General features: G+C 74.0%; 52 protein-coding genes, 1 tRNA gene and 1 pseudogene (2 of these 54 running past the window's edge). 31 read left to right on the top strand and 23 right to left on the bottom strand.

Annotated features, from left to right (window positions below):
* The 3 genes in view from ACFXDE_RS03525 to ACFXDE_RS03515 are tightly spaced (at most 23 nt apart) and all read right to left on the bottom strand, a layout consistent with a single transcriptional unit that may run on beyond the window.
* Positions 1–913, bottom strand: the 5' portion of a protein-coding gene (locus ACFXDE_RS03525) for a hypothetical protein (RefSeq protein WP_380490443.1). 1,874 nt of this gene lie to the left of the window's left edge; only the first 913 of its 2,787 coding nucleotides appear in the window; its start codon is at positions 911–913; its stop codon lies off the left edge, out of view.
* On the bottom strand, positions 910–2,100 hold the full coding sequence (locus tag ACFXDE_RS03520; protein ID WP_380490441.1) for a hypothetical protein: 1,191 nt from the start codon (positions 2,098–2,100) through the stop codon (positions 910–912). Before ACFXDE_RS03520 ends, ACFXDE_RS03525 begins: the two co-directional genes overlap by 4 nt.
* 23 nt (positions 2,101–2,123) lie before the next feature.
* Positions 2,124–3,908 (bottom strand): hypothetical protein, encoded by a 1,785-nt coding sequence (locus ACFXDE_RS03515; RefSeq protein WP_380490439.1) that lies wholly within the window; start codon positions 3,906–3,908, stop codon positions 2,124–2,126.
* A 237-nt stretch (positions 3,909–4,145) separates the two neighbouring features.
* Here ACFXDE_RS03515 and ACFXDE_RS03510 point away from each other — a divergent pair, with 237 nt between their 5' ends.
* The 5 genes from ACFXDE_RS03510 (at position 4,146) to ACFXDE_RS03490 (ending at position 10,603) form a co-directional block, all read left to right on the top strand.
* Positions 4,146–5,144, top strand: a complete 999-nt coding sequence (locus ACFXDE_RS03510; protein ID WP_380490437.1) for a DUF1702 family protein — start codon at positions 4,146–4,148, stop codon at positions 5,142–5,144.
* A gap of 109 nt (positions 5,145–5,253) precedes the next feature.
* Positions 5,254–6,228: a DUF1702 family protein gene (locus ACFXDE_RS03505; protein WP_380447929.1), complete on the top strand. Its 975-nt coding sequence runs from the start codon at positions 5,254–5,256 to the stop codon at positions 6,226–6,228.
* A 123-nt stretch (positions 6,229–6,351) separates the two neighbouring features.
* Positions 6,352–8,202, top strand: a complete 1,851-nt coding sequence (locus ACFXDE_RS03500; protein ID WP_380490458.1) for a CRTAC1 family protein — start codon at positions 6,352–6,354, stop codon at positions 8,200–8,202.
* Positions 8,203–8,207: 5 nt separating this feature from the next.
* Positions 8,208–9,224 (top strand): enediyne biosynthesis protein, encoded by a 1,017-nt coding sequence (locus ACFXDE_RS03495; protein WP_380447931.1) that lies wholly within the window; start codon positions 8,208–8,210, stop codon positions 9,222–9,224.
* Between the two features lie 92 nt (positions 9,225–9,316).
* Positions 9,317–10,603 (top strand): cytochrome P450, encoded by a 1,287-nt coding sequence (locus ACFXDE_RS03490; protein ID WP_380490456.1) that lies wholly within the window; start codon positions 9,317–9,319, stop codon positions 10,601–10,603.
* A gap of 137 nt (positions 10,604–10,740) precedes the next feature.
* Here ACFXDE_RS03490 and ACFXDE_RS03485 read toward each other — a convergent pair whose 3' ends face one another.
* On the bottom strand, positions 10,741–11,463 hold the full coding sequence (locus ACFXDE_RS03485) for a helix-turn-helix transcriptional regulator (RefSeq protein WP_359972303.1): 723 nt from the start codon (positions 11,461–11,463) through the stop codon (positions 10,741–10,743).
* Positions 11,464–12,107: 644 nt separating this feature from the next.
* Here ACFXDE_RS03485 and ACFXDE_RS03480 point away from each other — a divergent pair.
* From ACFXDE_RS03480 to ACFXDE_RS03470, 3 genes are read left to right on the top strand one after another with little or no spacing between them, the layout of a single operon-like run.
* Entirely contained in the window at positions 12,108–12,638 is a 531-nt protein-coding gene (locus ACFXDE_RS03480; RefSeq protein ID WP_380447936.1) for a DUF5987 family protein, read from the top strand.
* Positions 12,635–14,293 carry an FAD-dependent oxidoreductase gene (locus tag ACFXDE_RS03475; RefSeq protein ID WP_380490435.1) on the top strand — a complete coding sequence of 553 codons (1,659 nt, stop codon included), beginning with the start codon at positions 12,635–12,637 and terminating at the stop codon, positions 14,291–14,293. The genes ACFXDE_RS03480 and ACFXDE_RS03475 overlap by 4 nt, the downstream gene beginning before the upstream one ends.
* 17 nt (positions 14,294–14,310) lie before the next feature.
* Entirely contained in the window at positions 14,311–15,267 is a 957-nt protein-coding gene (locus ACFXDE_RS03470) for a carboxymuconolactone decarboxylase family protein (protein ID WP_380490433.1), read from the top strand.
* A gap of 106 nt (positions 15,268–15,373) precedes the next feature.
* On the opposite strand, the gene cyaB is transcribed toward ACFXDE_RS03470, so the two are convergent.
* A complete protein-coding gene (gene cyaB, locus ACFXDE_RS03465) occupies positions 15,374–15,928 on the bottom strand; it encodes a class IV adenylate cyclase (RefSeq protein WP_380490431.1) in 555 nt (184 codons plus the stop codon).
* A 380-nt stretch (positions 15,929–16,308) separates the two neighbouring features.
* Here cyaB and ACFXDE_RS03460 point away from each other — a divergent pair, with 380 nt between their 5' ends.
* From ACFXDE_RS03460 to ACFXDE_RS03410, 11 genes are all read left to right on the top strand, one after another.
* Positions 16,309–22,110 carry an SDR family NAD(P)-dependent oxidoreductase gene (locus tag ACFXDE_RS03460; RefSeq protein WP_380490429.1) on the top strand — a complete coding sequence of 1,934 codons (5,802 nt, stop codon included), beginning with the start codon at positions 16,309–16,311 and terminating at the stop codon, positions 22,108–22,110.
* Positions 22,110–22,598 carry an acyl-CoA thioesterase gene (locus ACFXDE_RS03455; RefSeq protein ID WP_380447767.1) on the top strand — a complete coding sequence of 163 codons (489 nt, stop codon included), beginning with the start codon at positions 22,110–22,112 and terminating at the stop codon, positions 22,596–22,598. Before ACFXDE_RS03460 ends, ACFXDE_RS03455 begins: the two co-directional genes overlap by 1 nt.
* Complete coding sequence (locus ACFXDE_RS03450; protein WP_380447769.1) at positions 22,595–23,080, top strand: flavin reductase family protein; 486 nt, start codon at positions 22,595–22,597, stop codon at positions 23,078–23,080. The genes ACFXDE_RS03455 and ACFXDE_RS03450 overlap by 4 nt, the downstream gene beginning before the upstream one ends.
* 10 nt (positions 23,081–23,090) lie before the next feature.
* The gene (locus ACFXDE_RS03445; protein ID WP_380490426.1) at positions 23,091–24,143 is read left to right on the top strand and encodes an NAD-dependent epimerase/dehydratase family protein; all 1,053 of its coding nucleotides are present in this window, start codon (positions 23,091–23,093) and stop codon (positions 24,141–24,143) included.
* 192 nt (positions 24,144–24,335) lie between these two features.
* Entirely contained in the window at positions 24,336–24,716 is a 381-nt protein-coding gene (locus tag ACFXDE_RS03440) for an alpha/beta hydrolase (RefSeq protein ID WP_380490424.1), read from the top strand.
* Positions 24,717–24,870: 154 nt separating this feature from the next.
* The gene (locus ACFXDE_RS03435) at positions 24,871–25,275 is read left to right on the top strand and encodes a MarR family winged helix-turn-helix transcriptional regulator (RefSeq protein ID WP_380447785.1); all 405 of its coding nucleotides are present in this window, start codon (positions 24,871–24,873) and stop codon (positions 25,273–25,275) included.
* Complete coding sequence (locus tag ACFXDE_RS03430; protein ID WP_380490422.1) at positions 25,272–26,132, top strand: ABC transporter ATP-binding protein; 861 nt, start codon at positions 25,272–25,274, stop codon at positions 26,130–26,132. The genes ACFXDE_RS03435 and ACFXDE_RS03430 overlap by 4 nt, the downstream gene beginning before the upstream one ends.
* Complete coding sequence (locus ACFXDE_RS03425) at positions 26,092–26,964, top strand: ABC transporter permease (RefSeq protein ID WP_380447777.1); 873 nt, start codon at positions 26,092–26,094, stop codon at positions 26,962–26,964. Before ACFXDE_RS03430 ends, ACFXDE_RS03425 begins: the two co-directional genes overlap by 41 nt.
* Positions 26,961–27,185 carry a DUF664 domain-containing protein gene (locus ACFXDE_RS03420; protein WP_380490419.1) on the top strand — a complete coding sequence of 75 codons (225 nt, stop codon included), beginning with the start codon at positions 26,961–26,963 and terminating at the stop codon, positions 27,183–27,185. The genes ACFXDE_RS03425 and ACFXDE_RS03420 overlap by 4 nt, the downstream gene beginning before the upstream one ends.
* Positions 27,186–27,288: 103 nt before the next feature.
* The gene (locus ACFXDE_RS03415) at positions 27,289–27,993 is read left to right on the top strand and encodes a WD40 repeat domain-containing protein (RefSeq protein ID WP_380490417.1); all 705 of its coding nucleotides are present in this window, start codon (positions 27,289–27,291) and stop codon (positions 27,991–27,993) included.
* A 105-nt stretch (positions 27,994–28,098) separates the two neighbouring features.
* Positions 28,099–28,863 carry a maleylpyruvate isomerase family mycothiol-dependent enzyme gene (locus ACFXDE_RS03410; protein ID WP_380490415.1) on the top strand — a complete coding sequence of 255 codons (765 nt, stop codon included), beginning with the start codon at positions 28,099–28,101 and terminating at the stop codon, positions 28,861–28,863.
* Positions 28,864–28,912: 49 nt separating this feature from the next.
* Here ACFXDE_RS03410 and ACFXDE_RS03405 read toward each other — a convergent pair.
* Positions 28,913–29,050 (bottom strand): annotated as a pseudogene (locus tag ACFXDE_RS03405) (IS5/IS1182 family transposase); the annotation flags it as partial.
* An 80-nt stretch (positions 29,051–29,130) separates the two neighbouring features.
* Positions 29,131–31,584, bottom strand: a complete 2,454-nt coding sequence (locus ACFXDE_RS03400) for a hypothetical protein (protein ID WP_380490413.1) — start codon at positions 31,582–31,584, stop codon at positions 29,131–29,133.
* A 195-nt stretch (positions 31,585–31,779) separates the two neighbouring features.
* Between ACFXDE_RS03400 and ACFXDE_RS03395 the strand changes: the two genes are divergently transcribed.
* The 4 genes from ACFXDE_RS03395 (at position 31,780) to ACFXDE_RS03380 (ending at position 35,326) form a co-directional block, all read left to right on the top strand.
* Positions 31,780–32,706, top strand: coding sequence for a hypothetical protein (locus tag ACFXDE_RS03395; RefSeq protein ID WP_380490411.1), 927 nt, complete (start codon positions 31,780–31,782; stop codon positions 32,704–32,706).
* 225 nt (positions 32,707–32,931) lie between these two features.
* Complete coding sequence (locus tag ACFXDE_RS03390; protein WP_380490409.1) at positions 32,932–34,119, top strand: CaiB/BaiF CoA transferase family protein; 1,188 nt, start codon at positions 32,932–32,934, stop codon at positions 34,117–34,119.
* A gap of 492 nt (positions 34,120–34,611) precedes the next feature.
* Positions 34,612–34,782: a hypothetical protein gene (locus ACFXDE_RS03385; RefSeq protein WP_380490407.1), complete on the top strand. Its 171-nt coding sequence runs from the start codon at positions 34,612–34,614 to the stop codon at positions 34,780–34,782.
* Positions 34,775–35,326: a DUF4303 domain-containing protein gene (locus tag ACFXDE_RS03380; protein WP_380490405.1), complete on the top strand. Its 552-nt coding sequence runs from the start codon at positions 34,775–34,777 to the stop codon at positions 35,324–35,326. Before ACFXDE_RS03385 ends, ACFXDE_RS03380 begins: the two co-directional genes overlap by 8 nt.
* An 18-nt stretch (positions 35,327–35,344) precedes the next feature.
* On the opposite strand, the gene ACFXDE_RS03375 is transcribed toward ACFXDE_RS03380, so the two are convergent.
* Positions 35,345–35,902 carry a helix-turn-helix domain-containing protein gene (locus ACFXDE_RS03375; RefSeq protein ID WP_380490403.1) on the bottom strand — a complete coding sequence of 186 codons (558 nt, stop codon included), beginning with the start codon at positions 35,900–35,902 and terminating at the stop codon, positions 35,345–35,347.
* A gap of 86 nt (positions 35,903–35,988) precedes the next feature.
* Here ACFXDE_RS03375 and ACFXDE_RS03370 point away from each other — a divergent pair, with 86 nt between their 5' ends.
* Both ACFXDE_RS03370 and ACFXDE_RS03365 read left to right on the top strand, forming a co-directional pair.
* Positions 35,989–36,864 (top strand): alpha/beta fold hydrolase, encoded by an 876-nt coding sequence (locus ACFXDE_RS03370; RefSeq protein WP_380490401.1) that lies wholly within the window; start codon positions 35,989–35,991, stop codon positions 36,862–36,864.
* Complete coding sequence (locus ACFXDE_RS03365; protein WP_380490400.1) at positions 36,861–37,460, top strand: DUF1707 domain-containing protein; 600 nt, start codon at positions 36,861–36,863, stop codon at positions 37,458–37,460. Before ACFXDE_RS03370 ends, ACFXDE_RS03365 begins: the two co-directional genes overlap by 4 nt.
* Here the strand turns inward: ACFXDE_RS03365 and ACFXDE_RS03360 are convergent, their stop codons facing one another.
* From ACFXDE_RS03360 to ACFXDE_RS03350, 3 genes are read right to left on the bottom strand one after another with little or no spacing between them, the layout of a single operon-like run.
* A complete protein-coding gene (locus ACFXDE_RS03360; protein ID WP_380446050.1) occupies positions 37,461–37,892 on the bottom strand; it encodes a MarR family winged helix-turn-helix transcriptional regulator in 432 nt (143 codons plus the stop codon).
* Entirely contained in the window at positions 37,892–38,308 is a 417-nt protein-coding gene (locus ACFXDE_RS03355) for an SRPBCC family protein (protein ID WP_380490397.1), read from the bottom strand. Before ACFXDE_RS03355 ends, ACFXDE_RS03360 begins: the two co-directional genes overlap by 1 nt.
* 55 nt (positions 38,309–38,363) lie before the next feature.
* On the bottom strand, positions 38,364–39,299 hold the full coding sequence (locus ACFXDE_RS03350) for a LysR family transcriptional regulator (protein ID WP_380490396.1): 936 nt from the start codon (positions 39,297–39,299) through the stop codon (positions 38,364–38,366).
* Between the two features lie 165 nt (positions 39,300–39,464).
* On the opposite strand from ACFXDE_RS03350, the gene ACFXDE_RS03345 reads away from it, so the two are divergent.
* Together ACFXDE_RS03345 and ACFXDE_RS03340 are read left to right on the top strand one after the other, a co-directional pair.
* On the top strand, positions 39,465–40,343 hold the full coding sequence (locus ACFXDE_RS03345; RefSeq protein ID WP_380490394.1) for an SDR family oxidoreductase: 879 nt from the start codon (positions 39,465–39,467) through the stop codon (positions 40,341–40,343).
* A 125-nt stretch (positions 40,344–40,468) separates the two neighbouring features.
* Positions 40,469–41,563, top strand: coding sequence for a PQQ-binding-like beta-propeller repeat protein (locus tag ACFXDE_RS03340; RefSeq protein ID WP_380490392.1), 1,095 nt, complete (start codon positions 40,469–40,471; stop codon positions 41,561–41,563).
* Positions 41,564–41,766: 203 nt separating this feature from the next.
* Here ACFXDE_RS03340 and ACFXDE_RS03335 read toward each other — a convergent pair whose 3' ends face one another.
* A complete protein-coding gene (locus ACFXDE_RS03335) occupies positions 41,767–42,795 on the bottom strand; it encodes an AraC family transcriptional regulator (protein ID WP_380490390.1) in 1,029 nt (342 codons plus the stop codon).
* A gap of 126 nt (positions 42,796–42,921) precedes the next feature.
* On the opposite strand from ACFXDE_RS03335, the gene ACFXDE_RS03330 reads away from it, so the two are divergent.
* Positions 42,922–42,993 (top strand) — tRNA-Glu (locus ACFXDE_RS03330).
* Positions 42,994–43,048: 55 nt separating this feature from the next.
* On the opposite strand, the gene ACFXDE_RS03325 is transcribed toward ACFXDE_RS03330, so the two are convergent.
* The 4 genes from ACFXDE_RS03325 to ACFXDE_RS03310 all read right to left on the bottom strand — a co-directional run bounded on the left by ACFXDE_RS03325 (position 43,049) and on the right by ACFXDE_RS03310 (position 46,496).
* Positions 43,049–43,699 carry a restriction endonuclease gene (locus ACFXDE_RS03325; RefSeq protein WP_380490388.1) on the bottom strand — a complete coding sequence of 217 codons (651 nt, stop codon included), beginning with the start codon at positions 43,697–43,699 and terminating at the stop codon, positions 43,049–43,051.
* A 119-nt stretch (positions 43,700–43,818) separates the two neighbouring features.
* Positions 43,819–44,019: a hypothetical protein gene (locus ACFXDE_RS03320; RefSeq protein ID WP_380490386.1), complete on the bottom strand. Its 201-nt coding sequence runs from the start codon at positions 44,017–44,019 to the stop codon at positions 43,819–43,821.
* A gap of 181 nt (positions 44,020–44,200) precedes the next feature.
* On the bottom strand, positions 44,201–45,721 hold the full coding sequence (locus ACFXDE_RS03315; RefSeq protein ID WP_380490384.1) for a serine hydrolase domain-containing protein: 1,521 nt from the start codon (positions 45,719–45,721) through the stop codon (positions 44,201–44,203).
* A 148-nt stretch (positions 45,722–45,869) separates the two neighbouring features.
* Positions 45,870–46,496, bottom strand: coding sequence for a TetR/AcrR family transcriptional regulator (locus ACFXDE_RS03310; protein ID WP_380490382.1), 627 nt, complete (start codon positions 46,494–46,496; stop codon positions 45,870–45,872).
* A 108-nt stretch (positions 46,497–46,604) separates the two neighbouring features.
* Between ACFXDE_RS03310 and ACFXDE_RS03305 the strand changes: the two genes are divergently transcribed.
* A complete protein-coding gene (locus ACFXDE_RS03305; protein WP_380490380.1) occupies positions 46,605–47,273 on the top strand; it encodes a hypothetical protein in 669 nt (222 codons plus the stop codon).
* A 61-nt stretch (positions 47,274–47,334) separates the two neighbouring features.
* Here the strand turns inward: ACFXDE_RS03305 and ACFXDE_RS03300 are convergent, their stop codons facing one another.
* The 3 genes from ACFXDE_RS03300 to ACFXDE_RS03290 all read right to left on the bottom strand — a co-directional run bounded on the left by ACFXDE_RS03300 (position 47,335) and on the right by ACFXDE_RS03290 (position 51,565).
* Entirely contained in the window at positions 47,335–48,807 is a 1,473-nt protein-coding gene (locus ACFXDE_RS03300; protein WP_380490378.1) for an FAD-dependent monooxygenase, read from the bottom strand.
* Positions 48,808–48,950: 143 nt separating this feature from the next.
* A complete protein-coding gene (locus ACFXDE_RS03295; protein ID WP_380490376.1) occupies positions 48,951–49,349 on the bottom strand; it encodes a nuclear transport factor 2 family protein in 399 nt (132 codons plus the stop codon).
* 176 nt (positions 49,350–49,525) lie between these two features.
* On the bottom strand, positions 49,526–51,565 hold the full coding sequence (locus ACFXDE_RS03290; RefSeq protein WP_380490374.1) for a BTAD domain-containing putative transcriptional regulator: 2,040 nt from the start codon (positions 51,563–51,565) through the stop codon (positions 49,526–49,528).
* A gap of 103 nt (positions 51,566–51,668) precedes the next feature.
* Between ACFXDE_RS03290 and ACFXDE_RS03285 the strand changes: the two genes are divergently transcribed.
* Entirely contained in the window at positions 51,669–52,550 is an 882-nt protein-coding gene (locus ACFXDE_RS03285; RefSeq protein ID WP_380490372.1) for an alpha/beta fold hydrolase, read from the top strand.
* 21 nt (positions 52,551–52,571) lie between these two features.
* On the opposite strand, the gene ACFXDE_RS03280 is transcribed toward ACFXDE_RS03285, so the two are convergent.
* Positions 52,572–53,141 (bottom strand): PadR family transcriptional regulator, encoded by a 570-nt coding sequence (locus tag ACFXDE_RS03280; RefSeq protein WP_380490370.1) that lies wholly within the window; start codon positions 53,139–53,141, stop codon positions 52,572–52,574.
* 109 nt (positions 53,142–53,250) lie between these two features.
* Here ACFXDE_RS03280 and ACFXDE_RS03275 point away from each other — a divergent pair, with 109 nt between their 5' ends.
* Complete coding sequence (locus ACFXDE_RS03275; RefSeq protein ID WP_380490368.1) at positions 53,251–53,682, top strand: nuclear transport factor 2 family protein; 432 nt, start codon at positions 53,251–53,253, stop codon at positions 53,680–53,682.
* An 89-nt stretch (positions 53,683–53,771) separates the two neighbouring features.
* On the opposite strand, the gene ACFXDE_RS03270 is transcribed toward ACFXDE_RS03275, so the two are convergent.
* From ACFXDE_RS03270 to ACFXDE_RS03260, 3 genes are all read right to left on the bottom strand, one after another.
* Positions 53,772–54,683 (bottom strand): SDR family oxidoreductase, encoded by a 912-nt coding sequence (locus ACFXDE_RS03270; RefSeq protein WP_380448193.1) that lies wholly within the window; start codon positions 54,681–54,683, stop codon positions 53,772–53,774.
* Positions 54,680–55,297 (bottom strand): helix-turn-helix domain-containing protein, encoded by a 618-nt coding sequence (locus tag ACFXDE_RS03265; protein WP_380490365.1) that lies wholly within the window; start codon positions 55,295–55,297, stop codon positions 54,680–54,682. Before ACFXDE_RS03265 ends, ACFXDE_RS03270 begins: the two co-directional genes overlap by 4 nt.
* Positions 55,298–55,402: 105 nt before the next feature.
* Positions 55,403–55,869 carry the 3' portion of an alpha/beta fold hydrolase gene (locus ACFXDE_RS03260; RefSeq protein ID WP_380490363.1) on the bottom strand. Its footprint extends 322 nt past the window's final position, so the window shows 467 of its 789 coding nt (coding positions 323–789); its start codon lies off the right edge, out of view — the gene reads right to left on this strand; its stop codon occupies positions 55,403–55,405.

The following is a 55,869-nucleotide window of genomic DNA, read 5'->3' as shown; positions in this document are numbered from 1 at the left end:
CGGTGCGGCCGGTGCGGGCGCTCTCGGCGAAGGTCAGCTGCACCTTGTGGTCGGAGTCGCCGGTCCAGCTGGCGCCGCTGAGCCAGTGCCGGCAGCCGTAGGGCAGCAGCGCGGCGATCGCGTCGACGATCCGCACCCGCTGCTCGGGGGTGGGCAGGCTGCGGCCGTCGGCGGTGATGGTGATCCGGTGGCCGGCGGTGAGCAGGGCGGCGACGCAGGCCGTCCACTCGAAGCCCACCTCGTCGACGACGGCGGCGAGTTCGGCGGCCGAGGAGGGCACGGACAGGCCGCCGAGGTCGAGGCGCAGCGGCCGGGCCGGCCCCTCCTCCGGGCCCGGCCAGCGCAGGCCGGCGGCGGCGTCGGCGAGCGTGGACCAGGTGACGCCGCGCGCCGCGGCCTGGGCCCATTCGACGAGCAGCAGGCGGGAGGTGATGATCGGTGCGCCGGTGCCGTCGCTGGTGCCGTCCCAGCTCTGCTCGATCAGGGCGCAGGCCGCGGTGCGTTCGCCCTCGACGCCGCTGAGGAAGACGCGCCAGGGCAGTCCGCCGGTCTCGTCGGGGCGGCGCACCTCGGGGGTGCCGGTCTGGGCGCCCCACAGGTAGCGGCGGGCGCGGTCCTCGTCGAGGCTGGCGGCGAGGAGCTCGTAGCCCATGGCCCGGCCGGGGTGCTTGCCGAGGACGGCCCAGTGGGCGGTGACGGGTTCGGTGGCGGCGGGCCGCTGCCGCTGCTCGGGTTGCCGCTGCGGACTGGGAAGTTGGGGACCGGGAAGCTGCGGACCCGGAAGCCGGGGACCGGGCGGGTGGGGACCGGGCTGTTGGGGCCCCGGCGAGTGCGGCGGGTGGGGCCCCGGCCGGTGCGGGTCGGGCAGGTGCGGGTCGGGCACGTGCGGGTCGGGTGGCTGCACGGCGGTCACCGCAGCTTGATCTTGCGCGAGCGGATCCGGCGTTCGAGGTCGACCAGCGGCTCCAGGACGTTGATGGGCTGCGGGGAGGTGGCGATGCGGGGCTTCCCGCCGACCTGCTCGACGTTGGCGTAGAGGCGGTAGTCGAAGATGCCGTCGGCGTTGAGGCGGAAGCCGATCGCGGAGGTGGCGTAGTAGCTGATGCGGTCCGGCACGAAGTAGGCGTTCAGGGCGTCGCGGACGAGGGAGGCGCTGGAGCCGCGGAAGGTGTCGCAGATCCAGGTGAAGTAGCCGGCGGCCGCCTCGGCGGGCACGCGCGGGATGCGGGCGCCGACCCCGTCCTGGGTGACCCACCGCGCCTCGACGGAGGGCCGGAAGAGCAGCGGGTCGTCGAACTTGGCGACGCACACGGCGACGTGGTGCGGCAGCCGCCCGTTGATCATCCCGCGGCTGTCGCGGACGCGGCTGGTGATCGCGTTGAGGGTCGCGTAGAAGAAGTCCAGGCTCTGGGTGGCGTGTTCGCGGTCCAGGAGCGGGTCGAAGAGGTAGACGAGGCCGTTGGCCGCGGCGAGCTGGTCGACGATGGCCTCGTGGCTGGGGTGCTCGGGGCGGAAGACCTCGCCGCTGACGTCGTGGATGTCGAGCACGAAGCCGACCTGCCGGGTGCCGGCCAGCTTGCGCGGCTCCTCGCCCTGGAAGGCCCAGCTCATGCCCGCCGTGGCGGAGGTGGCGCCGGGGAAGCCGCGGTCGACGGCCAGCAGGCGCATGCCGCGGTTGAGGAACTCGATGGCCTCCTTGGTCATGCCGCTGATGACCCAGTTCCCCTTGCCGTGCCGGTTGTGCTGGATGGCGGCGATCGGCAGGGAGGAGAGGAAGGTGGTCTTGCCCGAGCGGGGCGCCCCCCACAGGCCGATGCGGACGGAGCCCGGCCCGTCCGGGCCGATCGCGCCGGGCGGCGAGGGCAGCGGCAGCGGGGGCAGGTTGCCGTCCTGCGCCATGCCGGGCGCGGTGGGGATGGCGGCGGGGTAGCCGTCGGGGATGGTGGGCTGGGGTGGGCCGCTGGGCGGGCCGTAGGGGCGCAGGCCCGGTCCGCCCTGGGTGTGCGGGCCCTCCCAGGCCGGTCCGGCGTCCGGCTCCGGCGGCAGGCCGTCCTTGGCCGCGGCGCCGTGGTCGGACGAGGGGTCGGGCAGGTTGGACATCGGGGGTCTCCTCGGTGCGGCGGTCAGAGCAGGGAACGGGCCAGGGCCAGCCGGCAGGGCGGCCCGTCGACGTGCCAGGGCGGGAGCAGGTCGAGGGCGGTCGCGGCGGGCGGCTGCCCGGGCGGGAGGGTGCCGTCGGTGCCGATCGTGTGCCAGGCCAGTTCGGTGTGGTCCCACAGGGGCTGGAGGGCGAGTTCGCTCGGCCGTTCGTCCGCCGGGCCGTCCCGCCGGGCGAGCACGCGGACCCCGGCCTCGCGCAGGCCGGCCAGCTCGGCGCGCCAGTCGACGCCGAGCGGGCAGGCGGGCACCGGGCCCTGGCCGTGCTCGGCCCACTCGCAGGGCGGGCGGGCGCCGAGGACCAGGACGGTGCGCTGCGGGCGCGCGCGGCCGGGCGGCGTCCAGGGCGGCGCGGTCGCGAGCCGGCGCAGCGCCTGCAGCGCGTCCTCCAGCGCCGACGCGGTGTCGCGGCGGCGGCGCTGCGGGCGCCAGCGGGCGAGTGCGGCGAGGGCGGTGGCGGGCGGGCCGAGCGGCAGGGTGTCGAGCAGCGTGCCCCGGGGCGCGTACCGGCTCTCGCGGACGTGGTGGTCGTAGTAGCCGACGAGGCCGACGTCGACGCCCGCGGCGGCGCCCTCGGGGCCGCTGAGGGCGGTGACGAGGCCGCGCGCGAAGTCGAGGCGGGCGGTGACCTCGTCGGGCGAGGCGCCGTAGCCGAGTTCGACGGCGAGGAGGAGGTGGAGGCGGGGCGGCCGGGCGAGGCGGCGGGGGAGGGCGGCGATGATCGTGCCGAGGTCGTCACGGACGGGCTCGGCGGCGGAGCCGTCGGGCAGCAGCACCTCGACCTCGCCGGGGCCGTGCAGCACGAAGGTGAGGTCGGCGGAGCGCAGCGCGGGCAGGCGCACGCCGTGGGTGGAGACGGCGTCGTGCGGGGTGCCGCTGCCGGCGGCGACGACCGGGAGGGTGACGAGGGTGTCCGCGTCGACGCCGCCGTGGACGGTGACCGGCACCGTGACGGTCTCGCCGGGGCGCAGCCGGGCGCCGGCCGGGAAGAGGAGTTTGGCCTCGGGGCGGACGGCGCCGCTGAGCGCGTCGACGTCGGCGAGGACGAGGGAGTGGTCGCGGTGCAGGGGTGCGCCGCGCAGGAGGAGGCGAACTCCGGCCATTCCGCCGCTGACGGGGCCGAGTTGGGCGTCGGGTGAGCGAAGTGTGCGGGCGGCCTCGGCGGCGCGGGCGAGGAGCGGCCAGTCGGGGCGCTGGGTGAGCAGGACGGTGCGGTGGCGCCGCCCGTTGGGGAGCAGCGTGCCGAGCAGGCGGCGGACGGCGTCGTCGAGGGCGGCGCGGTCGACGGGCGGGCGGGTGCCGATGCCGCCGGCGAGCTGGAAGGCGCGGTCGGCGGGGTCCTCGGCGAACTCGGGGGCGAGGGCGGTCCAGGCCGCGCCGCCGAGGTCGACGGTGTGCGGGATGCCGTTGCGGTCGGCCTCGGCGCGGATCAACCCGACGCGTTCGTCGGTGAGTTCGACGAACCAGAGGACGGCGTCCGGGTGTTCGACGAGCTCCTCCAGCAGCCGGTCCCACGCGGGGCCCGGCTCGCCGGCCGGTCCGGGGTCGCCGGCGGCGAGGGCGGCCGCCTGCTGGTCCCACTCGGCGCGGGCCGCGGCGAGCGCCTCCTCCTCGCGGCGGAGGTCGTCCGGGGTGGGCCCGCCGAGGAACACCTCGCCCTCCAGGCGCCAGCGGCAGCTGGTGCAGAACCCGCGTCCGCCCTGCGGACCGTGGCAGACCGGACACGCCCCGTCATTCGAGCCCCCGATCAATTTTGGCCTCCAGCTCGACAAGCGCGCACGGACCGTCGCAGAGAACGGCCGAAAACCGCCGCCTCCCCGTCGGGGCACTCATGGTGGCACAACACCCCCTCAAGCAAAGGGGGTTCGCTCAAACGGTACGGAGCGGTTACCGCCTCGCAGCGCAACGCGGAAGATGCCCCAGGCGGGACCCGCCGCCGAGCATGTAACCGTGCCGCCGTATCGGACGGCGGGGGGCGGAGGGGAAACATGCCGACGGTCCTGGGAACGCTGCGCCGACTGGTCCTGGCGCCCTCGCCGGCGGAGGTGACGTTCGCCCGGCGCGGGTTCCCCGTGGCGGCCTCGCCGGTGACGCACCGTCTGGAGGCGGTGCCGCAGGCGGTCGTGTGCGGGTTCGAGTGGGGAATCGAGGCGCGGGGGCCGCGCGAGGTCGAGGACCGGCTGCGCCTGGTGGACGCGGAGCAGCGTGGGTTCGCCTTCGAGGGCGCGACGATGGCCTTCACCGTCCTGGACGCGATGGGCCGGGGGCACCGTACCCGGGACCTCCTGACCGGGGCCGGGCAGCCGCACGTCTTCCTCGCGTACATCGGGATCGGGTTCGCGATGGCGCGCCTGCCGCGGCAGTTGTGGCCCAAGGTGCTGCCGGACCTGTCCGGCACGCCGTACCACCCGACGATGAGCTGGCTGGCCGTCGACGGCTACGGCTTCGACCTCGCGTACTTCCACACCCGGCGCTGGGTGGACGAGCAGCGGGTGCCGAGCCCTTACCCCTGGCAGGGTGCGCCGGGCTACTTCCCGCGTGCGGTGGACCAGGGGATCGGGCGGGCGCTGTGGTTCATCCACGGCGCGCAGCACCGCCAAGTGGCGTCGGCCGTGCGCACGTTCGCGCCACACCGGCAGGCCGACCTGTGGAGCGGGGTGGGCCTCGCGGCGACGTTCGCCGGCGGGTGCGGCGCCGCGCAGCTGGCGGAGCTGGGCGAGCAGGCGGGCGAGCACCGGGCGGAGCTGGCGCAGGGGTCGGTGTTCGCCTCGAAGGCCCGGGTGTACGCGGGCTTCGTCCCCGCGCACGGCGAGGAGGCCTCGCAGGCGCTCACCGGCCTGTCGGTCGCGGACGCGGCGGCGCTCGGCGACGAGTGCGCGGTGTTCGCCGACGCGGCCTCGCCCGCGGACCCGCCGGCGTACGAGGCGTGGCGCACGAACGTGCGCAAGCGGTTCGCCGCGCCGGATCCCGGCCGCGGCACCGGCTGAGCATTCCGGAAGAAAGACCAGAGCATTCGCGAAGAAGCGGCCGTCCGCCGGAACGGGAATTATCCAGGGTAAGGCTCGTCAATCTCCGTACCACGGAAAGGAGAGCAGAGTGCCAAGCCCGTTGCGGACATTACGGCGGCGCGTGCTGACGCCGAACACCGCCGAGACCAAGCTGGCCAAGCGAGGTTTCCACGAGAAGTCGCCGGAGGCCCGGGAACTCCTCGAAACCGTCGGGAGCCGCTTCCTCGAAGGCTATGCGTACGCGGTGGAGTCCGGTGCGCCCGCCGAGGCGGAGCACCGGCTGGAAAACGTCCCGCACCGATTCCGCGGTTTCGCCTACGAGGGGGCCGGCATGGGATTCGCCATGCTGGACGGGCTGCCGTTGCAGGGCCGCGGCTGGGTGGGGGGATTCCTCGCCGGGCGGGGGGCCGACCACCACTACATGGTGTACGTCGGAATCGGCTGGGCGATGGCGCGGCTGCCGCGTTTCTGCTGGCCCGACATCACCGCCCTCGACCCCCTGCTGCGCTGGCTCGTGCTCGACGGCTACGGATTCCACCAGGCGTACTTCGCGACCGACCGGTACGTCCACGGCCGGTTCCGCGAGCGGGCGTTCCCGTGGCCGGCCGACGACTCGCCCGGGTACGTGAACCGGGCGATCGACCAGGGGATCGGCCGGGCGCTGTGGTTCGTCGGCGGCACCGACCCGGGCGTCGTCGCCGGGCTGATCGAGCGGTTCCACGAGTCCCGGCACTCCGACCTGTACGGCGGCGCCGGCCTGGCCGCGGCCTACGCGGGCGGCGTGGACGAGGCGGAGCTGCGGGACTTCCGGGAGCGGGCCGGCGCGCACCGGGCGATCGTCGCCCAGGGCGCCGCGTTCGCGTGCGAGGCCCGCATCCACGCGGGGCTGCTCGGCCCGCACACCGAGCTCGCCGCCGAGGTGCTCTGCGGCACCTCCGCCGCCGCGGCCGCCAAGGTCACCCAGGACCTGCGCCCCACCGGCCGCTCGAACGGCCCGGTGCCGTCCTTCGAGACCTGGCGCCGGGCCATCGCCGACGCGTTCGCCACCACGGGAAGGAACTGACCGGTGCCCACCCTCCTTGGCCGGGTCCGCCTGCAACTGCCCGGCATCATCGCCGTGCTGGCGATCGTCGCCGGCTACTTCCTGGTGCTGCCGCCGACGACGTCGGCCGCCGAGCAGGACACCATGGCGAGCCGCTTCCACTTCACGCCGCTGCCGATCGAGCTGCCGCCCGCGGCGAAGCAGCAGACGATCCGCACCGTCAACAAGGACTACGAGCACATCCGCGCCTGGATCTCCTCGGTCGGCGCGGCCATCACCATGACGGACCTGCGCGGCACCGGCAAGTCCGGCGACCTGTGCCTGGTCGACACCCGCACCGACCAGGTCGACGTCACGCCCGTGCCGGGCTCCGACGGCCCGCACTACGCGCCGTTCGCGCTCGACCCGTCCCCGCTGCCGATGAACGACTACATCGCGCCGATGGGCTGCGTGGCGGGCGACTTCAACGAGGACGGCCGCACCGACCTGCTGGTCTACTACTGGGGCCGCACCCCGGTCCTGTTCCTCGCCAAGCCCGACGCCACCACGCTCGACGCGCACGCCTTCGAGCCGGTCGAGCTCGTGCCCGGACCCAACGCGACCGACGGCAAGTACACCGGCGCGCAGTGGAACACCAACACCGCGACCGTCGCGGACTTCGACGGGGACGGCCACCAGGACCTCTTCATCGGCAACTACTTCCCCGACGGGCCCGTCCTGGACGACCGGGTCAGCGGCGGCGTGGTCATGAACCACTCGATGTCCCACGCCCAGAACAGCGGCGGCAAGTACATCTGCCGCTGGACCGGCGGCAACGCGGCGGACAAACCGGCCGCCGCGTTCCAGTGCTCCGACGACGCCTTCCCCGCGGAGGCCAAGCACGGCTGGTCGCTCGCCTCCAGCTCGATCGACCTCGACGGCGACCAGCTGCCCGAGCTGTACGTCGCCAACGACTTCGGCAACGACCGCCTGCTGCACAACGTCTCCACCCCCGGCCACCCGAAGTTCGACCTCGTCACCGGGCCGCGCGACGGCTCCACGCCGAAGTCCAAGATCCTCGGCAACGACTCCTTCAAGGGCATGGGCGTCGACTTCGGCGACCTGTCCGGCAAGAAGGGCCTCTACGACCTGTTCGTCAGCAACATCACCACCTCCTTCGGCATCGAGGAGAGCAACTTCCAGTTCATGAACACCGCGCGGGACCAGGCCGACCTGCGCGCCCAGCTCTCCAACGGCACCGCCCCGTTCGTCGACCACAGCGCCGAGGACGGCACCGCGTGGTCCGGCTGGGGCTGGGACGTCAAGATGGGCGACTTCGACAACAGCGGGCAGCTCGCGATCGTCCAGGCCACCGGCTTCGTCAAGGGCAAGACCAACCGCTGGCCGCAGCTCCAGGAGCTCGCGACCGCCAACGACGCCCTGCTCGACAACCCGTGGTGGTGGCCCAACGTCAAGGCCGGCGACGACATCGGCGGCGACCAGACCCTGCGCTTCTTCGTGAAGGGCGCCGACGGCCACTACAGCAACCTCGCCGGCCGGCTCGGCCTCGCCGTGCCCGTGCCCACCCGCGGCATCGCCACCGGCGACGCCTACGGCGACGGCAAACTCGACTTCGCGGTGGCCCGCCAGTGGGACGCCCCGGTCTTCTACCGCAACGACAGCCCCGACACCGGCTCCTACCTCGGCCTGCGGCTCACCTACGACACCCCCGCCGCCGCCGGACCGATGCCCGCCCCCGGATCCCCGGCGATCGGCGCCGAGGTCGAGGTCACCACCCCCGACGGGCGCAAGCTCATCGACCGCGTCGACGGCGGCAGCGGCCACTCCGGCAAACGCAGCCACTACGTGCACATCGGCCTGGGCAAGGGCGTCACCGGCCCGATGCCGGTCAAGCTCCAGTGGCGCGACCGCGACGGCCAGGTGCACCAGCAGACCGTGACGCTCAGCCCGGGATGGCACTCGCTCCAACTCGGCAGCCAGGCCAAGGAGAAGTGACGCACATGGCAGACAAGGCCCCCACGACGACGCAGCCGGCACCCCCGGCGCCCGCGGCCACCGGCAAGGCGGCCACCGCCTCCCGGCACGAGCCCAAGGTCGTCATCGCGCTGCGCCGCTTCGCGATCTCGATCACGGTCTTCAACATCCTCGGCTACACCGTGCTCGGCTTCGAACAGCCCTGGACGTGGCCGCTGATCGCCCTCGCCACCGCCTACACCACCGAGATCGCGCTGGAGCTGGTCGGCGCCAAGGTCGAGGGCCGGCGCCCGCGCTTCCTCGGCAACGGCCTGCCCGGGGTGCTGGAGTTCCTCTACCCCTCGCACATCACCGGCCTCGCGCTCAACATGCTGACCTACGTCAACGACCGGGTCTACGTGATGATGTTCGGCGTCGTCTTCGCGGTCAGCGCCAAGTGGGTGCTGCGGGTGCCGGTGCGCGGCCGGCTGCGGCACTACATGAACCCGTCGAACTTCGGCATCGCCGCGATCCTCGTGCTCTTCCCGTGGGCCAGCATCGCCCCGCCGTACCACTTCACCGAGCACGTCAACACCCCGTTCGGCTGGCTGATCGTGCTCGGCATCCTGATGTCCGGCACCATCCTCAACGCCAAGCTCACCGGCCGGATGTGGCTGATCCTCGGCTGGCTCTCCGCCTTCGCCCTCCAGGCCGTGCTCCGCGGGCTGATCTTCGGCACGTCGATCCAGGGCGCGCTCGCGATGATGACGGGCGTCGCCTTCGTCCTCTTCACCAACTACATGATCACCGACCCCGGCACCACCCCGTCGAAGCCCGCCAACCAGATGGCCTTCGGCGCCGGCGTCGCGCTGATCTACGCCCTGTTCATGATCGCCCACATCGCGTACGGCATCTTCTTCGCCACCGCCCTCACCTGCCTGATCCGCGGCCTCTACCTCTGGTACGTCCACTTCCGCGACCGCGGTCAGGAGGAGGCACGGGCGACCCTCCTGCGGGCGAGTACGACCGGCAAGACCGCGGTGGCCGGAAAGGTCGCGGCGTGACCGCCGCTTCCTCCCGGCGGGTGCCGCCCGGCCCTCCGCGCCGGGCGGCGCCCACCCTGCTGCGCCGCCTCGCCGGCGACCGCCTCGCCCTGATGCGGGCGGCCGCCACCGAGTACGGGGACGCGGTCCGGATCTCCATCGGTCCGAAGACCCTCTACTTCTTCAACCACCCCGACCACGCCAAGCACGTCCTGGCCGACAACGCCGCCAACTACCACAAGGGCATCGGGCTGATCCAGGCCCGCCGGGCCCTCGGCGACGGACTGCTCACCAGCGAGGGCGAGCTGTGGCGCGAACAGCGCCGCGCGATCCAGCCGGTCTTCCAGCACAAGCGGATCAGCCGGCAGGCCGACGCGGTCGCCGAGGAGGCCGCCAAACTCGTCGCCCGCCTGCGGGCGTTCGAGGGCGGCCGGCCGGTCGACCTCGTCCAGGAGCTCACCGGGCTCACCCTCGGCGTGCTCGGCCGCACCCTGCTCGACACCGACCTCGGCGCCTTCGAGTCGATCGGCCACGAGTTCGAGGCCGTGCAGGACCAGGCCATGTTCGACATGGTGACGCTCGGGGCCGTGCCCGGCTGGATCCCGCTGCCCACGCAGCGGCGCTTCCGCCGGGCGCGCGCCGAACTCCAGCGCGTCGTCGACACGCTGGTCACCGAGCGGAACGCCCGCGACGGCGGCGCCGAGGGAGACGACGCGCTGTCGCTGATCATCGACTCGGCCCACGGCGAGCCCGACCCCGCGGTCGGGCGCCGGCGGCTGCGCGACGAGATCGTCACCCTGCTCCTCGCCGGGCACGAGACCACCGCGAGCACCCTCGGCTGGACCTTCTACCTGGTGGACCGCCACCCCGAGGTGTTCGACCGGCTCCACGCCGAGGCCGTCGAGGTCCTCGGCGACCGCCCGCCGGAGTACGAGGACCTGCACCGGCTGCGGTACACCTCCCGCGTGGTGGAGGAGGTCATGCGCCTCTACCCGCCGGTCTGGATCCTGCCCCGGCAGGCCCAGGCCGACGACGAGATCGGCGGGTACCACGTGCCCGCCGGATCGGACGTCCTGATCTGCCCGTACACCCTGCACCGCCACCCGGCGTTCTGGGACGCCCCCGAGCAGTTCGACCCGGACCGCTTCGACCCCGACCGGCCCCGCCCGGAGGGCGCGGGCCCGGAGCGCCCGCGCTACGCCTACCTGCCGTTCGGCGCGGGCCCGCGGTTCTGCGTCGGCAGCCACCTCGGGCTGCTGGAGGCGACGTTCACCATCGCCGTCCTCGTGCGCGAGCTGCGGCTCGCGAAGGTGCCGGGGCACCGCGTGGTGCCCGAGCCGATGCTGTCGCTGCGCGTGCGCGGCGGCCTGCCGATGACGGTGCACCGTGCCCGGGGCTGAACGGCCCGCCGGGTAGCCGCGGGAAGACGGACGAGGGGCCCATCGTGCTCGGTGGGCCCCTCTGTCGTGCGCGGCTGTCCCGTCGGCTGCCGGCCCCACCCGCCGTCCGCTGCCCGGCGACGGCGCGTGAAGGCCCGTCAGCCGGTGCCCGCTCGCGCCAGGCCGGCGCGCACGGCGGCCGTCCGGACGTCCATCAGGGCTAGCAGCACCGGCGGGTCGACGGTGTGCTTGGGCCGCATCACCAGGTCGGCCGGGATCACCGGGACGTCCGCGCGCACCTCGATCGGCCCGACCGAGCCGACGAACACCTCCTGCTCGCCGAGCAGGACCTCGTCGAAGGCCGCGGGCACCGAGTGCGCCAGCAGGTACCACGTCCCGGGGGGAACACCGTCGATCAGGTACCGCCCGGGGCCGGGGAGGACGACGCAGCCGGCCGGACGGCCCTGGGGGATGCGGGTGGGGAAGAGGCCGAGGAACACCTGCCCGAGTAACCCGGCGACGGCGCTGCGCACTTCACCCCGTACGGAGGACGTCTCGTCGGCCGCGTGGCCCTCGACGCCGATCCCCGGGGTGTAGCCGCCGAGTTGGCGGAACATGGTGGGGGAGATGCCGACACTGGCCGCGAAGCGGGAGCTGAACGTCCCGACGCTGTTGTACCCGACGTGGTGGCTGATCTCGGTGACGGTGAACGTCGTTTCCAGCAGGAGACGTTTGGCCTCCTGTATCCGGATCGCGGAGAGGAACCGCCGGGGCGACACCCCCGTGACGCGCTGGAATTCTCGCGAGAAGTGGAATTTGCTGTACATCGCGGCGCGCGCCATGTCGTCTATGGTGAGTATCTCACCAATGTTTTCCTGCATCGTCTCGATGGCGCGAGTCACGGCCTGTTCGATAGCCGGCTTCATTGCTACCCCAGATTCTAGGAGCCGCTTTCGGTTCGACAGTTGTGATGCGCTGGCGCCGACCTGACCAGCAATAACCGCGGTCGTCTGGTCCCCCCCTCGGCAGCGTCAGTGCCCATGTTCAACCCACCCCCCTCCGCCCGGGAACGTTCAGCGGTTCTTCACCGCGGGTTGGCGGGCGGTCTCGGTCACCCAGGGACCGCCATGATCGGAAGTTGCGCGTCCGTGATGAATGAAGACCGTAGCAGTGCATGTCAGGCGCAACAAGAGCCCGTCATATTCATGGCATGCCCTCAGCCAGTGGCGGAATACCTACTCCGGCGTATTGCCGTCCGAGGCAGCAACACGGAAGAAGCGGACATGGCAAGTACGCGGCAAGTCCGCGCAACTGACGGAGCGTCGGGGCAGCAACGCCGAAGATGCGCGGGCGCGTGGTTCGCATGCACGATACTGCCGTCGCGCCTGCGAAACGGGGGGTGGCGGTGCCCGCGCTCCGGTTTCCGAACGGGGCGCACCGGTGTCGGCCCCCCGGCTTTCCCACCCACGAACCCGAGGAGACGCCAGTGCGCTCCGACATATCGGATGAGTACCGGGCTCGAACGATGACCCTGGAGGCATTCGCGGACACCATCGTCCCCGGCGAGAAGAGGTCACCCGACGACCGGGCGGTGGCCGGGGTCTCGGCCGGCGGCGGCGCCGTGGCGGCCGGGGCGATCGAGCTCCTGGAGACGCCCGCCACCGGGATCTCCACCGCCCTGGACGACTACGCCGAGGCGCTCAACCGCCACGCCCGCGCCTTCGCGGCCGGGCGGGGGCTCGCGCTCGACGACGACGTCCCGCCGTTCGTCGCGCTCGCCTTCGACGACCGCACGGCGCTGGCCCGGGAGCTGACGTCGCCCCGGCACCCCGAGAAGGAGCTGTGGGTGCTGCTGACCCTCTTCAGCAACATGGCCTTCGACACCGCGGCCCACCTGCACACCACCGACGCCATGGCGGCCGGCCACCCGGGCCTCCTCGCGATGGGCTTCTTCGACCCGGGCGAGGACGCCCTGTGGCGGTTCCCCGACTTCTCCTACGGCCGCCCGCTGGCCGAGATCCACCCGGACACGACGGCGACAGGGAGCCCCGCATGACCTCCACGGAGAAGACCGACGTCCTCGTAGTCGGCAGCGGTTTCGGCGGCGCGATCGCGGCGTACCACCTGGCCGCGGGCGGTGCGAAGGTCACCGTCCTGGAGCGCGGCCCGTGGCTGACGGCCGGCGACTTCGAGCACGACTTCCTGCTCGGCTCCTCCTACACCCGGATCTTCGACTTCGTCGTCGGCGACGGGATGAGCCTGCTCGGCGGCAACTGCGTCGGCGGCGGCAGCGTCGTCTACTTCGCCGCGATGCCGCGCGCCCCGCGCTTCGTCTTCGACCGCGTCAACGCCACCGGCGCGCGGCTGTGGCCGAAGGCCGTCAGCCGCGAGGCCCTCGACCCGTGGTACGACCGCGTCGCCGAGGCGCTGCCGATCACCCAGCAGGACTGGAACGACGTCACCTACGCGGGCGGCCTGTTCGCCGCCGCCTGCGCGCACGCCGGCCGCACCGCCAACCCGGTGCCCGCCGCCATCGACCGCGCGAAGTGCACCAACTGCAACTGGATGATGGCCGGCTGCCGCTTCGACGCCAAGCGCTCCCTGCTGCTCAACTACCTGCCCGCCGCGCTCGCCCACGGCGCCGAGATCAGGCCGCTGCACGAGGTCCAGAAGCTCACCCGCACCGAGGACGGCGGTTACCGCGTCCACTACAACGTCATCGACGACGTCGACTACCGCGTCCACCACGAGAGCGGCGTCATCGACGCGAAGATCGTCGTCCTCGCGGCGGGCGCCGGCGCCACCCCCGTCATCCTCCAGCGCTCCGAGGCGGACCTCGGCCGGATGCCGCACGCCGTCGGCCGCTACTTCTCCGGCAACGGCGAGCGCCTCAACACCGCCGTCGTCGACGAGGACAAGGCCCGCGACCTGCTCGGCCTGGGCCGCGGCGAGGGCCTCGCCGCCTACGGCGCCAACCAGATCGGCAAGGGCCCGGTCGTCGCCAGCTGGGACGCCCTCGACGGGTCCCGGCCGGTGGGCTCGCGCTACTCGCTCGAACAGCTCTACTTCCCGCCGGGCTTCGGCACCATCCTCGCCCAGGTGCCGGACGCCACCGGCCCCAGCTGGTTCGGCCGGGAGAAGAAGGAGCTCGTCCGGCAGTGGCAGTCCTGGCTGACCATCTTCACCATGGTCGAGGACGACAACGAGGGCGTTTTCGGCCCGCCGCCGCCCACCGGCAACGCCGTCCGCATCTCCCAGCAGATGCTCGGACGCGGACCGATCGGCTACGTGCCCACCGAGAGCACCCTGCGCGGCTGGGCCGAGTCCGACGCCGCCGTGAAGGACATCCTCGAACGCGACGGCCTGGCCCGCGTGATGCCCTGGACCAACGACGTGGTCGGCGCCTACACCGTGCACCCGCTCGCCTCCTGCCGCATCGGCGACGACCCGGAGACCTCCGCCCTCGACGACGGGCACGAACTCCGAGGCCACCCCGGCATCTTCGTCACCGACGGCTCCGCCGTCCCGGCCGCCCTGACGGTGAACCCGGCGCTCACGATCTCGGCCCTCGCCGAGCGCGCGGTCCCGGGCATCGTGCGCGCCGCCCGGGAACGCGGCGTGGACGTCGAGTACGGCGCGCCCGGCCCCGGCGGCGAGACCGCCGGACGGCGCGGGGTGAAGCCCCAGCTGCCCGGCCTGCTGGGCCAGTAGCCATGGCAGGACCACTGTTGCGCACCGCGCTGAGGGGCTCCCTCGGCCAGGTCCGCCACGTCGCCCCCGTCCGCCCCGCGCGGGCGGGGGCCCCGGTGGCGCGCGTCTACGCCGAGGTGGAGCGGGAGTTCGGGATGCTCGCACCGCCCGTCGCCCTGCACGCGCCGGCCCCCGCGGTGCTGGCGGCGGCGTGGATGATGCTGCGCGAGACGCTCGTCGCGGCGGGCCGGGCGGACCGGGCGCAGAAGGAGGCGGTGGCCGCGGCCGTCTCCCGGGCCAACGCGTGCCCGTACTGCGTCGAGGTGCACACGACGGCGATCGAGGCCCTCGGCGGGTCCGTGGGGGAGGGCCCGCTGGAGCCCTTCCCGCCCGCGCTGGGACCGGAGTTGGTGGGGGTGGCCGCCACCTTCCACTACCTCAACCGGATGGTGAGCCTGTTCCTCGGCGACAGCCCGATGCCGCCCAAGGCCCCGCCGGCGGCCCGCCGGGCGGCGCGGGCACTGCTCGGCCGGCTGGCCCGGCAGAGCGCGAACGCGGCCCCCTCGCCGGGGGGTTCGCTCGACCTGCTCCCCGCGGCCCGGCTGCCCGAGGACCTGCTGTGGGCGGCCGGCACCCCGAGCATCGCGGGCGCCTTCGCGCGGGCGGCGGCGGCCGTCGACGAGGGCGGGGAACGGGCGGTTCCGGCCCCCGTCCGCGCACTCGTCACCGCCGAACTGGCCGCGTGGGACGGCACCCCGCCCGGCCTGAGCCGGGCCTGGCTCGAACCGGCGCTCTCGTCCCTGCCCCCGGAGCACCGGGCGGCCGGGCGGCTCGCCCTCCTGACGGCGAAGGCCGCCTACCAGGTGGACGACGCGGTCGTGGCCGCCACCCGTCAAACCGCCCCGAGCGACGCCCGGTTGATCGAACTGACCGCCTGGACGTCCCTCACCGCCGCCCGCCGGCTGGCGGCCGGGACGGTCCCCCTGTCCCTCTGATCCGCCACCGACGGAAGCCCCCGCCCGCCCGGCGCTCCCCCGCCCGGGTGGACGGGGGCTTCGCCGTGTCCGGGGCTGTCATGCTCGATCGACCGTCTGCCGCTGCTCAGCGCAGGCCGAGGGTCATGTGCGGGTACCCGAGGTGGATGCGGTCGCCGAGGCGCACGCCGAGGTCCGCGATGAACTCCTCGATCCGCGCGGTGGCTTCGGCGACGCCGCCCGCCTCGCCCTTGAACTCGAACTCGACGAAGTCGCCGAGCCCGGCCACGGTGTCGAAGGCGACGGCGATCCCGTCGGCGGTCCACTCCTCGCGGACCTTGTCGACCACGGTGAGCCGGGTGAAGCCGAGCGCGGCCAGGATCCGGCGGACGGCCTCGGCGTCCTCGACAGCGCTCTCGTACTCGTCGCAGTGGGTCTTCACCGGCGCCTCGACCGGGTGGAACAGCTTGAAGTTGACCGAGGCCCCGTCGTCCCCCTCGCGGATCCGCAGCCACTCGGAGACCACCTCGCCGGCGAGGAAGTCCCGGTGGGGGGAGTTGTAGTAGGTGTCGACCTGCCGGGACGGCTCGCCGGGCTTGCCACCGCGCCCGGCGAGGGTGGCCCGCAGGTCGTCCGGCGGGCCGAGGAGCCGGTACTTCTGCTCGACCTCGATGTACTTCACGCGCGTCCCCTGTCCGTGGGCGTGGGTGCCGGGTGGTGTGCCGGCAGTGTGCCGGACAGAGATCATCACGGCCGGGCCGCGGGCAGGTCAGCGGGAGCGCGCAGTTCACCCGAACGGACTACTCCGGGGGTCGTCGCGAAGTTGGCCGAAAAGCCCTGTCGGCCGCCGAATCCGATGACGCCGTTATGGAAACAATGGATGACGCCGTTATGCAAAGCAGCGATGACGCTGTTATGCAATAAACCCCTCCCGGGGTCGGCGCAAAGCACGCTCGAAGTAGACACCCGGGCCCCGGCCGGGCAGCCTTGATTCGGATACGGCGTGCCGTTCCCGGTGCGGGGTGGCGGGTCGTCAATTCGGATCCAAGGGGCGGTGAATACGTGAGCAGCCAGCGGGTCGCCATCGTGGGAATCGGGCTCAGGTACCCGGACGCGAATTCCCCGAACGAACTCTGGGAGAACGTCCTGGGCGGGCGCCGGGCATTTCGGCGACTGCCGGACGAGCGGATGAACCACGCCGACTACTGGTCGGCCGACCGGACCGCGCCGGACCGTTTCTACGCGAGCAAGGCCGCGGTGCTCCGCGATTTCACGTTCGACCGGGTGGCCTACAGCGTCGCCGGGAGCACCTACCGCTCGACGGACCTGACGCACTGGCTGGCCCTCGACACGGCCGCCCGGGCACTGGCCGACGCGGGATTCCCGGGAGGGGAGGGACTTCCCGCCGAGTCCACCGGGGTCGTCGTCGGAAACAGCCTCACCGGGGAATTCTCGCGGGCCAACATCATGCGCCTGCGCTGGCCCTACGTGCGCCGGACGGTCGCCGCGGCGCTCACCGGAAAAGGCTGGTCCGAGGAGGCCGCCGCCGAGTTCCTGGCGGAATTGGAACCGGCCTACAAGGCGCCTTTCCCGGCGATCGACGAGGATTCCCTCGCGGGCGGCCTGGCGAACACCATCGCGGGCCGGATCTGCAACCACTTCGACCTGCGCGGCGGCGGGTACACCGTGGACGGCGCCTGCTCCTCGTCGCTGCTGTCCGTCATCACCGCCGCCCGGTCGCTCGCCGACGGCGATCTCGACGTGGCGCTCGCGGGGGGCGTCGACCTGTCCATCGACCCGTTCGAGGTGATCGGCTTCGCCAAGACGGGCGCGCTGGCCACCGGCGAGATGAAGGTCTACGACCGCGACTCCAACGGCTTCTGGCCCGGCGAGGGCTCCGGCATGCTCGTGCTGATGCGCGAGGACGACGCGCTAGCGGCCGGCCGCCGCGTCTACGCGACGATCGCCGGCTGGGGCGTCTCCTCGGACGGCAAGGGCGGCATCACCCGCCCCGAGGCGGGCGGCCACCGGCTCGCCGTCGCCCGCGCCTACGAGCAGGCGGGGTACGGCGTCGAGACCGTCTCCTACTTCGAGGGGCACGGCACCGGCACGGCCCTCGGTGACGCCACCGAGATCGAGGCGCTGTCCTCCGCCCGCCGCGCCGCCGCCCCGGGCGCCCGCCCGGCCGCGCTCGGCACCGTCAAGGGCAACTTCGGGCACACCAAGGCCGCCGCCGGCGTCGCGGGCCTGATCAAGGCCGCGCTCGCGGTGCACCACCAGGTGATCCCGCCGGGCACCGGCCACCACGACCCGCACCCGGGCCTGCTCGGCGACGGCGCCGCGCTGTACGTGCCGGGCGCCGCCGAGCTGTGGCCCGAGGACCAGCCGGTCCGGGCGGGCGTCTCGGCGATGGGCTTCGGCGGCATCAACACCCACATCGCGGTGGCCGCCGTCCCCGGCGCCCGCCGCCGCACCGCCGTCGACGCCGACACCGGGCGCCTGGTGGCCGGCCGTCAGGACGCCGAGCTGCTGCTCCTGGACGCCCGCGACCGCGCCGGCCTGCGCGAGGAGGCGCAGCGCCTGCTCGGCATCGTCCCCAAACTGGCCCAGGCCGAACTCGCGGACCTGGCCGCCGGATCGGCCGCGCGCCTGACCGGGGCGCGGGCGCGGGCGGCGCTCGTCGTGACCTCGCCGGACGACGCCGTCCGCGCGCTGGAGCGGCTGGTGGCGCTGCTCGACGCGGGGCTCTCGGACGCGGGTGCCGAGGACGCGGGCGCCGGCGTGAGGTTCCTGCCCGGCGAAGGCGTCTTCCTCGGCGCCTCCACCGGCACCCCGCCGCGGATCGCCTACCTCTTCCCCGGCCAGGGCTCCGGCCGTGGCGCCGTCGGCGCGCTGCGCCGCCGATTCGCCGCCGCCGACGAGGTCCACCGCCTGGCCGGGCTGCCGCAGGGCGCCGACCACGTCGACACCCGCGTCGCCCAGCCCCGCATCGTCGCCGGCTCGCTCGCCGCGCTGCGCGTCCTCGACGGGCTCGGCGTCCGCGCCGCCACCGCCGTCGGCCACAGCCTCGGCGAGCTCACCGCGCTGCACTGGGCCGGCGCGCTCACCGAGGAGCAGGTGCTGCGCCTGGCCACCGTGCGCGGCCAGGTGATGGCCGAGGCGAGCCGGGGCGGCGGCGCGATGGCCGGACTCGCCGCGACGCCGGAGGACGTGGCGCGCCTCTCCGCGGGCCTCGACGTCGTCGTCGCCGGCTACAACGGCCCCCGGCAGACGGTCGTCTCCGGCCCGGCCGCCGCCGTCGAGGAAGCCTGCCGGCGGGCCGCGGCCGAGGGCGTCACCGCGACCCGGCTCAACGTCTCGCACGCCTTCCACTCCCCGCTGGTGGCCCCCGCCGCCCGCGCGATGGCCGAGCGGCTGCGCGAGGTCGACTTCGCCCGGCCCGTCCGCCCGCACGCCTCGACCGTCACCGGCGCCCTGCTCGACCCGGACGCCGACCTGCGGACACTGCTGTGCGACCAGGTGTCCCTGCCGGTGCGCTTCCACGAGGCCGCCGCCGTCGCCGCGGCCGACGCCGACCTGGTCGTCGAGGTCGGCCCCGGCCGGGTGCTGTCCGGCCTGCTCGCCGAGATCGCACCGGACCGACCGGTCCTCGCCGTCGACACCGACAGCCCGTCCCTCGGCCCGCTGCTCCGCGTCGTCGCCGCCGCCCACGTGCTCGGCGCGCCCGTCCGGACCGAGGCCCTGTTCGCCGGGCGGCTCATCCGCGCGCTGCCCGAGGACGGCGCCATGACGTTCCTCGCCAGCCCCTGCGAGTCCGCCCCGGCCATCGACGCCGCCCTGCTCGCGCCGACGGAGACGGCCGTCGAGGCCGCGCCGGTCGAGGCCACCGGGGAGTCGACGCTGGACCTCCTGCGCCGCCTCGCCGCCGACCGCGTCGAGCTGCCGCTGGACTCCGTCACCTCCTCGACCCACCCGATGGACGACCTGCACCTCAGCTCGATCACCGTCGGTCAGATCGTCAACGACGTCACCCGCGCGCTCGGCCTGCCCGCCCTGGAGGCCACCACCGGCTACGCGACCGTCCGCCTCGGCGAACTCGCCGACCTCATCGACGGATTGGCGCGCACCGCCGAGGACGGCGCCGCGCCGACGGCCGAGGTCGCGGGCGTCGCGCCGTGGGTCCGCCCGTTCGCCGTCGAGCACGTCGAAGCGCCGCCGCCCGCGACCGCCGCCACGGGGGCGCCCGGCCGCTGGACGGCCTTCGGCACGCCGGGACACCCGCTCGCCGAGCCGCTGCGCGCCGCCCTCGCCGGGGCCGGCATCGGCGACGGCGTGCTGCTGTGCCTGCCCGCCGAGACGGGCCCCGACGACGCCGACCTGTTCCTCGCCGCGGGCCGCGCCGCCGCCACCGCCCCGGCCGGCACCCGCCTGGTCGTCGTCCAGCACCGCCTCGGCGCGACCGGCCTCGCCAAGACGCTCCACCTGGAGCACCCGTCCGTCCCCACCACCGTCGTCGAACTCGCCGACCCCCTCGCGCCGGAGGCCGTTCCCCTGGTCGTCGCGGAGGCCGCCGCCACCACCGGCTTCAGCGAGGTCCGCTACCGGCCCGACGGCACCCGGACGGTGCCCGTGCTGCGCCCGCTGACGGCCCCGGCCGGGCCCCTGACGTCCCCGCTCGACGGCGACGACGTCCTGCTCGTCACCGGCGGCGGCAAGGGCATCACCGCCGAGTGCGCCCTGGCCATGGCCCGGGACTCCGGCGCCGCCCTCGCCCTCGTCGGCCGCGCCGACCCCGCCACCGACCCCGAACTCGCCGCCAACCTCGCCCGGATGACCGCCGCCGGCCTGCGCCTGCACTACGAGCGCGCCGACGTCACCGACGCCGCGCAGGTCGCCGCCGCGGTCGAACGCCTGGAGCGCGCCCTCGGCCCGGTCACCGCCGTCCTGCACGGCGCCGGCCGCAACGAGCCCGCCGCCCTCACCGCCCTGACCGCCGACGACTTCCGCCGCACCCTCGCCCCGAAGACCGGCGGCCTGGCGGCCGTCCTGGCCGCCGTCACGCCCGAGCGCCTCAAGCTCCTGATCACCTTCGGCTCCATCATCGGCCGCGCCGGCCTGCGCGGAGAGGCGCACTACGCCACCGCCAACGACTGGATGACCGAACTCACCCTGCGCTTCGGCGAACGGCACCCGCGCGCCCGCGCCCTCGCGATCGAGTGGTCCGTGTGGTCCGGCGCCGGCATGGGCGAACGCCTCGGCGTCGTCGAGTCGCTGATGCGCGAGGGCATCACCCCGATCTCCACCGACGAGGGCATCCGCGTCCTGCGCGAACTGCTCGCCGACCCGGCCGCCGGGCCCGCCGTCGTCGTCAGCGGCCGCGCCGCCGGGCTGCCCACCCTCGCCCTCGACCGGCCCGAACTGCCGCTCGGCCGCTTCGTCGAGCGCGTCCTCGCGCACTACCCGGGCGTCGAGCTCGTCACCGAGGCCGACCTCACCGAGGGCAGCGACCCGTACCTCCTCGACCACCAGCTCGACGGCGACCTCCTCTTCCCCGCCGTCCTCGGCATGGAGGCGATGGCCCAGGTCGCGGGCGCCGTCAGCGGGCACGCCGGACCGCCGGTGCTGGAGGACGTCGAGTTCCTGCGGCCCATCGCCGTGCGTCCCGGCGGCTCCACCACGCTGCGCGTCGCCGCCCTCGTCCAGGACGCCGGCACCGTCGACGTCGTCCTGCGCACCGCCGACACCGGCTTCGCCGCCGACCACTTCCGCGCCCGCCTGCGCTACCCCCGGCCCGCCGTCCCGGGCGGCCCGCGCTCCGCCGCCTTCGACCTGCCCACCGTCCCCGTCGACCCGGTCACCGAGCTCTACGGCAGCGTCCTGTTCCAGGGCAAACGCTTCCAGCGCCTCCTGGACTACCGCCGCGCGAGCGCCCGGCACGCCGTCGCCGAGGTCTCCACCACCACGCCCGCCCCCTGGTTCGCGGCCTACCTCCCTCAGGACCACGTCCTCGCCGACCCCGGCACCCGCGACACGATGATGCACGCCCTCCAGTGCTGCGTCCCCGACGCCACCCTGCTGCCGCGCGGCATCGAACGCCTGTGGCTCGCCGAACCCGCCGACCAGGACACCGAGTTCGTCGTCCTGGAAGCCCGCGAACGCAGCCAGGACGGCGACACCTACGTCTACGACCTCGACGTCCGCACCCCGGACGGCCGGGTGGTCGAACGCTGGGAGGGCCTGACCCTGGTCGCCGTCCGCAAACGCGACGGCGCCGGACCCTGGGTGCCCGCCGTGCTCGGCTCCTACCTCGAACGCAGGCTGGAGACCGTGCTCGGGGGCAGCCGCGCCGTCGTCGTCGAGGCCGCCGGGGACGAGCCGGACCGGCGCACCCGCACCGCCACCGCCGTCTCCCGGGCGCTCGGCGCACCCGCCGAGCTACGCCACCGGCCGGACGGCAAACCGGAGTTGGACGGCCATGCGGTGTCCGCCTCGCACAGCGGAGGGCTGACCCTGGCGGTGGTCGGCGACGACGGCGCGCGGCTCGCGTGCGACGTCGAGACGGTCCGGCCGCGCACCGAGGCGGACTGGGCCGGACTGCTCGGCGAGGCCCAACTCGCCTTGCGCGACCTGCTGGTGGCCGAGGCCGGCTGCCCGCCGGACCTCGCCGCCACCCGGGTGTGGTGCGCCCTGGAGTGCCTGCGCAAGTCCGCCGCCACCGGCCAGGCCCTCACGCTCGACCGGATCGAGGGTTCCGGCTGGGTGGTGCTGTCGGTCGGCGACGCGACGATCGCCACCTGGGCGACCACCGTCACCGACCGCGACGAACCCGTCGTCCTCGCCGTCCTCACCGGGAAGGGGGAGTGATGTCCGCCGCCTACTACGAGATCCGGCACACCGTCGGCTTCGAGGAGACCAACCTCGTCGGCAACGTCTACTACGTCAACTACCTGCGCTGGCAAGGCCGTTGCCGGGAGATGTTCCTCAAGGAGAAGGCCCCCGGGGTGCTCGCCGAACTCCAGGACGACCTCAAGTTGTTCACGCTCAAGGTCGACTGCGAGTTCTTCGCCGAGATCACCGCCTTCGACGAACTCTCCGTCCGCATGCGGCTGGAGGAGGTCACCCAGACCCAGCTCCAGTTCGGCTTCGAGTACGTGCGCCTGGCCGGCGTCGAGGAACTTCTCGTCGCCCGCGGCCGGCAGCGGATCGCCTGCATGCGCGGCCCCAACACGAACACCGTCCCCGCCCTGGTGCCGCCGGAGCTGCGCCTGGCCCTCGCCCCGTACGCCGACCCGCTGCGGCCGGCCGGGCCGGTGGGCCCGGTCGGCTCGGCCGGCGCGGGACGGCCGCGGTGATCGGGGCCGGCGCGGACCTGCGCGCCACCATGGCCGGCTTCGCGACCGGCGTCACCGTCCTCACCACGGGCGGCGGCAGCGTGCACGGGATGACCGCGAACTCCTTCACCTCGGTCTCGCTGGAGCCGCCGATGGTCCTGTGCTGCGTGTCCCGCACGGCGGTCATGCACGAGGCCATCACCGCCGTCCGCTCCTTCGCGGTCTCCGTGCTGAGCGCCGAACAGGAGGCCCTGGCCCGGTACTTCGCCGACCGGGCCCGCCCGCTCGGGGCCGCCCAGTTCCGCGAGGTCGACTGGCGTCCCGGCCCGTTCACGGGCGCGCCGCTGCTGGCCGGCTCGCTCGCCTGGCTGGAGTGCAAGCTCGCCGAGGTCTACGAGGGCGGCGACCACTCCATCTTCCTCGGCGAGGTGCTCGCGACCGACCGGGCCCCCGACGAACGGGCGCTGCTGTTCTACGGCGGCGGCTTCCACCGGACGAGCTGAGGAGACCGGGATGTTGGTGTGCGTGACCGGCGGCACCGGGTTCGTCGGCGTCCACTCCGTCGCGGAGCTCGTCCGCCGCGGCCACCGGGTGCGGATCCTCGCCCGCGACCCGGGCACCGCCGAGCGCGGCCTGGCGGCGCTCGCCGTCGACCCGTCCGCCGTCGGCGTGGTGGCGGGCGACGTCACCGTCGAGCGCGACGTCCGCCGGGCGGTCGCGGGCGCCGACGCCGTCCTGCACGCCGCATCCGTCTACTCCTTCGACAGCCGCCACCACGGGGCCATGCGCGCCACCAACGCGCGCGGCACCGAGCTCGTCCTCGGTGCCGCGCGCAGGGCCGGCGCCGCCCGCATCGTCCACGTCTCCAGCGTCGTCGCCCTCCTGCCCGCCGGGCCCGGCCCGCTGCACGCGGACACACCCGTCGGCCGGCCGCGCGAGGCCTACATGGCCAGCAAGGCCGCCGCCGAGCGCATCGCCCGCCGCCACCAGGCCGACGGCGCCCCCGTCCTCATCACCTACCCGCCCGCGCTCCTCGGCCCGCACGACCCCGGGCCGGGCGACCAGAACACCCGGCTGCGCAACACCCTGCGCGGCCTGATGCCCCTGTGGCCGCTCGGCGGTTTCCCGATCGGCGACGTCCGCGACACCGCCCGCCTGCACGCCGACCTGCTCACCACCCACCCGATCGCCGAAACCCCCGTCGCCAACCGCCACTTCGCCCCCGGCCGCCACGTCCCGACCCGCACCTACCTGCGCACCCTGCGCGAGGTCACCGGCCGCTCCCTGCCCGCCCTCCACCTCCCGGCCGCCCCGATGCTCCCCGTCGGCGCCCTCGCGACGGCCGCCCAACGCCTCTGGCCCTGGCACATCCCGGCCGAGTACGGCGCCATCTACACCTGCGCCCACGCCCGCCCGGTGGCCCCGTCCGCGAGCACCGGAGGCCTGACCCCACGCCCGACGGCCGAAACGATGACGGACACCATCCGCTGGCTCCACGACCGCGGCCTCCTGACGGCACACCAGGCGGGCCGGGCGCTGGACGCCCACCGGGCCGAGCCCGGTTAGGCCCCGGAGCGAACTGGAGTGGTGGGAGCCGTCCGGGCACGCCGCCGTGGCCGGGGTATGAGCCCGAAGGAGGAGGTGCCCGGCGCCGAACTCCTCCTTCATGGCTAACTGGCTTACTGCTGGCGGTAGTTATGGTTCAATCATGAAGCCCGCCATGGCGTTGGGCGACCTCGCCGCCACGATCGGCATCCTGTGCGACGACGTCGCGATGCCGCGCGGCCCGACTGGTACCGGGACGCCGTCGCCCGCTCGCACGCCGCGCAGCCGGTCTTCGGCCCGGTGTACAACGGCCCGACCCCGTGCGCCTTCTGGAAGCACGCACCGCGCGAGGAGCCGGTGGCGGTCGGCAACGGCGTTCCCGCGCTGCTGGTCCAGAGCACCGGCGACACCCACACCCCGTACGACGGCGCCCTCGGCATGCACGCCAAGCTGCGCGCCTCCCGCCTGCTGACCGTCCCCGGCCGCGTACACACGGTCTACCTGAACGGCTACAGCCCGTGCGCCCGGGCCGCCGTCAACGCCCACCTCCTGACCGGCGCCCTGCCCGCCACGGACACCACCTGCGGGAGCTGAATGTGAGCCGCACTCTCGACAGATAGCTCTTATTGAGAGCTAATATGGAGACATGAGTGCGGAAGCCCTGGAACCACTGGAGGCCGGGCCCCTCGACCTCCTCGACACCGCGCTGGCCGACGAGTTCTCCACCCTCCTCGTCGGCATCCAGCGCATGGTCCGCCGCCGCCTGCGCGACGGCCTCACCGAACCGCGCCTGCGCGGCGCCCAGGTCGAACTGCTGCGCCTGGTCACCCACGCCCCCGGAACGCGGGTGTCCGACGCCGCCAAGGAGCTCGGCCTGGCCGGCAACTCGGTCTCGACGCTGGTCAACCAGCTCGTCGGCCTGGGCCTCCTGCGCCGCGAGGTCGACCCGGCCGACCGCCGCGCCGCGCTGCTGTACGTGACCGACGAGGCCGTCGAACGCCTCGCCGCCTGGCGCGCCCGCCGCACCGAGCTCATGGAGCACCTGGTGGCGGGCCTGCCCGCCGCGGACCGGGCGGCGCTGGCCGCCGCGCTGCCGGCCCTGCGCGGCGTCGCGGAGGGCCTGCGCACCCTGCCGGGGGAGGACGGGCGATGACCACCCCGGAGGACGAGGCGGTCGTGTGCCGCGGCCTGGAGTACACGTTCCACCACGGTCGGGGAAAGGCCCACGCCACCAAGGCCGTCGACGGCATCGACCTCACCGTGCGCACCGGCGAGGTGTTCGGCCTGCTCGGCCCCAACGGCGCGGGCAAGACCACGACGATCCGCGCGATCACCACCCTGCTCCCGGTGAGCGCGGGCATGGTGCGGGTCTTCGGCAACGACGCGGCCAAGCGGCGCATGGAGGTGCGCCGCACGCTCGGCTACGTGCCGCAGCAGCTGTCCGCCGAGTCGGGGCTGACCGGGCGGGAGAACGTCGCCCTGTTCGCCCGCGTCTTCGACGTGCCGCGCTCCGAGCGCGCCGCGCGGGTCGCCCAGGCGCTGGCCGCCGTCGACCTCACCGACGCCGCCGACCGCATGGCCGGCACCTACTCCGGCGGCATGGTGCGCCGCCTGGAACTCGCCCAGGCCCTGGTCAGCGCCCCGCGCCTGCTCGTCCTGGACGAGCCGACGATCGGCCTGGACCCGATCGCCCGCACCGGCGTGTGGGACCGGGTCGACACCGTCCGCCGCGCCACCGGAATGACCGTCCTGGTCACCACCCACTACATGGACGAGGCGGAGCGCCACTGCGACCGCATCGCCCTCATGGACCGCGGCCGCATCCGCGCCCTCGGCACCCCGGAGGAGCTCAAGGCCCAGGTCCGCGAGCAGGACCCGGCACAGCCCGCCCCCACCCTCGACGACGTGTTCCGCCACTTCGCGGGCCGCGACCTCACCGGCTCCGAGAACGCGGAAGGAGACTTCAGCGATGTCCGTCGTACCCGCCGCACAGCCGGCCGCGTCGGCTGAACCCGCAGGACCGTCCCCCGCCGGCCCCGACCTCGGCCTGCTGCTCGTGCCCCCGCGCGCCCGCACCGGCTGGCGCCTGGTGCCGGCCCGGGTGGTCGCGATGTGCGCGGTCGAGCTGCAGAAGCTGCGCCACGACCGCACCGAGCTCTACACCCGGGCGGTCCAGCCCGCGCTCTGGCTGCTGATCTTCGGCGAGACCTTCACCCGCCTGAAGGCCATCCCGACCGGCGGGATCCCGTACCTGGACTACCTCGCGCCGGGCATCATCGCCCAGTCCGCGATGTTCATCGCGATCTTCTACGGCATCATGATCATCTGGGAGCGGGACTCCGGCGTCCTCACCAAGCTCCTGGTCACCCCGACCCCGCGGGCCGCGCTGGTCACCGGCAAGGCCTTCGCCGCCGGGGTGAAGGCGGTGCTCCAGGCCGTCGTGGTCGTCCTGATCGCCGCCGCGCTCGGCGTCGCCATGACGTGGAACCCGCTGCGCCTGCTCGGGGTCGTGGTGGCGGTGCTGCTCGGTTCGGCGTTCTTCTCGTGCCTGTCGATGGCCATCGCGGGCATCGTGCTGACCCGCGACCGCCTGATGGGCATTGGGCAGGCCATCACGATGCCGCTCTTCTTCGGCTCCAACGCCCTTTACCCCGTCGACCTGATGCCCGGCTGGTTGCAAGCGGTCAGCAAGGCCAACCCCCTCAGCTACCAGGTCGACGCCCTGCGCGGCCTCCTGATCGGCACCCCGTCCCACCTGCCGCTCGACTTCGCGGTGCTGACGGTGGCAACGCTCCTCGGCATCGCCGCCGCCTCGTCCCTCCTGGGCCGCCTGGCGCGGTGAGCCCGGGCCCGTCCCCGATCGGGGACGGGCCGCTCCTCGTCGACCGCGTCCGACTTCCGGGCGGGGAAGCCGCCGTCGAATCCCTCGACGACACGGTCGACTTCCGGGGCGAGGCCATCTCGCTCCGCTACGTCCTCACCCACATGATCGAGGAGTACGCACGCCACAACGGCCACGCCGACCTGCTGCGCGAAGCGATCGACGGAGTGGTCGGCGAGTAGATCCGGGTCTGGCGGTCGTGCTTTCTGCGGTGCTCCGGGTACGGCTACTGTGCCGGTCATGTCCGATGATCTGCGGGACATCCGCCCGTGTGCTGAATCCGCCGTGGCCGCCCAGCGGTTGGCCGATCCGGGATTCCTGGTGAACGCGGACCCGGGGGCGGTGACGGCATTGCTGGATGCGGCGTCGGGTCCGGCGGCGCGATTGGCCGCGTCGGTGTACCGGGCCTCGGCAGAGCTGCATCGTGACGTGACCGCGGGAGTGCGCCGGCAGCTACTGGCGCTGGACGCGGCCCGTTACGGGGACCGGGAGCTGTCGGCGCGGATCACCGCAGTACCGGTGGAGGGCGAACCCGCCGCACCGTGGGGCGTCGAGTGGGCCACCGGCTCCCAGCTCGACCGGTCCCTGCGTCGTATTCCGACTCCCCACAGCACCGATGCGTTGCTGGCGGTGGCGACGGCCGTGGTCCACGGCCGCCCCGTTGCCGTCACCGGCAGTTCCGTGGCGGTCGCCGGCGGTTCCGAGCGGACCGTGCGGGTCTGGGACCTGAGCACGCGCGAGCAGATCGGCGAGCCGCTCACCGGCCACACCGACGAGGTGAACGCGGTGGCGACGGCCGTGGTTGACGGCCGCCCCGTAGCGGTCACCGGCGGCGACGACGGCACCGTGCGGGTCTGGGACCTGACCGCCGGCGACCAGGTCGGGCCGGAGCTGGTGTTCCCGCTGCCGGTCTGCGCGGTGGCCGTGGTGCCGGACGGGCGGTTGGTGGTGGGCTTCGGCTGGGAGGTCGCGGTGTTGGCCCGCCGTTGACCGGGCCCCGCACAAACGTCTCGCAGTATCGGGAAGCCCCAACGCCTGTCTGCGCGGCTTGTTAATCGAGTGCGAGAGTTCCGGTCCGGGTGATACAAGGTTTGCGTGACTGAGCAATTCTCCTTCCTCACCCTGCTGCAGATGGTCGACGAGCGTTCCGCCGCGTTCCGCGCCGCCGTGTCCGCGGCCCCCAGCCTCGACGCCGACGTCCCGTCCTGCCCGGGCTGGACGCTGTACGACCTGGCGAACCACCTCAGTGAGGGGGACCGCTTCTGGGCCCACATCGTGCTGAACACCGCGCCGGGCGACGAGCGGCCGAGCAAGGACGGGCTGGCGGCGCCCAGGGAGCGCGAGGCCCTCATAACCTGGCTGGCCGACTCGACGGAACAGCTGCTTGCCGCTCTGCGCGAGGCCGGCCCGGACCGGACCTGCTGGGCCTGGTGGGAGCCGCTGGCCTCGCCGCACACGGGGGCCGCCGTGGCCCGCCGCCGCGTCCACGAGTCGCTGATCCACACCTACGACGCCCAGCTGGCCTCCGGTACCCCGCAGGAGCTGCCGACGACCGAGGCGGTCGACGCCATCGAGGAGTTCCTCGCCACCGTCTGCACCGTCACGGTCCCGTGGCCGCACGAGCCCGCCACCATGGACTACCACGCAGCCGAGGCCGGCTCCTGGCGCCAGACGGTGGACGCCGCCGGGTCCCGCTTCACCCGCCTCACCGCGGCGGAGGCCGCCGAGAGCAAGCCCACCGCCGCCATCCACGGCACGGCGAGCGAGATGGCCCTGCTCATGTACATGCGCATCCCGAACGACTCGCTGCGGATGGAGGGCGACGCCGACCTGCTCCAGCAGCTGCAGAACGGGGGCTGAAACGGACTGGCAAATGGATCACTTGAGACGTCGGGTGGTGCGGCGGCAGACGGGACTTGGCGCTGTCGTAGCCGCGGTCGAGGTCGACGTTGACGGTCTCCGGCATCGCGCCGACCCGTGCCTGTGCCGCGTCCGGAGTGGGACCGAGCAGGGGTGAATCGTGCCGGTCGGGTCCGTCGGAGACGATCCGATCGACGACCGCGAGCGGTGAGAGCAGACGCCCCCACGCCCTGGACGGCCAGGGGGTGGGGGCGCGCGGCGTGCTGGTCAGCCGGTGGTGTTGCGGCGTCGGCGGAGCCAGACCAGGGCCGTCCCGGCCGCCGTGAGGGCGGCGGCGGTTCCGGCCACGCCGGTGATCCGGAGGCCGGTGGAGGCGAGGCTGCCGCCACCACCGCCACTTCCGGTTCCGGCGGGCGGCGGGGTGGTTCCGTCGTCGCCGCCGTCACCGGCTCCGCCAGTTCCACCGGTTCCGCCCGTGCTGCCGCTCGGGGTCGGTGCCGGGGGCCCGGTGGGCGTCGGTGTCGGGCTGGTGGTCGGTTCGCCCGTCGGGGTCTGCGTCGGTGCCGGAGTCCCCGTCGGCGTCCCGGTCCCGGTCGGGGTCGGGGTCGGGGTAGGCGTCGGGGTAGGCGTGGGCGTCGGGGTCGGAGTGGGCGTGGGCGTCGGGTCGCCGCTGGTGCCGGCCTGACCGCTGTTGTCGCCGCCCATGACGGTGATCCCGTCGTCCTTGTACGACAGCGCCTCGCTCTTCGCGTGCTGCGTGACATCGTCCAGGTTCGGCTTCGCGGCCTGGAAGGCGGCCTGGTCGATCTTCTGCTGCGGCTGCTGCTGGAAGTCGACCCCGCCGACGATGTAGGTGTAGACCGTTCCCCCGAGCGGGAGCTGGTACGTGAAGTCGCCCTCGGTGAACGACTTGCGCATCTCGCGCCACACGGTCATCTTGTCCCAGCCGGCGTTCGTACCGCGCAGCGGCCACTTCGACACGTCGTTGCTGTCGATGACCTTGGTGAACGCCCCGCCGAAGGCCGTCGGGTCCTTCGCGACCGTCTGGCGGACGTACTCGGCACCGATGCGGGCCTTGTAGACGCGGCGCAGGTCCGCGTACTTGGGGTCCTCGTTCACCTCCTTCTCCACGATCGGCAGGATCGTGGAGCGGTAGACGTCCATGTTGTGGTCGATCTGCTCCTTGGTCAGGTTGCAGCCCGTGCCGGGGCCCGAGCTGGTGTAGTCCTGGGCCACCGTCTTGACCTCGAGCGGGCTGTCGAGGATGTAGACGCCGTCGTCCTGGACGCGCACCTTGGCCTGCTTGGGCACGATCCAGTTGCGGGTGGAGTTCATGCACGGCAGTCCGTCGATCCGGGAGATGCCGTACCAGAACTTGTTCCCGGCGTCCGTCTTCGGGTCCTCGGCGCGGCCGAAGTCGCGCTTCATCGCGAGGTCGGCCTCCAGCAGCACCCGCCCGGCGTCCGTCCCGTCGAACGGCGACTGCATGATCGTGTTCGGGTCGTCGGGGTTGAGGTTGACCCAGAAGTGGTCCGGGGTGAGCGCGAGCCAGGTGAAGAAGGCGTCCGAGACGAGCTGCGCCTTCTCCTGTCCGCCGAAGCCGGGGCGCTCCTCCTCGTCGGTGTTGCTCGCGCTGAAGGCGTACTTGAGGTCCCCGGCCTTGGTCTGGCCGATGTAGGAGAGGTCGAGGGTGGAGAAGTCGATGCCGCCGGGTCGGCGGATGTCCTGCTCGGGCTCCTCGATCAGGCCGTTCGTCCGCTGGGCCTCCTGCTCCGCCTCCTCCGGTGTCGGGGCCGAGCCCTCCACCATGTCGGTGCCCGCGCCGACGGACGGCTTGGCCGGGTCCACGGTCATCGTGCCGGGGGCCTGGCGCATGTACGGGGTCTGCCTGAACTGCGGTTCCGGGGTGGCCGAGTGCCGGTAGTAGTCCACCCCGGCGCTCTTGTACTTGGCGATCGTCCTGGCGTTCGGCTGCTGGCCGTTGATGTAGACGACCTTCCAGCCGCGCTTGACCAGGGCCTCGTCCACCGGCAGCTGGGCCTTGTCGTAGCCGATGCCGGACTTGATCTCGTAGATCGTCCTGGTCCGCATGTTGACGGCGTCGAAGAGCCGGTTGCCCTTGGGGAACCGGTCGCCGAGCTCGTCCTTCAGCTCCTGGTAGAGCTTCTCGTCGAGGTCCTTGAGGCTGCCCTGGCAGATCCAGTCGACCCCGCCGAGGTTGAAGTAGCGCACGACCTCGCGTTCGTAGGCGTCGCCGCGCTTGTTGTTGCCCACGTTCCGGGTGTAGACGCTGTTCAGCCAGCTGTTGAAGCTGCCCTTGTACGGCTTGTTGCCGGCCTGCTTCTGCATCCAGGTCGCGACCGCGTTCTCGATGCTGCCCCATTCGTACTTCTTCGGGTCCGACCCCTGGGGCAGCGGGACCTGTGACGGATCGGTCAGGCCGTCGAAACCCTTGGGCGGCAGGTCGTACGGGTAGAGCCGCTGCTCGGCGTCCGGGGTCGCCCACTGGCCGGAGCCGGTGGGCCGGTAGCCGGGGAGCGTGGACTGGTCCGGCGGCGTCGGCGTGGTGCCGTACTTGTCCTGGCAGCGCGTGATGGACGGCGCCGCCTCGGCGTGCTCCTGCAGGCCGGGCAGGCCGGCGAACACGAGCGCGGTGATCCCGAGGACGACGGCCGTGGCCTGCGCCGCCAGCAGTCCCCTGGTGCGTAACGGTTGTCGCACGGTGTGGCGATCCCCCTGCGGGGGCCGAGGGTCGGACATGCGGCCGGTGGCGTGCGGCCCCCGTCGACACGTCCCCGGCGGCGCCACCCTAGCCGCGGCACGGCGGGGATTCGACGGCTTTACAGATCGCCCACAGAAGCCACAATTTTGGCTGAAGTCACGGGAGTTGTCGGCACAGGCCTTAGGCTGACGGGCATGAGCGATGATCACGGCGGGGCGGGGGAGCGGTTGCTGGAGGACTGGCTGGAGGACCTGCCGCTCCTGGTCGCACGCCTGGAGCGGGTGCACGTGCCGGACGGCTTCGTCCTCGACTACGGCACGGACTCGCTGGCCGCCCTGGAGCGGTTGCTGCTCGACGAACCCGGCGGACCGGACGAGGACTTCGCGCGCGCGGTGGCCGGGTACGCGGGAGAGGTGCTGATGGGCGTCTGCGGCGGGCGGTGGGACGTGGAGGCCGGGCCGGCCGTGCTTCCCGACCCGGCGCTGGGCCTGCCACCGCTGTCGGTCGGCCTGCTGGTCGACGTGGCGCTCGCGGAGCGCAGCGGCGAGGTGTTCGGCCGGGAGTACGAGCGGCTGCTGGCCGCCGTCGCCGCGGTCCGCGCCGTCGATTCCGGCTGGGCGCCCGAGAAGGAGGCTTCGCCGCTGGACCCGGTCGGTCCGCAGCCCGACGACCCGGAGCTGGCCGACTGGCTGCGCGAGCGCCGGGCCGGGTTCGGGGCATGGGCCGGGCGACTGCGGGGAGGCCGGGACGCGTACGACTTCTCCCTGGCCAGCCTCGATGCGCTGGAACGGGAGGTGCGGGCCCGGTGTGCCGGGCCGGGAGCGTTCGACGCGGAGCCGGACGGGCCGTTCCCGGGCGGCCCGTTCCTGGCCGGCGCGGTCTGGTACCTCGGCCAGGTCGTCTGCCTGCGGTGCGACTCCGTCTGGCTCCACTGGCCCGTCGACCCCGCCGCGGAACCCGGCAGCCACCACCACCCCGACAACCCGTGGTCCGGCATCCCCTTCACCCACCAGCCGCACCGTCGCAACGCCCAGGCGTTCAACCCGCTGGCCGAACTCCGCGGCCTGATCCGCTACGGCGACGGCTACCACCTGCGGAACGTCGTGCCCGGCGTTCACTGACGGGTGTCGGTTGGAGCCGGAGCGTTCAGCGGTTGCCTCGATCGACGGCTACCCGACGTATGCCCGGCCCACGGGCCTGCTGCACCTGCTACGTCCGGTGCCGGCCCGCGGCCGGAGGGAGGCCCGGCCGGGGGCCGATGACGGGGTGTCCGGCAGAGGACGAGACAGACTGAACCCGCCCGTCCGCGGGTAGGTCCCGATCCGTTCACGAGGGAGGGAGTCCAGGTGTCGCTGCCGCTGGCGGGTGTCACGGTGATCGCGTTGGAGCAGGCGGTGGCCGCGCCGCTGGCGAGCAGGCACCTGGCCGACCTCGGAGCGAGGGTGGTGAAGATCGAGCGGCCGGACGGCGGCGACTTCGCCCGCGGCTACGACCACAGCGTCAACGGGTTGGCCAGCCACTTCGTCTGGCTGAACCGCGGCAAGGAGTCGGTCGCCCTCGACGTGAAGGCGCCGGAGGGCCGAGCCGTGCTGGCCGACCTGGTGGCCGGCGCCGACGTCTTCCTGCAGAACCTCGCGCCCGGCGCCGCCGCCCGCCTGGGCTTCGGCTCCGCCGAACTGCGGGCCCGGCACCCCCGGTTGGTCACCGTCGACCTCTCCGGCTACGGCTCCGGCGGCCCCTACCAGGACAAGCGCGCCTACGACATGCTGATCCAGTGCGAGTCAGGCCTCGCTTCGGTGACGGGCCCGCCCGACCGGCCGTCGAAGACCGGGGTGCCGAGCTCGGACATCGCCGCCGGGATGTACGCGCTGACGGCGACGCTCGGCGCGCTGGTCGGCCGTGCCGCGACGGGGCAGGGTGCCGCGATCGAGGTGTCGATGTTCGAGGCGACGGCCGAGTGGCTGGGCCACCAACTCCACTACACCCAGGGCGCGGGCCGCTCGCCGGGCCGCGCGGGCCTCTCCCACCCGGCCATCGCGCCGTACGACGCCTACCCGACCGCCGACGGCCGCGAGGTCATGATCGGCATCCAGAACGACCGCGAGTGGGCCCGCTTCGCCACCGGCTTCCTGGACCGCCCGGACCTGGCCGACGATCCGGAGTGGGCCACCAACGTCGCCCGGGTGCGCCGCCGCCGACTGGTCGACGCCCTGGTGGGCGGCCGGACGGCGACCATGACGGCCGACGAGGCGATCAAGCTTCTGGACACGCTCGCCATCGCCTCCGCCCGGCTGAACGACGTCGCCGACCTCCTGCACCACCCCCAGCTCGCCGCCCGCGACCGCTGGCGTCCGGTGACCACCCCGGTCGGCGAAGTCCGCAGCCTGCTGCCGCCGTTCGGCTTCGCCGGCATCGAACTCCCCATGGGCCCCGTCCCCGCCCTCGGCGCCCACACCGACGCGGCCCTGCGCGGGCTCGGCTACTCCGACGAGCGGATCGCCGCGCTCCGCGCGAGCGGGGTAGCGGGGGTGTAGGGCCCGCCTCTCACCGTCCCGGACGGCGCGAGTCGTGACTCCGCTGCGCGCCTCGTTCCACTCATGGCCGACGGCCGGGCTTCAGCCCTGCACCAGCAGGTCTCGGCGCTCGGCAGCGCCACCTGACGAAGGAGTCATGCTTGTCGTCCGACGGGCACCGGCCCTCGGGCAGAGGGCCGTCCCGCCTGGTAAGGCTGTCGCCGCGACGTGCCCCCAGGCCAGGGCGGCCCTCGAACCCTCAGAAGGTGAGGGTCTGGCCGGGGACGGAGCGGCGCAGACGGTCGCCGCCGCCCTGAGTCGGCGTGCGTTCTTGCGCATGGGTCCGTCCCTTTCGATCGGTCGCCTGGGCACGTGTGCCTCGGCCATCCTGGCGCCCGGGTAGTCATCCTGTAGGCGTGTGGCGGGAATTGGCCGGAATGCGAGGGTCCGGGGGAGAGGGGGTGATGTCGACTGCCCGGCCTGCCGCTGCCGGTACGGCCTTATGGTCATCGTGTGACATCGAGACCACCACGCAGGATCCGGGTCGACGGACGGGACTACCACTGGGGGGTCCAGGTCCTCGACCCCGGCCGCGTCGCCGTCCGGGTCCGGCTCGACGGGCCGGGCCGGCGGCGGCAGTTCGTCGTCTCCGTCGAATTCGACGACCGGTGCCGTCGTGCCTGACGCCGGGGCCCGGCTGCGGGCGGAGGTGGAGCGGGCGGCACGGGCCGCCTTCGCGGGGCTGCTCGACGCCCGTCCCGCTGCGGACGCTGCGGACTACTGCGGGTACGCGTTGTACTCCGACGCCGGCGCGATGACCGTGTGTTGTGCGGCCAACACCGTCCCGCACCTCGCCCGGCTGTGGGCAGAGGACCCGACCGATGCGGACTACTACGAGTGGACTCCGGCGGAGTGGGCGATGGAGGGCGTCGCCGCCGAGCAGTTCGCGTCGATCTGCCGACGGCTGCGCGCCGAGAGGCCGGACGCCGGCGACGCGCGGTTCCGGACGTTCCGGGACACCGTGTACGAGGCGTGTGTGGCCGCGCTCGAATCGCTCGTCGCCGAAGGTGCCTTCGGCCCGGGCACCGACCACGTGGTGGTCTTCGCCGTCTCCGACCCCGATGACCTGGACCCGGCGCGCGAGGCCGAGTGGATCCGCCGCCTCAACCCGCCGGCCCGGGCCGACCGGTTCGCCCGCTGGCGCGGAACGGCCCCGGTGCGACCGTAAGCGGGGCCGACCGGTTGCTCAGGAGCGCGCGTCGTCGCCCGCCTCCGCCGCCGGGCCGGTGGGGAAGCGGATCGGGCTGAGCAGGTAGGGCCTGCGCCCGGGCGCCGGTTCGTTCGCCAGGTAGGGGCCGAGGACCGCGAGCAGGTCGCCCGTCATCCGCCCGAGTTCCTCCGGGCTCAGCCACAGCGTGCCCTGCCGGTAGGAGACCCCGTCGGCCACCGGGTCGGCGCCCTCGCGGTCGAGGTAGGCGTTGAACTCGGCGATGAGGACGGCCATCGCGGCGGCGAAGCCCCGGCGGTGGTCGTCGGGCGTCATCGCCGCGGCGTCGGCGGTGCCGACGGAGGGGCGGTCCCGGCGCAGCCGGTAGGACCGCTCGACGGTGCCGCGCACCCGCCGCTCGTCGGCCACCTCCAGGAAGCCCGCCTCGGCGAGTACGCCGACGTGCCGGTACATGGTCACCTTCGGCACCTCGGGCATGCGCTCGCACAGCTGGGAGGTGGTGAGGACCCGGTCGCCGGCGAACGCGTGCACGACGCGTAGCCGCACGGGGTGGAGAAGCACGTCCGTAGTGTCCATGGGCTTTACGATTCCATACTTGGCACTATTATCGAAACTGGAAATGATGGCGATCCATCGGTGATCGACGGCGATCGGAGGGGGACATGCGCCAGCAGAGGGGACGGGCGGTGCCGGTGAACGGCCGGTCCGTCTACGTGGAGGAGTCCGGCACCGGACCGGACCACGTGGTGTTCGAAGCGGGCGGGGGAATGGGCCGTACCTGCTGGGATCCGGTGCGGCCGCTGCTGCTGGACCGGGCGCGCCTCGTGGCGTACGACCGCGCCGGTTTCGGCCGCAGCGGCCGGACGGAGGCCGGGCTGAGCATCGACGACATGGCCGCGGACCTGGTCGCGCTGGTCGAGGCGGTCGTGCCCGGCCGCTTCGTGCTGGTCGCGCACAGCATGGGCGGCCTGGTCGCGCGCCGCGCCGCGGAGGCGCTGGGGCCGCGGCTGCGCGGGCTGCTGCTGCTCGACCCGACGGCGGAGACCGCGCCCGTCTACGACACGTTCGACCGGACCGTCACCCAGGTGGACCGCAGCCTGGCCATGCTGCAGACGCTCGTCCGGTTCCGCTGGTTCGCCCGTCTGACCAGCGGGAACGTCCGCCGGGTGTTCCCTGCGGACACCTACGAGACCATGCTGGCTGAGGACTTCGTCCCGGCGGGCATCGCGCAGACGAGGAAGGAGATCAAGGCCGTGGCCGAGGCGATCCCGCGCTTCCGTGCCGCGCCGCCCGCCCCGCCCACGTGCCCGACCGTCCTGCGATCGGCTTCCCGGCCGCAGCCGGGCCGGGCGCGGCACCACGCCGGACTCGTCGAGCACCAGCGCCGCTGGGTCGAGGCGCTGCCCGACGGTCGGTTCGAGCGCGCGGACTCGGGCCACTTCATCCAGGCCGAGCAGCCGGGCGTCGTCGCCGACCGCGTGCGCGAGTTGCTCGACGCGTCCCACCCCGACACCGGGACCGGCGAGGAGGCCCGGTGACGCACGAGCCCCGCGAAGCCACCCCGGCCCTGCGCGTCTCCGACGCCGACCGCGAGCGCGCCGCCGCCGTCCTGCGGGAGGCGACGGCCGACGGCCGGCTCGCCACCGGGGAGCTGGACGAGCGCCTGGACCTCGTCTACGGGGCGCGGACGACGGGTGAACTGGCCGACGCCGTCCGGGACCTCGGGTCGCCGGGCGGCAGGCCGACGGCGGCCGAGGACGTCGGCGTGCTGAGCGACTTCGCCCGTCGCGGTCCCTGGCTGGTGGGCGCCCGGTACCGCGCCACGGCGGTCGTCGCGACGGGCGTGGTCGACCTCCGGGAGGCCCGGTTCACCGGCCCGGAGACGACGATCCGCGTGCACGCGTGGATCGGCACGGTCCACGTCGTCGTCCCCGAGGGCGTCGAGGTGTGCGTCGAGGGCACCGGAGTCCTGGGCGGTTTCCACCAGGACCGCGGGACGGCGCACCGCCCGGCCGCCCACCGGATCACCGTCACCGGCATGGCCGTGTGCGGCAGCGTGTTCGTCGTGCGCGAGCTTCCGGCAGCCAAGGAGCGCCGCCTCCGGAAGCGCGAACGGAAGGGCCTCGGCGGGTAGTCACGCCTCCGGGGCGGCGGCCAGGCGGCGGAGCAGGGTCAGCGTGTCCTCGCGGGGCACCGGCCGGAAGAACTCCGCGTCGACGGCCTCGACGGCGGCGATCGCGCGCGGGGCCAGCTCGGCGCCGCTGTCGGTGATGCGCAGGCGCTTGGCGCGGGTGTCGGCGGGGTCGACCTCGCGCTCGATCAGGCCCTTGGTTTCGAGGGCGCGCAGCACCTGGGAGGTCATCTTGACGTCGGTGCCGGCCTGGCGGGCGAGGGCGAGCTGGTTGGGGTGCTCGCCCTGGGAGTTGAGCCACCAGGTGCAGGCGAGCAGGACGAACTGGACGTGGGTGAGGCCGAGCGGGCCGAGCGCGGCGGCGATGTCGCGCTGCCAGCGCAGCGTGGCGTGCCAGAGCAGGAACCCGGGGCTGTCGCCGGGGCCGGGCGCCATCAGCCGCGCGCCAGGGCGACGAGGGCGGCCATGGTCGCGGGCCAGTCCGCGGTGACGGCCGGGCCGAGCTGCGGGCCCGTCAGGTCGACGGTGTCGCCGGTGATCTCCATCCGGTAGGTGACCCGGGTGCGCAGCCGCTCGCCGCGTTCCAGCCGGTGGGTGGTGCGCAGCACGAGGCCGTCGATCCTGGCCTCGTCGACGAAGAGTTCGCCGGCGGTGGCCTCGGCGATGCGCAGGTGGACGGGGTCCTGCCCGCAGGGGGTCATGAGGATGCCGGTGCCGGCCTCGAACGGGCCGTCGATCCGGACGCTCACGATGTCGGCGTTCCACGCCGCCCAGTGGTCGACGTCGGCCCACAGGCGCCAGACGGCCTCGGGGGTGGCGTCGGTCTCGACGCTGTGCTCGTACGTCCACATGGGGCGCCTCCGGGAGGGGAAGAGGTGATCCGTCCGTAGATTATCTGCGCGCAGGCTATGAGTCCAGGCCGCCCCTCCGCGCCGTGACCCCCCGCTGCGGCTCCGGCGCGCCCGTCAGCAGCGCCTCCGCCGCCTTCCGGAAGGCGGCGACCAGGCGGCCGCGCTCGCCGGCCCGCACCGCCAGCACGACGTGGCTCGGCTCGACGCCCTCCATCGGGACGACGACCAGGTCCGGGCGCGGCGCGGACCGCCCGGGGCCGATCGGGACGAGGGCCACCGCCCGGCCGTCGGCGACGAGTTCGAACTTGTCCTCGTTCGCCGCGACGAGCGGCCCGTCGGGCGCCCGGCGGCCGTCCGGGCGGGGGTCGATCCGCCAGAAGGCGTCCCAGGCCGGGTCGGAGACCCGGGGGAGCGGCTCGTCGGCGATGTCGTCGAGGGTGACGGACGCCCGGCCGGCCAGGCGGTGCCAGGCCGGCACCACGAGGGCCCGGGGCTCGTCGTGCAGGACGGTCACGTGCAGCCCGTCCGTCCTGAGCGGCAGGCGGGTGACGACCGCGTCGGCCCGGTGCTCCAGGAGGGCCTGGCGGGCGTCGTTCCAGGCCAGGTGCCGGGTGTGCACGTCGGCGTCCGGGTGGCGCCGGCGCAGCTCGCGCACGGCCGGCGTGACGATGAGGTTGGCCGTGTAGCCGACGGTGATCCGGCTCGGCTCGGCGGCGGCCCGGGTGTGGGCGGCGGCCTGCGCGGCCGAGCGCAGCAGCGCCCTGGCGCGGGGCAGGAACACCTCGCCCGCCTCGGTCAGCCGGCTGCCCTGCGGGGTGCGGTCGAGCAGCTGCGCGCCGAGCTGCTGCTCCAGGCGGCGGATCTGCCGGCTGAGCGAGGGCTGGGCGACGCGCAGCTCGGCGGCGGCGCGGCCGAAGTTGCGGTGGTCGGCGACCACGGTGAAGTAGCGCACGAGGCGGAGGTCGAGGTCCGGCGGGGATGGGTCGGCCATGTCCCCAGCGTAAGCCCCGTTCCTTGAGGGTCACCTTCGAACAGCACTCCGACCAGTGGTGATGCCTGATCCGTATTGCGCGATCCGGAACAGGACTTGGACGGCGGCCGCCCCGCCCGCCGACGCTGGAGGCACCGAGCCGTACCCACGAGGAGTGAACGCATCATGCGCGTGTTCGTCACCGGAGCCACCGGCTTCATCGGCAGTGCCGTCGTCCGCGAACTGCAGGCCGCCGACCACGAGGTCGTCGGGCTCGCCCGCTCCGACCGGTCCGCGGCGGCGCTGGAGGCGGCCGGGGCCGGAGTGCACCGCGGAGCGCTCGACGACCCCGGGAGCCTGAGCGCCGGCGCGGCGGCGGCCGACGGGGTCGTCCACCTGGCCTTCATCCACGACTTCAGCCGCTTCGAGGAGTCGGTCCGCGTCGACGGGCGCGCCATCGCCGTGCTGGGCGCCGCGCTGGAGGGCACCGGAAAGCCCTTCGTCGTCAGCTCCGGAACGCCCGCGGCACCCGGCCGCGCCGCGACCGAGCGCGACCGCGCCACCCCCGGCACCCCGGCGGCCGGCCGGGACGCGAACGCCCGCGCGGCGCTGGACCTCGCGACCCGGGGCGTCCGCCCGTCCGTCGTCCGGCTGCCGCGCAGCGTGCACGGCGAGGGCGACCAGGCCTTCGTCCCGACCCTGATCCGGCTCGCCCGCGAGAAGGGCGTCTCCGGGTACGTCGGGGACGGCTCCACCCGCTGGCCCGCCGTCCACGTCCGGGACGCCGCCCGCCTCTACCGCCTCGCCCTGGAGGAGGCCCCGGCCGGATCGGTCCTGCACGCGATCGGCGACGAGGGCGTGCCGATCCGCGAGATCGCCACGCTGATCGGCCGCCGGCTGGGCCTGCCCACCGGCCCGCTCCCGCCCGAGGAGTTCGGCTTCCTGGGCGCCCTCCTCGGCGTCGACCAGTCGGCGTCCGCCGCCCTGACCCGCGACCTGCTCGGCTGGCGCCCGGTGGAGCCCGGCCTCGTCGAGGACCTCGACCAGGGGCACTACTTCGCCTGATCCGCCGTCAATCGACGTGGCGGGGCGGGAACCAAAACTCGGTGTACGAAGTCGAGTCTGGTGTGAATTCGAACGAAACGCAGAACGATCCGCCCCGGCCCCGCCCCGGCCGCAGGAGGCTGCTGGTGAGCGCCGCGGGAGGCGCCGGCGCCCTCGCGGTCGCGGCGAGCGTCGGCTGGTGGGCCCGTCGGGACGACGCCCGCGGCCCGCGGATCTGGAGCACGACGGCCGCCGGCGGCCGGGTCGCCCTGAACACCGGCGCGCAGAACGGCCTGTACGTCTCCGGCTACGACGGCAGGGTGAGCGCCCTCGACCCGCACACCGGCACCGTCCGCTGGAGCAGCGAGGTCACCACCCCCGGCCACGCCGACACACTGGACGGCTGCCCGATGGCCGTCGCGGACGGACTGGTGTGCGCCACCAGCCTGACCCGCCTCCAGGTCCTCGACGCGGCGACCGGCGCCGTGCGCTGGCAGGCGGAGGAACCCGACAGCATGACGGCCGAGTGGGGCGACGGTCCGGCCGTCGCCGGCGGCCGGGTGTTCGCGGCGTACGGGGGCGCCCTGCGCTCCTACGACGCGGCCACCGGCGAACTGCGCTGGAGCGGCCCGGCGGACACCTCGGGCGTTCCGGCCGTCGCAGGGGACACCGTGTACACCGCCGGGAAATCGGCGGGCGTGCGCGCCCACGACGCGAACAGCGGCGAGCAGCGCTGGGAGCAGAACGCCGTCGGCCGGCAGTTCACCGGTCCCGTCGTCCGCTCCGGCGTCCTGTACACCGCGGACTTCGACCAGGCGACGAAGTCCTCGACCGTCTACGCCCTGGACGCCGCCACGGGCCGGGTCCGCTGGCAGCAGGCCGAACAGGACGTCCCGGGCTGCCCGCTCGCGGTGACCGACGGCACGGTCCTCCTGCTCGGCGGGCCGCGACTGACCGCCCTGGACGCGGACACCGGCCGGACCCGCTGGACCGCCGCCGTCCCCAGCGGCCTCGGCCTCGGCGGCAACGCCGTCACGGCCACCGCCGACACCGTCTACGTCGGGACGAACGACGACCGCGTCTACGCCCACGACCTCGCGACGGGCCACCTCCGCTGGCAGGACGAACCGAAGCGCACCGGCAACGAGCGCACCGGCATCTACCTGGCCGCCACCGGCACCGCCGTCTACCAGGGCGGCCGCCGGGGCGTCCACGCGCTCGGCGCGGTGCCGTCGGCCTGACGTCCCGCCACACGACGCAGCACGGCGGCCCGGCACGCTCCCCTGTGGCGTGCCGGGCCGCCGGCCCGTCCTGCTGCGCCGGGTGGATTGGGTCCGGCGCCGGAGTGGACGGCGGTGGGGCGCCGCTCCTCCTCGGGGAACGAGGCTGCCAGGTCGCGGACCTGCCGTGTTGTCACCGAGTCGACAGTTCCTGCGCACTGCGTCTACTCGCCCGCGCCCCCTGAGGACGCGGTGCGCCGGTGCTCGCTCGGGGAGATCCCGTACGCGGCCCGGAACGCCCGGCTGAAGTCGGAGGCGCGGGGGAGGCCCCGGCGGACGGCGACGGCCTGGACGGGCAGGGCGCGCAGCGCGGGATCGGCCAGGTCCTGGCGGGCCTTCTCCAGCCGTTGGCGGCGGATCCACGCGGCGACCGTCTCACCCTCCGACTGCTGCGTGAAGACACGGTGCAGGTAGCTGACGGAGATGTGGTGCGCGGCGGCGATCACGGGCGGCGAGAGCTCGGGATCGTGCAGGTTCCGGCCGATGAACGTCCGGACGTTCTCCACCAGGGCCCGCTGCCGGGCGTCGTCCGGCAGCACGGCCTCCGCGTCCAGCTCCCGGGCCAGCCAGGCGGCGACGAGGTCGATCACGACCGTTCCCAGCCGCGGCGCCTCGGCCGGGCCGAGGAGGGCGGCCTGGCGGTCCAGCCCGACCAGGAAGTCGGAGAGCAGCGCACTCGTACCCTGGCGCCCCGAGAACCCCCGGCCCATCAGGTCGCGCACCCGGTCCGGGGGCAGGGGCAGCATCGCCATGGGGAAGTCGATGCCCAGGGCATCGGTCCGGGGTGCCTGCGGTCCGGCGGCCCCGGTGGCGCGGCCGGCGAACGCCCGCACGTCGTACGGGTGCGAGCTGTCGAGCACGGTCAGCTCGCCGGGCCGGAACACCGTCGTCCCGGCCCGGGGGTCGCGGGTCAGCGACAGGGCCCCGTCGAGCACCAGCGTCAGGTGGCACACCTCCCGGTCGGACTGCCGCACCCGCCGTGCGGACCGCCGGAACCTGGCCGGCGGGAAGGACGACTTGAGGAGCGTCACCGGCCCCAGCTCCAGGTGCCGCATCTCCGCCTCGAAGTGGTCGGCGTGCGCACTGGTCATCTCACTGTCCCGGGTCCGCCCGATCAGCTCCCGCCAGCAGTCGAAACGGTCCTCCGCAGGCAGTTCGTCGCCCCGGAACACGGTCCCCGCACTCCCGGTCAATCCCGGCTCCTTCCCTCGGCTCCTGTCCCCGTCGGCTCTCGATTTTCCTCTTCCGATCATGAACTGGTAACTTCTTATCCGTCGACGGGACCAGATCGCGGAAGCGAGCGGGGCCAGGTCGGTCAGGCGTCGGTGGTGCAGTGGTAGCACGCCCGCTTTCAGCGGGAAGGGTTCGTTCGATTCGGGCCCGGCGCTCCAACTCGTGGGGGCGGGAGCCGGTTTCGGCTCCCGCCCCCACGGCGTTCTCCGCGGGTCAGTTGCCGCGGCCGTCGCGGGGAGCGGGCACGCGCGGCAGGACGTCCCAGAGCGGCAGGCCGCCGGCGGCCCAGCGGGCCAGCGTGGGGCGGTCGACCAGGAGGATCCCCTGCTCGGCGCCCCAGTGGCGGGAATCCCGGGAGAAGCGGCCGTTGGTGACGACGACGGCGACGTGGGCGCCGTGCACGCGCTGGTAGGTGCCGGCGAGGGCGTACAGCACGCCGACGCCGACGGGTTTGCCGCCGACGGGGTCCTGTTTGTGCTTGCACTGCACGGCCCAGCGCCGGCCCATCGGATCCTCGGCCAGCACGTCCACGCTCTGGTCCCCGGCCCGCCCGACCTTGCTCGCGCGGCAGCCGTCCCGCTGCAGCAGATCGCGCACCGCGTACTCGAACGCGTCCGGCTTCATGTGGTCGATCCCGCCCGGCCCGCTCAGCGCCAGCCGCAACCGGGCCGCGTGCAGCTGCTGTTGCCGGGCCGCGAGCGCACGCCTGCGCACGACGGCCGCCCCGGCCGTGCCCGCCACGACGGCGGCGACCACGAGCACCCACCAGTTCGCCGCCAGCCACCGCACCACGGTCACCACCAGCCCGAACGCGAAGAGCCCGGCCACCCCGTAGACGATCCAGGTGCCATCACCACGCCGCACGGGCCTGCGCCGGCGCCGCCGCACGGGCGGCCTGCGGCTAGCCAAGCTGCGCTCCGGGGTTGTTCGTCCTCGTCAAACCGGTGTCCTCTCCTGGGGGATGGCCTCGTCGGCCGGGAGTCTCAATGGGTCGCGTCGACGGCGACGCCGACGAGCTGGAGGATCGCCCGCCCCCAGGCCGTGGCCGCGATCAGGACCCCGAACACGACGGCGGTGAAGGCGGTGACCGCCTCGTCCACCCGGCTGCGCGCCTCCGTCCGGCGCCGGAGCCGGACGACGATGAGGATCGCGAGGAATACCGTCGCACTGATCGTGTACCGCAATGCCCGCCCCCGGCCGCGTGTTGACCCTGTGTGAGCCGCCGGTCACCCGGAGCCCGATGTCGTCCGGGCGAGCATGCCAGAGCGGCCGCCCGCCCGCAGCCGCTTCGGGTAAAAACGGGCGGGGGCGAACGGCCGCTCGGGAGGCCTGCGCTCAGGAGGCCTGAGCTCAGCAGGTCTGCGGTCAGGCGGACTTGGCCGTGGCGCGGACGCCGAAGTGGACGTAGCGGGTGCCGTCGGCGAGGGCGTAGAAGACGACGGGGATCCACGCGTCCTTGTCGTTGCGGCGGCCCGCGAAGACCGTCTTGGCGGGAGAGTCGGACACGGGCGTGAGGTGCCAGACGAGGGGGTCGAAGGTGTCGGCGAGGCCTCCCCGGCCTTCGTAGCGCAGGTCCAGCACGCCCTCGCCCTCGCCGTCGCCCTCGCGGGCGGTGATGGTCATCAGGAAGCCCTCGCGCAAGTAGTGGCCCGTGAACGGCTCGGTGTCGACGGTCGGAGGGTTGTCGGCCGGGCCGAACGCGGGCATGGCGACCCCGGCGAACTCCGCGCTCAGCTCGCGGCACAGGGCCTCGTGGACCTTCGGTGCGGCGCCCCCGCCGTTGGTGAGCAGGGCGATGGCGAGGCCCTTCTCGGGGATGGCCCGCAGGTAGGCGAGCTGGCCGAAGGTGCTGCCGTCGTGGCCGAAGCCGCGGGCGCCGTCCCACTCGAACAGGCCCCAGCCGAGGCCCCAGTGGGCGCCGAGGAACCACTGGTCGGGCATCTCGACCTCACGCGTGAGCATCGCCTCCACGGCCGCGGCGGAGAGCACCCGGGTGCCGTCCGGCGCGGTGCCGCCGTCGACGAACATCCGGGCGAAGCGGACCACGTCGGCCGCGGTGGCGCTGATGCCGCCGTACGGTCCGGCGGAGCGCGGCAGCATGTTCCACAGCGGGGTGGGCACCGGGTCCTCGCCGGGCTCGCCCATGTGCCCCATCGCGGCGCGGAAGCGCAGCACCTCCTCGGGCAGCGTCATGGTGTGTTCGAGCCCGAGCGGCTCGCAGATGAGCTGCTTGAGCGCCTCGTCCCAGGTCAGGCCGGTGATCACCTCGACGATCCGGCCGAGGACGTTGTAGCCGGTGCTGGAGTACGACATGGTGGCGCCGGGCGGGTTGGTGAGCCCGACGTCGCGCGTGCCGTCGACGTAGCGGGCCAGGCAGTCGTCGCCGCGGCCCGTGTCGTCGACGTGGTCGCCCTCGATCCCGCTGGTGTGGTTGAGGAGCTGGCGCGGCGTGACGGTGCGGGCCGCTTCGGCGTCGGCGAGGGCGAAGTCCGGCAGGACCTCCGCGACCGGCCGGTCCAGGTCGAGCTTGCCGGCGTCGGCGAGGCTCAGGACGAGGGCGGCGGTGTAGCCCTTGCTGACCGAACCGATCTGGAACACCGAGTCCGTGCTGGTCTCCACCCCCGTGCCGGTGTGCAGGATCCCGCCGGCCACCTCGTGGATCTCACCGCCGGTGAGGACGGCCAGCACGGCGCCCGGAATGCGGTGGACGGCGAGCAACTCGTCGAGCCGGCGCTGCCAGTGGTCGGTGTCGAACGCCCCGCCCGTCCCGGTCCTGCCCAGCGCCCGGTCGACGACCCGCGCGGCCTCCTGGTGCGTGCGGTCCACGAGCTTGGTGACCTCGCGGTCGACGTTCTCCGAGAACTCCCTGTACATGTCCTTCGACACGTTTCCCCTCCCAGATGAAGGGTGGTGCGTGGTCGCCCCACCCATTCGAACACCGTTGGAAACGGTCGCGGCGTGGGCCCGGTTCCCGTCCGCCGGGAAATTTCCAACACCGTTCGAAACTGGCTCGGCGCCTATCGGCCGCTGACGGCTACGCGAGCGCCGCGAAGCCCGTGCACAGGAGCCGGATGCTCCGGGTGTACTTCTCGTCCTGGCTGATGCGCGGGATCAGCGGGCCCATGACCAGGGGGAACCGCTCGCACAGGTCGGCGTAGAGCTCGGCGGTGACGGGCGGGGGCGTCGCCGGCTGGTTCTGTTCCTGGAGGACGAAGCCGGTGGCGTGGCTGAGGAGGGTGTCGGCGGCGGTGGCGCAGTGGTCGGCGGGGAGGCCGGCGTCGAGGAGGGTGCGCAGCAGGCGTTCCATCAGGGAGAGGGCGCCGGGGCTGAGCATGCCGGGGCTCTCGGCGAGCAGTTGGGCGCCGCCGGGGTGCTGTTTGATGCTCCGGCGCAGCGTGGTGGCCTGGGCCTCGACGCGGTGCTGCCAGGTGGCGTCGGCGGGGAGGGCGGCCAGGGCCTCGGTGCCGGCGTCGTAGGCCGCTCGGCAGACCCGGTCGGCCATCAGGGCGAGCAGTTCGTCCTTGCCGCGCACGTGGTAGTAGAGGCTGCCGGCGTGGGCGTCGAGGCGGTCGGCGACCTGGCGCATGGACAGGTTCTGGTAGCCGACCTCGGCGAACACGGCCATGCCGGCGTCGACGATGCGCTCCTTGGTGAGCTTCATGCGCTCCACGGTACCGCGTTTTCCAACACTGTTCGAAAACTGTGCTAACTTTGCGCCATCACGTTTTCGAACGGCGTTGGAAAACGTCGAACCGGGGGGAGGGCGGGCATGGGGGCGATCCTGTTCAACGTGACCACGGCCGCGCTGATGGTCATGATGGTCAACTGCGGGCTCGGGGTGGTCGGCCGGGACACCCTGCGGGGGCGGCCGCTGCCGTGGGCGGCGATCGTCCTGACCGCGCTCGCCGTCGGTGGCGTCGTGCTCCAGCTGGTCTGGTCGGGCGCCATGGAGGCGCTCGACGCGGACCCCGCCAAGTCGGGCTGGTGGCGCGAGTTCACCTCGGTGTTCATGCAGAACGGCGGCCTGTTCGGCGGCCTGTGGAACCTCGTCACCCTCGCCGCCGTCGCCGCGCTCGCCCACTGGTACTGGGGCGGCACGCTCACCCTCGGCTTCTTCCTCGCCGGGATCCTGCTGCCCGGCCGGATCGACGACCTGCTCGGCTTCGGCGACGGCCCCAGCACCGACCCCCGCAACTTCGCCGGCAGCTCCGGCGCCACCTACTTCCTCGGCGCCACCCTGGCCCTCGCCTTCCTCACCCGCACCCGCGTGCCGAAGGAGATCGCCCTGGCGGCCGGCGTCCCGGCGCTGGGCATGGCGATGTGGCTCGCCCAGGAGAACGGCCACGGACTGGTGTCCGTCTACGGGTTCGCCCTCGGCGCGCTGGCGTGGGCCGTCCGGAGCCGGCTGGTCCGCCCGGCGGCCGAGCGGACGGCCTGACCCCGGACGAGCGGTACGAAGCGGCAGCGGGTGCACGGCGCCCGCTGCCGTCTTGCGGCGTTCAGCGGCACAGGGTGCGCAGGGCGGTGACGCACTCCGCGGCCCGGCGCTGCGGGTCGGCGTCGGTGCCGGCCCAGGCGATCCGGGCGTCCGGACGGATGAGGACGGCGCTCACGTCCCGCCAGATCGGGTGCGCCGCCTCGGTGTCGACGGTGGCGGCCCGCTGCTCCAGGCCGTCCGCGGGGCATGGTGTCCGCGTCCCGTCGAGGTCCAGCAGGAGCGGTCGGCCGTGGTGCATCAGCGGGTGGGCGGTGGGTGCGTCGGCCGCTGCCAGGGCGAGGCCGGCCAGCCGGGTGCCGGTCAGCGGGTGCGCGCCGGGCACGGTGCCGGCGGGGATCGGGTCGTCGAAGCCGGCGATCCGGCGGGCCCACTGGTGGTTGGTCCGGGGTTCGGCGAGCGCGGCGGACCAGACCTCGCGCAGCGCGATCTGTTCCGGGCTCGCCGCCGCGAACAGGGCGAGCTGCGCGCGGGTGTTGTCGATGACGGCGCGGGCGGCCGGCCGGCGCTCCGTGTCGTAGCTGTCGAGCAGTCCGTCGGGTGCCCGGCCCTGGAGGGTGGCGGCCAGCTTCCAGCCCAGGTTGGTGGCGTCCTGGATGCCGAGGTTCATGCCCTGCCCGCCGGCCGGGAAGAACATGTGCGCCGCGTCCCCGGCCACCAGCACCCGTCCGGCCCGGTACCGCGCGGCCTGGCGGGTGGCGTTGCCGTAGCGAGAGAGCCACCGCGGGTTGCGGATGCCGAGGTCCCGCCCCAGCAGGGCGCGGGTCTGCTCGCGCACCTCCTCCAGGGTCAGCGGTTCGCCGGCGCCGAGGTGCATGGTGGCCGTGGACAGTCCTGCCAGCCGGTGGACGCCGTCGCCGATCGGGGCCGCCAGGAACGAACCGGCCGGCCCGGTGGCGCCGAGCGGCGCGGCGGGCGGGTCGTCGAGTTCGACGTCGGCGAGCCACCCGGTCATGGTGGTGTCCTGACCGGGGAATTCGATGCCGGCCGCCCGGCGCACCGCGCTGCGGGTGCCGTCGCAGCCCACCACCCAGCGGGCCCGCACGGTCCGGTGGGTGCCGTCGGCCCGGATCACCGCCTCGACGGCGTCCGGCCCCTGGGTGAGCGAGACGACCTCCTGTCCGCGCAGCACCCGGGCGCCCACGGCGACCGCGTGCTCCTCCAGGAGCCGCTCGGTGACGGACTGACCGAGCGCCAGCATGAAGGGGTGCACCGCCCCGACCGTGGAGAACTCCAACCGGGTGGTCGCCGCGCCGAAGTGGCCGGTCGGCACCGGTGCGCCGCGTTCGATGAACCGCTGCGCGAGGCCGCGGGTGGCGAAGGTGTCCAGCGTGCCGGCCTGCATGCCGACCGCGCGCGACCGTCCGTCCGGTGCCGCCCGGCGTTCCACGACGACCACCTCCACCCCGTGCAGGCGCAACTCCGCGGCGAGCCAGAGCCCGACCGGGCCGGCCCCGGCGATGAGCACGTCGAGCATGACAAGTACTTCCTCTCACAATCGGCACGATGTTTCGGGACGGTGTGCCATGACGGCCGCGCGCCGATCCGCGGCCGATCCGCGGCGGTGAGGACGGCGGCGGGGACGGCGGCGGCGTCGTGGCGTCGGGCGGGCGCTGCGGCTCAGCGGGCGCTGCCGAGGTTCCGGTCGGCGTCGGCGCCTTCGAGCATGAGGGTGGTCTCCTCGATGCGGCGGAAGCGGCCGTCGGGGGCGAACTCGGCGAAGAGGTAGACCTCGATGCGGACGGTGGAACCGTCGGTCTTGGTGATGGTCATGCGGTCGGCGTAGCGGTCGCCGGAGATGAGCTCGTCGTGGACGTCGACCGAGCCGCCGGCCACGACCGTGCGCAGGTGGGCGATGTGGGCGAGGAACTCGGTGCGGTCCGCCCACTCTCCGTCGGTGCGCTGGCGGTAGTCGGGGGCGAAGTGCCGGTCGGCGGCCTCGTCGAGGTCGAGTCCCGGGGTGAGGAGCAGGTCGGTGAGGGCGGAGCGTGCGTCGGTGCGGGTGCTGGCGGTGGTCATGACGGTCCCCTCGGGGTGCGCGATTCGCTGGAAAAGTGCGTGCGCTGAGCACGCATATGCACCGTACTACAGACTGCGTGCGCCACGCACGTAAATCTGGGCGGGTGGAGAAGCCTGACGGAACGCGATGCGATGTGACGGAGCGCGACGACGTGATGTCGTCGGTGCCGGTGCCTCTACCGGTCTGTCGGCGCGTCGAGATAGCGGGCGACCGGACCGAGCGTGAGCAGTCCGCTGCCCGCCCCGGCGAGTTCCCCGGCGGCGGGTCGGAGGTGTGAGCGTGCGCGGGAGAGGGCCGGCTGGTCGTCCAACTCCTGCGCGAGGAAGGCTTCCAGGCAGCACAGCGCCTCGTAGAGGAGGTCGGCCGGCGGCTCGGGGAGGGCGCGGAGGGCGGCGCGGGCACGGCCCCGGTGGCCGGTGGCGAGGTGGGCGAAGGGCTCGACCCACGGGCGGTACGGGCCCCAGTCCTCGGCGAGGTCGACGGGCGGGACGGCGCCGCCTTCGGTGAGACGCAGGCAGAGGAGGGCGAGGGGGAGGAGGCCCTGTTGGAGGCCGGGCATGCCCGCGCCGTCGAGGCGTTCGGCGGCGGCGCGGTAGGCGGATTCGGCCTCCCGGGTGTGGCCGTGGGCGGCGAGTCGCAGGGCGGCGTACCACTCGGTGAACACGCCGACGAGCGGGAGCTCATGGCGCTCGGCGAGCCGGTCGGCCGCGGCGGCATGGGCGTCGGCGGCGGTGAAGTCGGCCGACGCGCAGGCGGATTGGAGGCGGACGAGGTGGCCGAGCACCTCGAAGGTCACCAGCCCGTGGCGGGCGGCCAGGCCCACCAGCTCGGCGCCGATCGCGTCGCGCTCGGGTGCCTGCCCGGCCCGGCGGCAGGACTGCATGAAGCGGCCGTTGAGCGCGAACGCGAGGAGCGTCGGATCGCCGAGGCGCCGGGCGAGGTCCTCGGCCTCGCGGGCCGCCTCCGGCCCGCGCTCCTCGCGCGTGCCGCGCATCTCCAGGGCGATCGTGGCGAGCAGGCGGCAGCGCGCCGCCTCGGCGCCGGCGGGCAGGGCGGCCAGGGCGCGTTCGGCCGCGGCGACCACCCGGGCGGCCAGTGGCGGTTCGTCACTGCGGGTCCAGACGGCCGGCACGTCGTAGGCGCCGATCACGCGGGCCGTCAGCTCCGGATCGCCGAACTCCTCGGCCGCCGCGATCGCCTCCACGCGGTGCCGTGCCGCCGTCCGCAGCCCCTCCCCGCCGGTGACGGCCAGGTTGCGCATCAGCCCGACGGTGCCCTCCAGCCGCGCCCGCGCGCTGGCGGCGAGCGTACGGTCGTACGCCTCGGCGGCGCGCGCCCAGACCTGGGCGGCGGCTTCGGCGGGGGTGGCGGTGCCGGGCGTGCTGGTCGTGCCGGCTCTGTCGCGCTCGCCACCCCCGTCCAGCTCCGGCGCCTGCGCCAGGATGTCCGCCTCCAGCCGCCGCAGTCCCGCCCCCGGGTCCAGCCCGAGGCGCCCGGCCAGCACCGACCGCGCCTTCCGTAGCACCTCCAGTGCCTCCCCCTGGCTGCCCGCCCGGTACTGGGCGAGCGCGAGGAGCCGCCAGGCCTCCTCGCGCCACGGGTGGTCGGTGAGGTGCGCCCGCAGGTCGGGGACGGCCCGCGCCGCCCGCCCGAGCGCGAGCAGCGCCCCGGCCCGCCGCTCGACGGCCTGGAGCCGCAGCTCGGCGAGCCGGGCCCGGTCGGCGCGGGCCCACTCGGCCCCGCCCGCCTGCGCCCCGCCTGCCCGCGCCCCGCCCGCCTCCGCGTACGCGGGGCCGCGCCACAGCGCCAGCGCCTGCTCCAGCTGCGCCACGGCCTCGGCCGGCGGCAGCGCCGGGGCCCTCTCCACGGTCGCCTCGAAGCGCCACGCGTCGACGGCGTCGGGCGCGGCCCGCAGCGCGTACCCGGGGCCGTCGGTCACCAGGAGGCGGGCGGGCGCGCGCGGGGGCCGGCCGGGTTCGAGGGCGCGGCGCAGCACGCCGACGAAGGTCTGGACGGTGCCGACGGCGCCCGCGGGCGGTTCGTCCCACAGGTCGTCGACGAGCCGGGCGACGGGCACGACGCGCCGCCGGGCGACGATGAGCCGGGCGAGGACGGCCCGGTGGCGGGGGCCCTTGAGGTCGAGCGGCGCACCGTCGGCGTCCTGCGCCGTCAGCGGCCCGAGGACGCCGAACCGTACCCGCGTCACGTCTTCCATTCCGGGGTCCACGGTACCCGCCCGGGTGCGTGCTGATCGTCCGCTGATTCGGGCGCGGGAGGCTCGTCCCGTACCCAGTCACCGCACGAGAGGACGAGTTCTCATGACGCAGACCATTCCCGGCTTCGAGCACCACCGCGTCGAGGTCGCCGAGGACGTCCGCCTGTTCGCGGCCGTCGGCGGTTCCGGCACGCCCGTCGTGCTGCTGCACGGCTTCCCGCAGACCCACCTCATGTGGCGGCACGTGGCCGCGGACCTGGCCGCCGGCCACACCGTGATCTGCCCCGACCTGCGCGGCTACGGCGCCAGCGACAAGCCCGCCGAGACACCGGACGGCAGCACCTACGCCAAGCGCACGATGGCCGCGGACGTGGTGGCCCTCGCCCGGGCCCTCGGGCACGAGCGGTTCGCACTCGTCGGCCACGACCGCGGCGCGCTCGTCGCCTTCCGCGCCGCCCTCGACCACCCGGACCGCGTCACCCACCTCGCCTCGCTGGACGTCCTGCCGCTGCTCGACACGTGGGACGTCATGCGCGGCACCTCCGCCGCCGTGGGCTTCCACCTCTACCTGATGGCCCAGCAGCCGGGCCTGCCGGAGCGGATGATCGCCGCGTCGGCCGATGCGTTCTTCGGGCACTTCCTCGACGTGTGGTCGCGCGATCCCGCCGCCATTCCCGACGAGGTCCGGGCCGCGTACCTGGCGGCCTGCCGGGAGGCCGTCCCGTCGATCGTGGCGGACTACCGCGCCTCGGCCGGGATCGACGTCGCCCACGACACCGCCGACCGGGCGGCGGGCAGCCGGCTGCGCATGCCCGTGAGCGTCCTGCAGCAGGACTGGGGCGCGGCGCTCGGTTTCGACGCCGCCGCCCTGTGGGGCGCGTGGGCCCCCGATCTCGTCCACACCACGGTCGACTGCGGCCACTTCATGGCCGAGGAGGACCCGGCCCGGGTCACCGCCGCCGTACGGGCCCTCCTGCGGCGCTGAGCGCGGGACGTGGTGAGGCCGTCAGCGCCGGGCGCGGGCGGCCTCGCGGGCGCGCAGGGTGGCGATCGTGGTGTGGCACCAGTCGCGGTTGCCCCGTTCGAAGGCGAGGCCGCGCAGGCAGGTGAGGTAGGGGCCGATGCGCTCGCCGTCGCGCAGGAAGTCGTCCTCCGGGAGGTCGCCGCGCATGGTGCGCAGCATGCGTTCGAACAGGTCGACCTTGGCCTGGGCGAAGGCCGCACGCTCCGCCAGCCGGGCGATGAGGGTCGCGGGGTCGACGTGGTCGACGGTGCGGACCTTGACCATGAGGTCGTCGCGGACGAAGGAGGGCTTGGCGGAGGCGGCGGCGAAGTCGTCGAGTTCGGCGAGGCCCGTGTCGGTGACGCGGAAGACCCGCTTGTTGGGCCGGTTGTCCTGGACGATCTCGCGGCCGCTGATCAGGCCGTCCTTCTCCAGGCGGGTCAGCTCGGCGTAGAGCTGCTGGGGCTGGGCGTACCAGAAGTTCGCCACGCCGAGGTCGAAGGTCTTGGCCAGTTCGTAGCCGCTGGCCTCGCCGTCGAGCAGCGCGGCCAGGACGGCGTGCCGTAGTGCCATCGGTCGGATTCCCTTCGGATCGCCCCTGTTGCCGGACCCGCCGCCCATGGTACTCATGAAAGTGACTACTCACATTCATGAGTACTGCCAGTCCTCGGGAGAGTGCACCGTGACCGCCACCGCCGACCGCTTCCGCGCCGCCGTCGAGAACCGCGACGCCGCCGCTCTGGACGACCTGTTCACCGACGACATCCGCTTCTACAGCCCGGTCAAGTTCGTTCCCTTCGAGGGGAAGCCGATGGTGCTGGGCCTGTTCGGGGTCCTGCTGCGCACCCTCGAGGACTTCCGCTACGTCGGCGACCACACCGGCACCGCGGAGACCAGCGCCGACGGCACCGAGGCGGACACGTCCGTCCTGCTGTTCCGGGCCACGGTCGGCGGCAAGCAGATCCACGGCATCGACCTGATGCACTTCGCCGAGGACGGCCGGATCAAGGAGTTCACGGTGATGGTCCGTCCGCTGTCGGCCGCCCAGGCGCTCGGGCAGGCGGTCTTCGCGGGCCTCGTCGCCGACGGCCTCGTCCCGGCGCCCGCGCAGTGACGGCAGCCGCGCAGTAACGGCAACCATGCAGCGACGGCAGCGGTGCAGTCACGGCGCCCGCGCAGTGACGGCGCCCGCGTTGCCCGCTGTCAGAGCGGCTCGCCGAGCGGCCCGTGCTCGGCCTCCAGGTTCGCGGCCCAGTGCGCCGCCCAGTCCGGCTGCGTGCCGTCGGCGTCGGTGAACCCGTACTCCCGGTACAGGCCCCACGTCGCCAGCGCCCGGCCGGACTTGGCCATGACGTCCGGGTCCGCGGCCAGGGCCGCCACCGCCCGGCCGAGGTACGCCGGGGTCTCGGAGCGGGCGAAGTGCGGGTCCGCCGCCACGCCGTCGCGCCAGGTCGCCTCGGTGACGCCGAAGTGGTCCAGCACGGCCTCCGAGCGCAGGAACCCGGGGGTGAGGGCCACGGCCGCGACGCCGTGCGGCTTGAGCTCGGCGGCCTGGGCGACGGCGAGCCGGATCACCGCGGACTTGGCGAGGTCGTAGAAGAACGAGCCCCGGTAGCGGGCGGTGTTGCCGTCGGTGACCTCGACGACGAGGCCGCGCTTGCGCGCGACCATCAGCGGGAGCGCGAACCGGCTGGTGATCACGTGGGTCTCCACGGCCTGGCGCAGCAGCCGCAGGCCCGTCTCCACGTCCTGCTCCCAGAGCGGGTGTTCCCAGTCGACGAGCGGATCGCCGCCCCAGACGGAGTTGACCAGGACGTCGAGCCGACCGTCCTGCTCGGCGGCGATCCGCTCGACCAGGGCCGCGACCTCGTCCGGGCGGCTGTGGTCGGTGCGGACGGGGACGCCCAGGCCGCCCGCCGCGGTGACGCGTTCGGCGGTCTCCTCGATGGTCTCCGGGCGGTCCAGGTCCGAGCGGGTGCCGGTCGTGCTGCGGCCGGTGACGTACACCGTCGCCCCGGCGGCGCCGAGCTCGACGGCGATGCCCCGGCCCCCGCCCCGGGTGCCGCCGGCGACCAGGGCCACGCGTCCGGCCAGTGGCCGGCTGTCGATCGTCATGATTCCTCCGTGACTCGGGTGCGGCGGGCTGTCGTGTGCGGGAGCAGGAGGGCGTCGATTTCCTGCCGCAGCCGCTCGGGGAGCGTCCCCTCGCGGTCGAGTGCCCAGTTCAGGCCCGTGCCGGCGGCGATCGCCTGCACCGATCCGGCGAGGGCGGACACGTCCGTCCCGGGGGTGAGTTCGCCGGCTCCGGCCGCCTCCGCCAGCAGGGCCTCGATGGCCCGGCGCTGCGCCAGGTGCACGGCGAGGGCGTGCTCGTGGAGCTCCGGGTCGGTCAGGTCCAGGCACAGGAACGCCAGGTGGTTGGCGAAGGTCTCGGGCGCGGCCATCGGCGCCATCGACTCCACCAGCAGGGCGGTCAGCGCGGCGAGCGCCGAGTCGTGCCGCTCCCGCACCCGCGCGGGCAGTTCGGCGACGTCGTTCGCCGACTGCCGCGCGAGCGCCACCAGGAGCCCCCGTTTGGAGCCGAACCGCTGGACGAGGGTGCCGGGCACCAGGCCCACCTCCCTTGCCACGGCGGCCAGCGTCAGCCCCGGCGGCCCCACCCGCCCCATCACCTCGGCGGCGGCCCGCAGGATCACGGCGTCGTCGACTCCCCGGGGGCGGCCGGCCATCGCGCACTCCTCCTCTTTAATAAATGCTCGTTCATTTATTAAAGCGCGCCGACGGGTGGGGAGCAACCGCTGCCTGCGGGGCCGTCGCGCGGCCGACCGTCCCCGTCACGCCGGGACGGGCGCCATCCGGGCGACGATGCTGCGCAGGAGCGCGTTGAAGGCGCCCGGGCGTTCCTGGTGCGGCATGTGGGCGGCGTCCTCGATGACGTGGAGCTCGCCGTGCGGGGCGAGGTCGGCGAGCGTCCGCGACACCTCGACCGGGATCTCGGTGTCGAGGCGCCCGTGGACGAACGCGGCGGGCACGGCGAGGCCGCGGAGGGCCGGGCGCGGGTCGTAGGTCAGGGCCTCGGTGAAGAGGGCGTCGATGAAGACGCCCGAGTCGAGGAGCTGGCGCACCGTCCAGTCGGCGACGGCCGGACCGCTCGCCGGGCCGAACCAGTTGGGGACCCAGGCGGCGACGGTGCCGGCGCGGTCCTCGGCGAGGCCGGCCAGCAGGGCGTTGAGCTGCGGGGCCATGCCCTGGCCGGGCCAGTGGGCGGGGCCGTCCACCGAGACGACGCCCCCGATGAGCC

It is taken from the genome of Kitasatospora sp. NPDC059408 (assembly GCF_042751525.1).
Taxonomy (GTDB): Bacteria; Actinomycetota; Actinomycetes; order Streptomycetales; family Streptomycetaceae; genus Kitasatospora.
The sequence above is the reverse complement of the archived record's forward strand: the minus strand, read 5'-3'. Positions and strand labels throughout refer to the sequence as shown.

Bases quoted from the DNA above. Each gene is read 5' to 3' on its own strand.
- ACFXDE_RS03430 (WP_380490422.1), top strand. From the start codon at position 25,272: ATGACCACCCCGGAGGACGAGGCGGTCGTGTGCCGCGGCCTGGAGTAC.
- ACFXDE_RS03445 (WP_380490426.1), top strand. From the start codon at position 23,091: ATGTTGGTGTGCGTGACCGGCGGCACCGGGTTCGTCGGCGTCCACTCC.
- ACFXDE_RS03310 (WP_380490382.1), bottom strand. From the start codon at position 46,496: ATGAAGCTCACCAAGGAGCGCATCGTCGACGCCGGCATGGCCGTGTTC.
- ACFXDE_RS03355 (WP_380490397.1), bottom strand. From the start codon at position 38,308: ATGTGGACGTACGAGCACAGCGTCGAGACCGACGCCACCCCCGAGGCC.
- ACFXDE_RS03350 (WP_380490396.1), bottom strand. From the start codon at position 39,299: ATGGCCGACCCATCCCCGCCGGACCTCGACCTCCGCCTCGTGCGCTAC.
- ACFXDE_RS03395 (WP_380490411.1), top strand. From the start codon at position 31,780: ATGAGCGATGATCACGGCGGGGCGGGGGAGCGGTTGCTGGAGGACTGG.
- ACFXDE_RS03370 (WP_380490401.1), top strand. From the start codon at position 35,989: ATGCGCCAGCAGAGGGGACGGGCGGTGCCGGTGAACGGCCGGTCCGTC.
- ACFXDE_RS03300 (WP_380490378.1), bottom strand. From the start codon at position 48,807: ATGCTCGACGTGCTCATCGCCGGGGCCGGCCCGGTCGGGCTCTGGCTC.
- ACFXDE_RS03455 (WP_380447767.1), top strand. From the start codon at position 22,110: ATGTCCGCCGCCTACTACGAGATCCGGCACACCGTCGGCTTCGAGGAG.
- ACFXDE_RS03285 (WP_380490372.1), top strand. From the start codon at position 51,669: ATGACGCAGACCATTCCCGGCTTCGAGCACCACCGCGTCGAGGTCGCC.
- ACFXDE_RS03425 (WP_380447777.1), top strand. From the start codon at position 26,092: ATGTCCGTCGTACCCGCCGCACAGCCGGCCGCGTCGGCTGAACCCGCA.
- ACFXDE_RS03280 (WP_380490370.1), bottom strand. From the start codon at position 53,141: ATGGCACTACGGCACGCCGTCCTGGCCGCGCTGCTCGACGGCGAGGCC.
- ACFXDE_RS03265 (WP_380490365.1), bottom strand. From the start codon at position 55,297: ATGGCCGGCCGCCCCCGGGGAGTCGACGACGCCGTGATCCTGCGGGCC.
- ACFXDE_RS03360 (WP_380446050.1), bottom strand. From the start codon at position 37,892: ATGGCGCCCGGCCCCGGCGACAGCCCCGGGTTCCTGCTCTGGCACGCC.
- ACFXDE_RS03500 (WP_380490458.1), top strand. From the start codon at position 6,352: ATGGCGAGCCGCTTCCACTTCACGCCGCTGCCGATCGAGCTGCCGCCC.
- ACFXDE_RS03435 (WP_380447785.1), top strand. From the start codon at position 24,871: ATGGTCCGCCGCCGCCTGCGCGACGGCCTCACCGAACCGCGCCTGCGC.
- ACFXDE_RS03480 (WP_380447936.1), top strand. From the start codon at position 12,108: ATGACCCTGGAGGCATTCGCGGACACCATCGTCCCCGGCGAGAAGAGG.
- ACFXDE_RS03305 (WP_380490380.1), top strand. From the start codon at position 46,605: ATGGGGGCGATCCTGTTCAACGTGACCACGGCCGCGCTGATGGTCATG.
- ACFXDE_RS03375 (WP_380490403.1), bottom strand. From the start codon at position 35,902: ATGGACACTACGGACGTGCTTCTCCACCCCGTGCGGCTACGCGTCGTG.
- ACFXDE_RS03270 (WP_380448193.1), bottom strand. From the start codon at position 54,683: ATGACGATCGACAGCCGGCCACTGGCCGGACGCGTGGCCCTGGTCGCC.
- ACFXDE_RS03485 (WP_359972303.1), bottom strand. From the start codon at position 11,463: ATGCAGGAAAACATTGGTGAGATACTCACCATAGACGACATGGCGCGC.
- ACFXDE_RS03510 (WP_380490437.1), top strand. From the start codon at position 4,146: ATGCCGACGGTCCTGGGAACGCTGCGCCGACTGGTCCTGGCGCCCTCG.
- ACFXDE_RS03295 (WP_380490376.1), bottom strand. From the start codon at position 49,349: ATGACCACCGCCAGCACCCGCACCGACGCACGCTCCGCCCTCACCGAC.
- ACFXDE_RS03520 (WP_380490441.1), bottom strand. From the start codon at position 2,100: ATGTCCAACCTGCCCGACCCCTCGTCCGACCACGGCGCCGCGGCCAAG.
- ACFXDE_RS03495 (WP_380447931.1), top strand. From the start codon at position 8,208: ATGGCAGACAAGGCCCCCACGACGACGCAGCCGGCACCCCCGGCGCCC.
- ACFXDE_RS03290 (WP_380490374.1), bottom strand. From the start codon at position 51,565: ATGGAAGACGTGACGCGGGTACGGTTCGGCGTCCTCGGGCCGCTGACG.
- ACFXDE_RS03475 (WP_380490435.1), top strand. From the start codon at position 12,635: ATGACCTCCACGGAGAAGACCGACGTCCTCGTAGTCGGCAGCGGTTTC.
- ACFXDE_RS03345 (WP_380490394.1), top strand. From the start codon at position 39,465: ATGCGCGTGTTCGTCACCGGAGCCACCGGCTTCATCGGCAGTGCCGTC.
- ACFXDE_RS03490 (WP_380490456.1), top strand. From the start codon at position 9,317: ATGCGGGCGGCCGCCACCGAGTACGGGGACGCGGTCCGGATCTCCATC.